Origin of the sequence: Alteromonas sp. NFXS44, assembly GCF_040148705.1 — a bacterium.
In the GTDB taxonomy this organism is placed as follows: Bacteria; Pseudomonadota; Gammaproteobacteria; order Enterobacterales; family Alteromonadaceae; genus Alteromonas.
Map to the genome: position 1 here is coordinate 807,403 of NZ_JAGDEA010000012.1, position 57,671 is coordinate 865,073.

General features: G+C 49.7%; 37 protein-coding genes (2 of these 37 only partly in view). 12 read left to right on the top strand and 25 right to left on the bottom strand.

The genetic code is table 11. The annotated features are described in order from the left end of the window. The 10 genes from tkt to J3369_RS20600 all read right to left on the bottom strand — a co-directional run. A protein-coding gene (gene tkt / locus J3369_RS20555; RefSeq protein WP_349590512.1) for a transketolase crosses the window boundary here: on the bottom strand, positions 1-509 show its start. 1,483 nt of this gene lie to the left of the window's left edge; the window shows 509 of its 1,992 coding nt (coding positions 1-509); it begins with the start codon at positions 507-509; its stop codon lies off the left edge, out of view. A 115-nt stretch (positions 510-624) separates the two neighbouring features. Next, the gene (locus J3369_RS20560; protein ID WP_349590514.1) at positions 625-2,574 is read right to left on the bottom strand and encodes a glycoside hydrolase family 97 protein; all 1,950 of its coding nucleotides are present in this window, start codon (positions 2,572-2,574) and stop codon (positions 625-627) included. A 60-nt stretch (positions 2,575-2,634) separates the two neighbouring features. Next, a complete protein-coding gene (locus tag J3369_RS20565; protein WP_349590517.1) occupies positions 2,635-5,340 on the bottom strand; it encodes a TonB-dependent receptor in 2,706 nt (901 codons plus the stop codon). 358 nt (positions 5,341-5,698) lie between these two features. Further along, positions 5,699-6,574 carry a DMT family transporter gene (locus J3369_RS20570; protein ID WP_349590520.1) on the bottom strand — a complete coding sequence of 292 codons (876 nt, stop codon included), beginning with the start codon at positions 6,572-6,574 and terminating at the stop codon, positions 5,699-5,701. A 3-nt stretch (positions 6,575-6,577) separates the two neighbouring features. Then, positions 6,578-7,048: a methylated-DNA--[protein]-cysteine S-methyltransferase gene (locus tag J3369_RS20575; protein ID WP_349590523.1), complete on the bottom strand. Its 471-nt coding sequence runs from the start codon at positions 7,046-7,048 to the stop codon at positions 6,578-6,580. Further along, positions 7,041-8,468: an Ada metal-binding domain-containing protein gene (locus J3369_RS20580; protein ID WP_349590526.1), complete on the bottom strand. Its 1,428-nt coding sequence runs from the start codon at positions 8,466-8,468 to the stop codon at positions 7,041-7,043. The genes J3369_RS20575 and J3369_RS20580 overlap by 8 nt, the downstream gene beginning before the upstream one ends. A 112-nt stretch (positions 8,469-8,580) precedes the next feature. Continuing rightward, positions 8,581-8,997, bottom strand: coding sequence for a group I truncated hemoglobin (locus J3369_RS20585; protein WP_349590528.1), 417 nt, complete (start codon positions 8,995-8,997; stop codon positions 8,581-8,583). Continuing rightward, positions 8,991-9,827: a DUF3034 family protein gene (locus J3369_RS20590; protein ID WP_303572351.1), complete on the bottom strand. Its 837-nt coding sequence runs from the start codon at positions 9,825-9,827 to the stop codon at positions 8,991-8,993. The genes J3369_RS20585 and J3369_RS20590 overlap by 7 nt, the downstream gene beginning before the upstream one ends. After that, the gene (locus J3369_RS20595; RefSeq protein ID WP_349590530.1) at positions 9,824-12,157 is read right to left on the bottom strand and encodes a putative bifunctional diguanylate cyclase/phosphodiesterase; all 2,334 of its coding nucleotides are present in this window, start codon (positions 12,155-12,157) and stop codon (positions 9,824-9,826) included. Before J3369_RS20595 ends, J3369_RS20590 begins: the two co-directional genes overlap by 4 nt. Further along, on the bottom strand, positions 12,157-12,795 hold the full coding sequence (locus J3369_RS20600; RefSeq protein ID WP_349590532.1) for a methylamine utilization protein: 639 nt from the start codon (positions 12,793-12,795) through the stop codon (positions 12,157-12,159). The genes J3369_RS20595 and J3369_RS20600 overlap by 1 nt, the downstream gene beginning before the upstream one ends. A 224-nt stretch (positions 12,796-13,019) precedes the next feature. On the opposite strand from J3369_RS20600, the gene J3369_RS20605 reads away from it, so the two are divergent. Further along, positions 13,020-14,168, top strand: coding sequence for a serine hydrolase domain-containing protein (locus J3369_RS20605; protein WP_349591102.1), 1,149 nt, complete (start codon positions 13,020-13,022; stop codon positions 14,166-14,168). Between the two features lie 84 nt (positions 14,169-14,252). Here the strand turns inward: J3369_RS20605 and speA are convergent, their stop codons facing one another. After that, complete coding sequence (gene speA, locus J3369_RS20610; protein WP_349590534.1) at positions 14,253-16,169, bottom strand: biosynthetic arginine decarboxylase; 1,917 nt, start codon at positions 16,167-16,169, stop codon at positions 14,253-14,255. A gap of 342 nt (positions 16,170-16,511) precedes the next feature. On the opposite strand from speA, the gene glpK reads away from it, so the two are divergent. The 3 genes from glpK (at position 16,512) to J3369_RS20625 (ending at position 22,509) form a co-directional block, all read left to right on the top strand. Next, positions 16,512-18,038 carry a glycerol kinase GlpK gene (gene glpK / locus J3369_RS20615; protein WP_349590536.1) on the top strand — a complete coding sequence of 509 codons (1,527 nt, stop codon included), beginning with the start codon at positions 16,512-16,514 and terminating at the stop codon, positions 18,036-18,038. 108 nt (positions 18,039-18,146) lie between these two features. After that, the gene (locus tag J3369_RS20620; RefSeq protein WP_349590538.1) at positions 18,147-19,745 is read left to right on the top strand and encodes a M28 family metallopeptidase; all 1,599 of its coding nucleotides are present in this window, start codon (positions 18,147-18,149) and stop codon (positions 19,743-19,745) included. Between the two features lie 364 nt (positions 19,746-20,109). Next, positions 20,110-22,509, top strand: coding sequence for a TonB-dependent receptor domain-containing protein (locus J3369_RS20625; RefSeq protein WP_349590540.1), 2,400 nt, complete (start codon positions 20,110-20,112; stop codon positions 22,507-22,509). 62 nt (positions 22,510-22,571) lie between these two features. Here J3369_RS20625 and J3369_RS20630 read toward each other — a convergent pair whose 3' ends face one another. The 7 genes from J3369_RS20630 to ppiC form a co-directional block, all read right to left on the bottom strand. Next, positions 22,572-23,204 (bottom strand): nitroreductase family protein, encoded by a 633-nt coding sequence (locus J3369_RS20630; RefSeq protein WP_161599193.1) that lies wholly within the window; start codon positions 23,202-23,204, stop codon positions 22,572-22,574. Positions 23,205-23,372: 168 nt separating this feature from the next. Beyond that, the gene (locus tag J3369_RS20635) at positions 23,373-24,437 is read right to left on the bottom strand and encodes an FAD-dependent oxidoreductase (RefSeq protein WP_349590543.1); all 1,065 of its coding nucleotides are present in this window, start codon (positions 24,435-24,437) and stop codon (positions 23,373-23,375) included. Positions 24,438-24,789: 352 nt separating this feature from the next. Further along, positions 24,790-25,476 carry a hypothetical protein gene (locus J3369_RS20640; protein WP_349590545.1) on the bottom strand — a complete coding sequence of 229 codons (687 nt, stop codon included), beginning with the start codon at positions 25,474-25,476 and terminating at the stop codon, positions 24,790-24,792. A gap of 395 nt (positions 25,477-25,871) precedes the next feature. Continuing rightward, positions 25,872-27,260, bottom strand: a complete 1,389-nt coding sequence (locus J3369_RS20645; RefSeq protein WP_349590548.1) for an NAD(P)(+) transhydrogenase (Re/Si-specific) subunit beta — start codon at positions 27,258-27,260, stop codon at positions 25,872-25,874. Between the two features lie 12 nt (positions 27,261-27,272). Beyond that, complete coding sequence (locus tag J3369_RS20650) at positions 27,273-27,557, bottom strand: NAD(P) transhydrogenase subunit alpha part 2 (RefSeq protein WP_303572364.1); 285 nt, start codon at positions 27,555-27,557, stop codon at positions 27,273-27,275. Between the two features lie 2 nt (positions 27,558-27,559). Further along, positions 27,560-28,711: an NAD(P) transhydrogenase subunit alpha gene (locus J3369_RS20655; RefSeq protein WP_349590550.1), complete on the bottom strand. Its 1,152-nt coding sequence runs from the start codon at positions 28,709-28,711 to the stop codon at positions 27,560-27,562. 579 nt (positions 28,712-29,290) lie between these two features. Further along, positions 29,291-29,569, bottom strand: a complete 279-nt coding sequence (ppiC, locus tag J3369_RS20660) for a peptidylprolyl isomerase PpiC (protein WP_349590552.1) — start codon at positions 29,567-29,569, stop codon at positions 29,291-29,293. Positions 29,570-29,732: 163 nt separating this feature from the next. Here ppiC and J3369_RS20665 point away from each other — a divergent pair, with 163 nt between their 5' ends. After that, positions 29,733-30,557: a phosphate/phosphite/phosphonate ABC transporter substrate-binding protein gene (locus tag J3369_RS20665; protein WP_349590554.1), complete on the top strand. Its 825-nt coding sequence runs from the start codon at positions 29,733-29,735 to the stop codon at positions 30,555-30,557. A 5-nt stretch (positions 30,558-30,562) separates the two neighbouring features. Further along, complete coding sequence (locus J3369_RS20670) at positions 30,563-32,209, top strand: sensor histidine kinase (RefSeq protein ID WP_349590556.1); 1,647 nt, start codon at positions 30,563-30,565, stop codon at positions 32,207-32,209. A 114-nt stretch (positions 32,210-32,323) separates the two neighbouring features. On the opposite strand, the gene J3369_RS20675 is transcribed toward J3369_RS20670, so the two are convergent. From J3369_RS20675 to J3369_RS20695, 5 genes are all read right to left on the bottom strand, one after another. Then, positions 32,324-35,896, bottom strand: a complete 3,573-nt coding sequence (locus J3369_RS20675; protein WP_349590559.1) for an FG-GAP-like repeat-containing protein — start codon at positions 35,894-35,896, stop codon at positions 32,324-32,326. Positions 35,897-36,067: 171 nt separating this feature from the next. Continuing rightward, the gene (locus J3369_RS20680; protein WP_349590561.1) at positions 36,068-38,800 is read right to left on the bottom strand and encodes a TonB-dependent receptor domain-containing protein; all 2,733 of its coding nucleotides are present in this window, start codon (positions 38,798-38,800) and stop codon (positions 36,068-36,070) included. A gap of 550 nt (positions 38,801-39,350) precedes the next feature. Continuing rightward, positions 39,351-40,994 carry a chaperonin GroEL gene (gene groL, locus J3369_RS20685; protein ID WP_349590563.1) on the bottom strand — a complete coding sequence of 548 codons (1,644 nt, stop codon included), beginning with the start codon at positions 40,992-40,994 and terminating at the stop codon, positions 39,351-39,353. Between the two features lie 41 nt (positions 40,995-41,035). Next, complete coding sequence (locus tag J3369_RS20690) at positions 41,036-41,326, bottom strand: co-chaperone GroES (RefSeq protein ID WP_349590566.1); 291 nt, start codon at positions 41,324-41,326, stop codon at positions 41,036-41,038. A gap of 262 nt (positions 41,327-41,588) precedes the next feature. After that, the gene (locus J3369_RS20695) at positions 41,589-42,104 is read right to left on the bottom strand and encodes an FxsA family protein (RefSeq protein WP_119503060.1); all 516 of its coding nucleotides are present in this window, start codon (positions 42,102-42,104) and stop codon (positions 41,589-41,591) included. A gap of 296 nt (positions 42,105-42,400) precedes the next feature. Here J3369_RS20695 and J3369_RS20700 point away from each other — a divergent pair, with 296 nt between their 5' ends. Continuing rightward, complete coding sequence (locus J3369_RS20700; protein ID WP_349590568.1) at positions 42,401-44,218, top strand: protein-disulfide reductase DsbD; 1,818 nt, start codon at positions 42,401-42,403, stop codon at positions 44,216-44,218. Between the two features lie 77 nt (positions 44,219-44,295). On the opposite strand, the gene J3369_RS20705 is transcribed toward J3369_RS20700, so the two are convergent. Then, a complete protein-coding gene (locus J3369_RS20705; RefSeq protein WP_303572373.1) occupies positions 44,296-47,313 on the bottom strand; it encodes a TonB-dependent receptor in 3,018 nt (1,005 codons plus the stop codon). Positions 47,314-47,595: 282 nt separating this feature from the next. Beyond that, on the bottom strand, positions 47,596-48,201 hold the full coding sequence (locus tag J3369_RS20710; protein ID WP_349590570.1) for an FMN-binding negative transcriptional regulator: 606 nt from the start codon (positions 48,199-48,201) through the stop codon (positions 47,596-47,598). Between the two features lie 231 nt (positions 48,202-48,432). Here J3369_RS20710 and J3369_RS20715 point away from each other — a divergent pair, with 231 nt between their 5' ends. The 5 genes from J3369_RS20715 to J3369_RS20735 form a co-directional block, all read left to right on the top strand. After that, positions 48,433-51,516, top strand: a complete 3,084-nt coding sequence (locus tag J3369_RS20715) for an amidohydrolase family protein (protein WP_349590573.1) — start codon at positions 48,433-48,435, stop codon at positions 51,514-51,516. A 3-nt stretch (positions 51,517-51,519) separates the two neighbouring features. Further along, positions 51,520-52,341 (top strand): AraC family transcriptional regulator, encoded by an 822-nt coding sequence (locus J3369_RS20720; RefSeq protein WP_349590576.1) that lies wholly within the window; start codon positions 51,520-51,522, stop codon positions 52,339-52,341. Between the two features lie 128 nt (positions 52,342-52,469). After that, entirely contained in the window at positions 52,470-53,879 is a 1,410-nt protein-coding gene (locus J3369_RS20725; protein WP_349590579.1) for an amidase, read from the top strand. A gap of 1 nt (position 53,880) precedes the next feature. Further along, positions 53,881-55,557 carry an amidohydrolase gene (locus J3369_RS20730; protein ID WP_349590582.1) on the top strand — a complete coding sequence of 559 codons (1,677 nt, stop codon included), beginning with the start codon at positions 53,881-53,883 and terminating at the stop codon, positions 55,555-55,557. 152 nt (positions 55,558-55,709) lie between these two features. Further along, positions 55,710-57,671, top strand: the 5' portion of a protein-coding gene (locus J3369_RS20735) for a TonB-dependent receptor (RefSeq protein ID WP_349590585.1). Its footprint extends 282 nt past the window's final position; the window shows 1,962 of its 2,244 coding nt (coding positions 1-1,962); the start codon lies at positions 55,710-55,712; its stop codon lies beyond the right edge, outside the window.

Sequence of the window (57,671 nt, forward strand, 5' to 3'; positions counted from 1 at the left end):
AGCGAGCAGGCCTCGTGAGAAATCCCTTCCATCAGACAGCCGTCACCCAGGAAGCAATAGGTATAATGACTCACAAGGTCATATTCAGGCTTGTTAAATTGCGCAGCAAGGGTCTTCTCAGCGATTGCCATGCCTACGGCATTAGCAATACCGGCTCCTAACGGACCCGTTGTTGTTTCCACGCCCGGCGTATAGCCGAATTCCGGGTGACCCGGTGTTTTTGAATGCAACTGACGGAATTGCTTCAGCTCTTCCATAGGCAAATCGTAGCCGCTTAAGTGCAATAACGCGTATTGCAGCATGGAACCATGGCCATTCGATAATACAAACCGGTCACGGTTCGCCCATTCAGGATTGGCAGGGTTATGATTGTAAAATTGCTGCCAGAGCACAGTGGCAATGTCTGCCATGCCCATAGGCGCGCCGGGGTGTCCTGATTTTGCTTTTTGAACTGCGTCTACAGTCAGTGCACGAATGGCATTGGCTGAAGGGGTACCGGTAAAGGTCATATTTCTCTTCACTTTGTTACTATTATATTATAATTAATATGACAAAGTTAATGCGTAAATACAACCTTTAAAAAGCGTAAAAAGACTTAACAGCGCATCTGTTAAGCCTCTTTATTCAGTGCTGATAAATGATTAGCGCACCGCCTTCTGCATTCAACTCCAGACTGATTTTTGCGGAGGCGGGGATCTCTGTTTTACGCAGCCCTGCACGGTTGTCAGGTTTATCGTAAATAACCTGCACCGGCTTTCCTTTAAGCATAGGTAGTGAAACTTCCAGCTTTTTCGCTTCCGGCTCTCCATTTACAACAGCGACATACCAATTATCTTTATGGCGTCTGGCCAGGACTGCATGTTTACCGGGTTCACCGGAGACAAACTTTGTCTCATCCCACACTGAAGGCATGCTTTTTAACGCATCAATGACAAAGTCAGGTTGTTCCTCAAGGTTATCGGGCGTGACCCCGAAATGCTGAACCGGAGAGAAATACAGAACACCCGTTGCCAGTTCAAAAGCATCGGTGGTTGAACGTATCGTGCCGTTTCGTTGATCTCTGGAGAGACGCTTATTAAAGAACACAGGTGCAAAATCCATCGCCGCGACCGGATTCCGGGTAAATGGCAAAATGGTGGCATTGTAGGCGTGTTGATCCAGTGAGGTTTGATGGAACACCAGGTTTTCCGATGCCAGTACCGCTTCCGATGTCACGAAGTTCGGATACATCCGCTCCCAACCACGGGGCAACGTACTGCCATGCACCGTAATGGTCAGCCCGTAATCATTCGCATCAGTAATGATATCCTCGTACAGCTTGATGGTTTCCTGCTTGTCACCACCAAAGAAATCAACCTTCAACCCTTTTACGCCGATGGATTGCAGCCATTGCATTTCCTCTCTGCGGACAGGCGCTGTGTTCATTCTGTTTTGCGGTGTTTGGGGTGCATCATTCCACCAGCCATTGGAGTTGTACCACAGCAGAACACCCACGTTTTTCTTTGCTGCATACTTCACCAGACTTTCCATACGGTCCCGTCCGATACGCTGATCCCACCAGTTATCAATGAGTACGTATTCAAACTGAAGTGACGAGGCAAGGTCGATAAAGGCTAACTGATCGTCATAGTTGATGCTGTCGTCCTGCCAGACTATCCAGCTCCACGTTGCTCTGCCCATTTCATATGACACCGACGGCTCGTAGTAAGGCGCGACTAAATCAAAGGACGCGGTGGTCTCGACAATAGGGGCCAGGGTGTCACCCAGGGTAATCGTTCTCCAGGGCGTTTGGGCCGGCATTGCCATCGCGGCATAAGTCCCGCCGATACCAGCGTTTTCACCCTCCTGAGGAAAGGCAAGGGGATACACACCCTGCTTGTTACCTTCACCCAGTTTAGCGCCCACATACCGGCTATCAACGCCAGTTTCTGATATTAATATCCAACCTTTATCTGCGTTTTTAAACAAAGCAGGAAAGGTAAACCCCACGCCGTTGGCAGAGGGTGTGCCAACAGGTTCATCGAAGGTGTAAGGTTCTTCATAACTTGGCTTGGTTTGCATCCAGCCAGTTTCCGGCAATGCCTGCGGCGTAATAAACGTGGTGGCATCATCAGGCAAATTGAACGTAGTGGCTTCGCTTAATACTTTCACCCGTGTGACATCTTCCGGCCCGGATAAACGATACCTGAAAGCTACATCGCGATTTGATACACGGTATTCCACATCCAGCGCGAGATCATGCTGAGCAGTAAACCGCACCGTCATGCCATTTGCCACATAATGCACATCACTTACTTTTGCATTGTGCATCGTATATTGCTCATCATACTTCGCGGTTTCATGACTAAGATAAGTCAGACCCTTTGAGATATCTCCCAGTGAGGTTTTCAATCCCAGTTCTGATGTCTCAAGAAAAGGCTTCCCCTGATAAGAAACAGAATAAACAGGCTTGTTATCTTTACTGTCTACCGTAACCGATATCCGGCCATCGGGACTTTTCAACGTGACCGGCAGCGCAGCCAGCGCATTTACCGAAAAACATGTCAGTAATATCCCTGCGTAATGTTTGTTCATTATATTCCTCAAGAATGGCAAAGGGGCTTGCGCCCCTGAAAACTTTAAAATTGCTGTTGACTAGAAAGATGCTGTTATACCCATCGTGTATCGGGGACCAGTTTCTTCGAGTAATAAAATCTGATTGGAATAACGGCCTTCTTTTCGCGTCATTTCATCTGTTACATTTATCCCTTCGAGAAATATCTGCATATCTTCGGTCAGGTTGTAGCTTAATCTGATATCTACCTGGTCATACTCAGCGACATAAGTGGGTTCTCCCCCGAAGCCCCGGGCAGATTGTAGAAAGCGATCGCGACGATTCCAGGCAACCCGTGCCTGATAAGGTCCTTTATCGTAGAAAAGAATAAAGTTATAGGTGTCACCCAGACCAACAAGGGCAAATGTCTGCGTTGTGTCATTGACGTCCAACTCGGCATTACTGTCAACGAGGGTCGCATTCGCAGTAACACCGAAGCCACTCCAGAAGCCTGGCAAGGTATCGAAGGTATATTGCGCGCCCAGCTCGAGGCCATCTACACTCGCCTCTTCAAGGTTATCCACAAGACTCACCTCAAAGACGGGATCGCCTTCAAACAGATTCTGCGAATCAACGATGGAGAAAGGCCTGTTCTCGACAGTACTCACTAAAAAGTTCTGAACGTCCTTTTTAAAATAGCCAGCAGTGAGGTATCCACTTTCGCTGAAATACCACTCTAAAGAAAGGTCAAAGTTATCCGCTACAAATGGCTTCAAATCCGGGTTACCACTGGAGGCTGATAAGTTTCCGGGCCGTGTTGAGCCAATTACCGTTCTTGGCGACAGTGAGCCAAGAGGAGGTCTTGTCAGTGTTTTTGAATAAGCAACCCGGCCAACCAGTTCGTCAGTAAAATTCAGCCTGAGATTAGTACTTGGCAAAAAGTAGTTGTACTTGTTAGTTTGAGAAACTTCCTCTTCGCCGGAAAGTACTGGCGTATAGAGATCTGCTGCGGCAAATACTAAATCCTCCAGTAGTTGAGAAACGCCGATAGCTGTAGTTTCTGTATGCACATACCTCGCACCGGCATTCCAAACCCAGGGCAATCCTCCCCATTCACCTTCAAATGCCAGATTCGTATAAGCTGACATGATTTCCTCCTCCACTTTCGAGGACGTGGGGCGTACTCCCAGTGCAAAACCATTACTCTCAGCAAATAGACTTGCGGTTGTACCTGGCGCTAAACCGTACGCCTCATCTCTGGCCGCCATGGCTTCGTCAGACTCCAGGTAGTCAATCATTTCATCAATATCGAACGATGCCCAACTGGAAGGTAAGTTACCTACGCCACTTAAAAAATCACTGTCTATACTTGTGACCGAAAGCAAAGAGTCAGGCACATCAACCAGAAAACCACAATAAGCACAAAGCACGTTATCCTGAGAGAGTCTTACGGTCAGTGACTGATCTTGTCTGGAGTATTGTGCACCGAATGACACTTCAATCAGGTGCTCAAAATCTGGCGTCCACTTTGCGTCGATACGCTGCTGGAATATTTCATCTTCGAAGTCCTGACCACCACCAAAAACCCCGCCCCCTGTACCTCTGAGCGTGAAGTGAGCCCTTGCAAGACTGGGGTCAGTTAACTGTGCATCCGTGATACCGCTAACAGTGGGGTAGCCATTTTCATCGTAGGACACGGTACTAAAATTTTCGTCCAGGATGCCAATACCCGCAACAACCACGTCCGTATTCTCAGCTCCGCCTGAGTCCGCCTTAGACCATGATGTGTCGAACTCAATATTCAAATTTTCGTGCGCCCACCATGAGGCATTAAACCCTAACGCATAAAGATTAGTAGGTCGGTGTAAGGTTGCTTCTGTGGTGTCCGCATTACGATTCTCTGTAACACTTGTTGCCACATTATTTTCATCGAATGTAGCATCAGAGATTAATGTTGGCGTGAAATACACCCCCACATTACTTGTTTCAGACCGCACTTCGAAATCGCTGTACATACCGTCCAGTGTAAATTCAAGATCGTCAGAAGGGCGATATTGAAAGGTTGTACTGAACGTCGTACGTTCCCGCTTCTCCTGTATAGGACTGATGTTAAGGTTCTGGGGAAAGAAAAACTCTTCATCCGCTGAATACCCTTGAGATGCTAAGTCACTGGCAATATTGGTCATATCATCGCGATTGAGAACGAGATAGCCATCAGTCAAAATCCGGTTAATGCTATTTTTTCTCTGTTGATGGGTAAGTGAAAAAAGTACGCCAAACGTGTCATCGAGAAAAGTATCACTGACCATGCCAAAAAATTGCGGGCTCGTTTTACCGGATAATTCCTCATACTGGGCTTTTACCGACGTAACAGCTTTAAAGCCATCGTATGAAAGCGGGCGGGGTGTTCGCATTACTACCGTTGAGCCAATTCCCCCTTCGTCCAGATGAACAGGTTGAGACTTATAAACTTCGACTCCGGAAACCAACTCTGCGGGCAGCACATCAAAATTAAAGGACCTTGCACCGGTATCAGAAGCCAGTCTGCGATCATTCAGCAAAACTGTATTGAATTCCGGCCCGAAACCTCTGACTGTGATCGACTGACCTTCACCACCACTTCTGTCGATAGCGACCCCTGAAATGCGTTGTAGGGATTCGGCAAGATTGGTATCAGGAAACTGACCAATATCTTCCGAAGAAATCGCATCTACAATCTGGTTAGCATTGCGCTTCAGCGATACAGATCGTTGCAAGCTCCCGCGAATACCGCTGACCTCAATCACCTCTACTTCAATGTCATTCACGGATTGCGAATAAACCTGAAATGAAGCTAGACCAAGTGCAACAGATAAACACGACAGAGGAAAAATTCTTTTTACTGCATGTCTCCGTTTAGAAAATTTTGAATGCATGACGTTTCTGTCCTGGTTGAAAATATCGTTCCATGACTCAACAACAGAATTAATGTCTAAAGCACTGCGTCACCGAGCCTTCAAGAGAAAATCCATAACATCCGGCTATGTAAACTGATTTACCGGAAATACAATAATATTGTATTACAATTTACATTAGGCGAAAGTATATAACGAAGTCAAAACATTTATTTTACACATGCAGGTTCAGAGTAAAGATGCGCATCCGTTAGCTACGTGACAGAAAGTATCACCCGGCTTTCCTTAATCGCGCCAAAACGCCGGTAGTCAACGCCACCCCGAAGAGTATAAGCACACCACCTGTCATGGTTTGCAGGGACAGGGTTTCGTTGAGGAATAATATTCCCCAGATGATGCCGAATAAAGGGACCAGATAGCCGACAGATATGGCTTTGGCCGGACCGGCACTGGCGATGAGATGGAAATACAGCAGGTACGCGATGCCGGTACCGCCTGCTGCCAGTGCCAGCGCATTCACCCAGGCAATGGCAGATGGCATGGCTTCGGGCAGAGTTGCCAGGGAAAACGGAAGCAGGAAGAGGGATGCCCATATCTGACTGCCGGTAGCAACGACCAGGGGACGCACACCGCTTAACCATTTTTTCATGGCGCAGGCTGCCACACCATAGCAGGCAGTAGCGGAACAGGCGGCCAGAATTGGCACAATACTTACGTCACCGCTGCCGGTTTTATGTGCGCTCAATACCACCACGCCGGTAAATCCGGTGAGCAGTCCGGCCAGAGAAGACAGGCGCAATTTATCTCCCAGCCACAGCAGTGCCACCAGAGCACCGAACATGGGCGCTGTGGCATTCAAAATGGCATTGATTCCGGCTTCCAGATACAGGCTGCTATAGTTGAACAGCACGAAGGGTATTGCCGTATTGGTTAAACCGATAAAAGCAATTTTCCAGCCGTGAGCCCGGATATCCCGCCATCCTCCTGCGGCCAGCAAAAACGGTAACATGATCAGCGTTGCCATGACGGTTCTGACTTCCACCAGCGCAAATACACCAAACTCAGGTGCAGCCACCCGCATAAAGATAAATGAACCACCCCAAATCGCCCCCAGTATTACCAGGGCGAACGTACCTCTGGCTGACATGCGTTACAGCGCTCCTTCTAAAGCTAATAGTTGTTGTTTTCTGTTCAGTCCGCCGGCATAGCCGGTAAGTTTACCGTTAGCACCTATCACACGATGGCAGGGCACAACGATGGCCAGCGGGTTTTTGCCATTGGCCAGCCCCACAGCTCTCACACCCTTGGGATTTCCAATTGCTCTGGCAATATCTCCGTAGCTGCAGGTTTTGCCATAGGGGATGGTGAGTAAAGCTTGCCAGACCTGTTGCTGAAAGGCGGTACCGGCTGCGGCAAGGGGTAATTCAAAGGTTGTCCGTTTGCCGGCAAAGTATTCCTGTAACTGGGCACAAGCCTGCGATGTCATTGCAGACGGTGTTTCTGCGATGTCGTCAGACTCTGTAAAGCGGATAGCGGTAATCCCCTTTTCGCTGGCTGTAACCTCTACCAGTCCGCAAGGGCTGTTTGTTGTTTCGTTATACATGCGGGTTTCATTATGCATCCGGTTTTTCCTGTTTTAGCTGATCTGCCATGTGCCAAAGTTGTAACGTCAGGTAACTGCGCCAGGGTGCGGCTTTTTGCGGTTCGGGATTGAGCTTGTCTGCCACCTTACGGACAATCAGATCACCGCTCAGATACCGGTCGGGATCACTCACGCCCCGCATCATCAAATAGTCAATGGTCCAGGGACCAATCCCTTTCAATGTCAGCAAGGTACTTTCCTTGTCACCCTGAGCGCCGGTTAAACGGTCATCCTGAGCGTAAAAGCCGGCCAGGTTTCGCAGCGCCTGCTTTCTGGCACCGGGCATCCGCAAAAAAGCAAGATCACTACCGGCTACCGCTTGCGGTAAAGGAAAAGCACTGCCTTCTCCGGCAGCCTCTCCAAGCTCGTTCACCAGTAGCGCCACGTTGTTGACTGCCGCTTTAACTGATACCTGCTGCCCCAGAACTGCACGGCAACCGGCTTCGAACTCACTCCATACGCCGGGCAGGCGTAATCCCTGCACAATGTCGCCTGGCGGGATCCCGGCCGCTGTCAGCGCCTGATTAATCAGGTGAGGATCGGCATGTAAATCCAGTACACGGCTGAGATTATCCAGAACGGCTCTGGCTCCCTGCAGAAAATCAGTGACCAGCGTAACAGCAAAGGCAGAGTGCTGCGGCTGATGCTCTGCCACCACAGTTCCTTTACCATGAGGGCCGCTGAATACTCGCCGGTAAGTATTATCAGTCACCGATTCCGTACCGGCTATGGCACGGCCAGAAAGAAAATGCTGAACATGCTCCCAGTTGTAAGGCGGACGGTAATACAACATAACCTTGATTACCGGCGTGACATCCGGGCCTGACGCTTTGCTTCCCCGTATCTGGCCGGGTGACATAGACCAGGTTTGTTTCATAGCAGCCTGCAAGCGTCTGGCAGAACCAAAACCGGCGGCAGCGGCAACAGACTCCACAGACATATCAGACTGCTGTAACAGCCGTTTAGCGAACAGTAGTTGCTGATATTTCTGCCACTGTGCCGGTGGCATGCCAAGCCGTGAACTGATGAGTTTGCGCAGGTAACGTTCTGAAATACCCAGCCGTTCAGCAATTGTCGTTACCGGTTGCGGGGGAATGGCACTCAGCAGGGTTTCTGCACGTTTTACGGTCGTATTCACACCATTCCATGCACCCGATAACGGCGCACTGTCGGGGCGGCAGCGTAAACAGGGGCGGAATCCGGCGTGCATTGCCTGTGCGGCGTGGTAATAGTAATCCACATTTTCTTCTTTAGGCAGCCGCGCGGGACATACCGGGCGGCAGAAAATACCGGTGGATTTCACCGCCACAAAAAACTGGCCGTCAAAGCGGCTGTCCCGTGACAGGCGGGCCTGACGGAAACGTTCAGTATCTTCGGGTTGTATTGGTGTGGCGGTCAAAGCCGGTGTTCCTGCCATTATCTTCAATAGCAGGCAGTGTATAGTATTTTCATCATCCGGGTGCGACGAAACCGGCACTCACTGAAAAACGGTGTGGCGCCGGGTTTACAACTCAGCGATACAGCATCTGACCACGCATCTTTGCCAGTTCAGCCAGCAGACGGTTTTGCAGGGGGTGAGGGACGCCGGATTTGTCCATGGCGTTAATCAGCAAATCGACGGTGTGATTGAAATGGGTTTCGGTAATGTTCATACCGGCATGAACCTGCTCCATGGTGTCACCGGTGTAACTGCAACCACCGCCGCTGACCATACAAATCTGCTCCTCCAGTTTGGCGCGGAAGCGGTCAATATCACTGCCTTCAAAATAAGGAAGGATAACGGGGTCATACTCAATCTCTGTCACGAAGTTATTTACAATCTCCTCAACTTTCTGTTTTCCGCCAAGCTCTGAATACAGTGTCTGATTGTGACTGGCGCACCCGTTTAAAAGCAGCAGGGTAAAAATACCGGTTAGCAACTTCACCATAACTGGCCTCCGAGAGATAAGTAAATGCCATTCTGATCCGGTGCGCCGGCGATACTGCCAAGTTCAGCCCACGCCAGGGTGACATTGAAAGATTTAGAAGGAATATAGGTAACGAATACGTCCCACCAGTCTTCTTCTCCCAATCCCAGGTTATCCGGTTTCTGCCGGTATTCGGCCCCCACAGCAACATGGCGGTTAAGCAGAACCCCAACCGAACCTTCCATCATCACTTCATAGTCGTCATCCGCTGTGTGACCGAAGCCCAGCAACCCCATCTGGTTCGCATTTGTCATTCTGGCGGTGAGATTCCACACCAGGTTATAACCTGCCACAGCGCCGAGGTGCACTTTCGTTGCCGACACATAGAAGTCGGTACCACTGTTGTCAGCACTGCCGAGGGCGTAGGCAATAGCATCATCCTGCAATTCTTTGAACTGCACACCGGCACTGATTTGCGGTAAATCAGAATACACCACGTCTCCCCACAGCCTGACTTTTGCACCGTAGATATTCTGCGAAATATCTCCGCCGATGGTGGTCAGGTCGAAGGTTTGTCTGGCAACAGATAACTCAACGCGGTCATACAGTGACACACTGGCGCCGGCAACCTGTAAACGGTAATCGTCCAGATTCACGCGGGTGAGAAAGGCATTGACTGACACTTCGCTGTCGGTGTCGTAGCCGGACAAGGTGGCCCAGGGCACAATACCGCCCCCGCCGCTGCCTTCAACCTGATTCAGACCGGCAGTACCGGTGAGTTTGCCGGAACCGGCCAGCGCCGGCAGTGACACACTCAATAACAAAACACAAACCCGTTGCAGCAATGTCATGTTGTCTCCGTTCGTTGTATACCGTAGTGCGTGGAACCCAGCCATTCGTACATGGCGGGTACAGTCAGTGGCCGGCTGATGAAGTAGCCCTGTGCAATGTCACAGCCACCGTCTTTTAAAATTTGCAGTGAACGTTCATCCTCTACCCCTTCTGCCACCACACAAAGATGAAACACCGCTGCCAGATTCAGCACGGTACGCACAATTTGCTGATCGCTGTCGTCGCTGGCCAATTTGAGCACGAAGCTCTTATCAATTTTGATGGTCTGCACCGGTAAGGTTTTTAAATAAGCCAGTGACGAATATCCGGTGCCGAAATCATCAATAGCAAAATGAAAGCCCATGGCTTTAAGTGTATTCAGATTCCTGATTGCCAGCGCCGCATCTTCCACTAAATCACTTTCCGTAATTTCCAGTTCCACATCAGAAGGAGTAAGCCCTTTAGCGGCAATCTTTTCAGCCAGACTCTGCATCAACTCAGGGCGCTGAATATCCTGAGTGGATAAATTAATCGCCACAGAAAAAACATAGCCCTGCTGCCGGAATCCCGCAAGGTCGTCTAAAGTGCGGTCCAGTACCCAGGTGGTCACCTGCTCAATCAGACCGGCCTGTTCGGCGATGCCGATAAATTCATCCGGGGGCACAAATCCCAAACTTGCACTGTTCCAGCGGATGAGTGCTTCCACGCTGCACACCCGGTTCGTTTGTAAATGGACTTTGGGTTGATAAACCATGGACAGCTCTGTCTGGTCGCCGGTAAGCACCTTTTTCAGTTCGGTGATGATAGTGAGCCGGCGCAGATACTTGGTTTGCATTTCCTCTTTAAATGCAATGAGCCAGTGATCATGTTGCTTGCTTTCATCCGACAGGATATTAATTTTCCTGAAGACCTCTTCGGTGGTATCTCCGTCTGACGGGCAACTTAAATGAGCAAAGAAGACTTTCATGGGGATCACCAGACCGTCGAACTCCACCGGCGCTTCCAGTTGCTGACGAAAGGCATCGATAGCAGTTTCATCCAGCGGCACATCGGGGACAAAGAGAAAATCACCGCCAGCGAGTCTGGCCGCCATGCCGGGCCATGACAGGGTTCTCTGCGCCATGGTTTTTATGCAGAAGTCTCCGGTGGTATAACCATACAAATCGTTGATGGTACGGATCCCCATAATATTGATACCAAGGATTTGCAGCGTTTCGCCGGCATCCAGGCGCAGATTGAGCTTTTCTTCAACAAAATGCCGGTTATAGAGCCCGGACAACATGTCGTGCTGAGCCTGAAACAGAATGTGATCTTCCCGTGAACGGATACGGGCTTGCATGGTGTTAAATGCACGGGCCAGTTCGCCGATTTCTGATACTCTGTCGTCCGACTTGACCGGCTCCTGATAATGGCCCTCTGCTATCTCATTGACAGCAGTCACCAGCTGGTTTACCGGCGTGCTGACCCGCTTGGCTAAAACCATCGAAATAGCCAGCGACAACACAATAATGCCCAGAGCAATAATAATCACCACCGTTTGCAGATCCAGCACACTCAGGTACTGCTCACTGACATCCAGCGCGATACGAATTTTGACCGGGATATGGTCAATTCCCGGCAATTCCAGTTCTCTGACTTCATACAGGCTTTCATCCTGCGCCATGATCCGGAACCAGTTAATTTCCCGGTCGCTGCGCACAATAAGCCTTGCCGCAAAATCATGGGGAAGGCTGCTGTTCAGCACACGGGCACTGTTGTCACCGGACGTAATGATCACTTCAGCCTGCACCACTTCACTTAACAGGGCGAGGAAATTGTCGTCAAGTGCAAACGCCGCCCCCAGATATCCGATAACTCTGGGTGCCGCCACCGGCGCTACCACGGCGTGGTACAAGGTGTCATTCATAAACACATAATCACGGGTTATTTCACCCGGATCTATATTGCGGTAGCGTTCGCCAAAGGAGCGGTCACCTGACACCAGAATATCGTCCGGAAAGGAAGTAATTGTTTCATCCTGAAGATTCAGCATCACCAGAAAATCAAAGTCCTGTCTGGCATCCATAGTCTGCAGGGCACTGTTGATGGTGGGCGGATCGTAACTGGCAAATGCGGCTCTGAATTCATAGGCCGTGGATAATGCTTTGGTCGATGCGTAAAGGGCTTTGGTGCGTTCCTCAACAATGTGCTGCAAAATGTTAGTGTCGATGGCGAGTTCTTTTTCCAGATTCTGCTGAACCAGGTCGTCAGTGGCATTCCAGACGGATAGCAGAATTAACCCTGCGGTCAGCACGGTGCTGCCAAGCAGAATGCGAAACAGGCTGTGCCGCAGAGACAACGATCTCATCATCAGTTTCCGAACTTCTTACTACCGAAAGTGCGTGACTTTTTCACAGGCTCAGTTGGGATGGCAGCTTTAAGTGTCAGGGTAACAGTTTCACTTCCGGCAGACTCATCCAGACCGACCGTTTCCTGCCGGCTTTGCACAATATCCAGTTCCGGGTGCCATAACGTGACGGACTGAGCGCCGTCAGGGATCACAACACTGCCATCGTTTCCAGTGATAAACACCCGGGCATTTTCATAAACATAGACGTACCCAATCATCTGGTCATGAATATTGCATCCCAGCGCGACGATACCGGGTTTATCAAACTCCACAGGATCCGCAGACAACCCGCTATACAGCTTAATTTCGAAAGGTTTCGCCTGTGAAAAGCTGTATACATGGTGGCGGATATTGTCGCTGTTTGGAAACGTAACAGACGTCCCGGCAGGTACGGCCAGCACGTGAGGCACGAACTGTTTGTCGACCTGATCCATGATCGCTGTGCCGGCTGAAGGAGTACTGTCAGAAGTCACACTGACTACGGCATTGACCACCGGCTTACCAGCCGGGTCGACGATGGTCAGGTTTTTCGCCTGCACATCGCAGGTAATCAACGGCAGGTAAGCGGCTAAGGTAAGCGCGAAGGTTTTCAACTGCATAAACACGGCACCGGGCATCAGGGCATGGATTATCTTTTAAACATAATCCATGGGGTCAAAGCGCGCAAACTGTGGCAGGGTATTTTGTCAAAGTTGATAAAATTTTTGCCCGTACGCATAATACTGCGCAAATAATAGCGCAGTTTCACGGAACGAAATTGTCATATAAAACGACGGAGTTTTACTTGTCTACAGGCCTGTCAAAATTGGTTATCCGCGCATGCATGGCATTGATGCTGGCGTGCTCATGTGTTGTCGCCGTGGCTGCAAATGAAGCCTGGCTGGACGACTACGCCCGCTATGTGAAGCGGGAAGCCATTAAATACAACGTGCCGGGCTATGCCTTTGTGTATTATCAGCAAGGAGAAACGCCCAAGGTATACGTGTTCGGCCGCACAAAGAAAAACGGTGAGATGATTGACGGCGATACGGTATTCCGGCTCGCATCAGTCTCCAAGTCTTTTACCGCCCTGCTCACTGCAAAGCTGGTACAGCAGGGAAAAATACGCTGGGACATGCCGGTAAGCGAACTGGTACCGGATATTCCGTTCACCGGTCAGGGTATGGATACGCTGCAACTGCAGCACATTGTCAGTCAGTCCAGCGGCTTTATGCCCAACGCCTATGATAATTTAATAGAGGCCGACTACTCACTGGAGCGGGTACTGCAACAGCTCGCCATTCTCGACCCGTTGTGTGCTCCGGGTGCCTGTTATACCTATCAGAACGCCATGTTCGGAGCGATTGCCTATTATCTCGGTATACAAAATACGTCTTATCACCGTCAGTTGGATGAACAGGTGTTTATTCCCCTTGGAATGAAAACGGCCAGTGCAGGCAAAGCTGCACTCATGGCATCAGAAAGCTGGGCCAGACCGCACATTGCCATTGCGCGCGATAAGTGGCGTGAGGGCATGGTTGAAAGCAATTACTACCGGTTCGCACCGGCAGCAGGTGTTAACGCCAGCATTAAAGACATGACCATCTATCTGCAGGCTATGCTGGGGGAATTCCCCACTGTTGTGCCGCCGGAACTGATTGAAGAAATTACCACGCCGGTGGTGAAAACCACCCGTGAAGTTTACCGTCGCGGCTGGCGGGAGCACCTTAACAGCGCATGGTACGGAAAAGGCTGGCGAATTTACGATTTTGACGGCAAACGCCTGAACTACCACAGTGGCTGGGTAAAAGGTTACCGCGCTGATGTGGCGTTCTCACCGGAATATAAAGCCGGCTATGTGATGCTGATGAACGCCGAGTCCAACATGATTAATTCCACCACAGCGGAATTCTGGGACCGGTACTTTGAACAGGCTGATGAGAAGAGAGCGCTCGCACAGACAGAAGAAACCAGGCCGGCAGCCGGCCAGTAAGCCGCAAAAAAAACAACACTCACAAAAAAGGCAATGTTCACCGGAACATTGCCTTTTCTTTATCTACTTAAAATGCCCCGCTGTTTACGAGCGGGTTTTCATGTACGTGTAACCACTTAAACAATTTTCGTAGAAGTCAGTCCATTTCACCGCTTCACGGGGGTTTAAGTTGCCGCTTGAAATCTGACGGTCAATCATACGTTTCACATCAGACGCCATGGCGCGGGGGTTGTACTGCATGATTTCCAGTACATCCTGCACCGACGATCCTTTCACCACTTCCTCAATGTAGAAGTCTTGCGGATCATCGTCGTAGCTGAAGATGTGTACTTCGTTCAGCCGGCCGAACAGATTGTGCATGTCACCCATTACGTCCTGGTACGCACCGGTTAAGAACAGACCAACGTAATAAGGCTCGTCTTTCTTCAGCTTGTGCATAGGCAGAATATCGGTAATTTCACGGCCTGCTGTGAACTGGTCAATCTTACCGTCACTGTCACAGGTAATATCCACCAGCGAACAGTTAACCTCCGGCTTTTCGTCCATGCGTGTTACCGGCACGACAGGCAACAGCTGGTCGATAGCCCACGTATCTGCCGCCGACTGGAATACCGAGAAGTTAGCCAGATACTGGGAAGACAAGCTGTAATCCAGCCCCTGAATTTCCTCCGGCACGTACTCCGCATTAGAATAGTAAGCTTTCAGACGAGTCATAATGCGCCAGTATAGGGTTTCAATTTTACCCAGTTCGTCCAGAGTCAGTACGCGCAGTTTAAACGCATCCATTGCCTGCTCTTTCCACTGGGAAGCATCGTTAAACACTTCCTGCATGTTCTTTTGTTCATCGAAGGTTTCTGACAGCTCGCGGATATTGCTGACAAATACATGCTCACCTTCTACCGGAGTCACATCCACTTCTGCCATATCTGAACGGATTTCTCCCACAATCTCAGTGATCACGCAGCTGTGATGTGCAGTAATCGCCCGGCCACTTTCGCTCACCAGATAAGGATGCGGCACGCCTTCCAGATCGCACACTTCCTTCATGCCGTAAACAACATCTGCAACGTATTCCTGCATGTTGTAGTTACGGGATGATTCATTGGTTGAGGCACTGCCATCGTAGTCGATACCTAAGCCACCACCCACATCAACATAATCCAGCGGGAATCCTAATTTGTGCAGTTCAGCATAAATCCGTGCGCCTTCGGTCATGGCTTCTTTTACAGAACGGATGTCTGTTAACTGGCTGCCGATATGGAAATGCAGCAGCTTGAAGCAATGTTCCATACCTTCGTCCCGCAGGAAGCGGGCTGCTTTTAATATTTCAGCGATGGTCAGGCCGAATTTGGCTCTTTCACCACCGGAGCTTTCCCATTTGCCACGGCCTTTAACGGTCATTTTTGAGCGCATGCCGATTATCGGATCGATATTCAACTCTTTGGCCGTTTTAACCAGTAGAGTAAGCTCTGAATACTTCTCAATCACCACAACAATGCGGCGACCCAGCTTACGGCCAAGCAGAGCAAGTTTCATGAACTCTTCGTCTTTATAGCCATTCAGTACAGTCAGTGAATCTTCGTTAGTATTCAGTGCCAGTACGGTGATCAACTCAGCTTTTGAGCCGGCTTCCAGGCCGTAATTAAAAGGTTCGCCGGCATCAACGATTTCCTCTACCACTTCGCGCATCTGGTTTACTTTTACAGGATAAACGCCCTGGTATTCACCGTTATATTCAGCCTCGGCAATGGTATTACGGAAGATAGTGTTTAAATTCGCAACTTGCGAACGCAGCACATCGTGGAATCGCACAACCACAGGAAACTGCACGCCTTCTTCACGGATTTCGTCAATTACCGCTTTAAAATCAATTCGAATACTGGGATCAGAGGGGACAGGAGTAACATGCACGTTACCGTTGTCACCAATGGTAAAGTAACCGCCGCCCCAACGTGAGACGCCGTACAATTTTTCCGCTTCTTCGATGCTCCACTCAGCCAATTGTTTTCACCTTAAAAAATCAAACGCCCTGTCTCAGATACTGGACAAGGCGAGTTGTGGATTATTCGTCATATTTTGGAGCGCCATTATAATCGTCTTGTAAGTCAGTGCTATGAAAATCGTCATAATTTTATGTCACAAAAAACGAATATCTATTCACTGGCATTATGAGGCGATGCACGCTGGCTGCAGACCAAAAAACAAACTGCCGGTCTCTCACCATACCGACATTTATCTGAAGCGCAAATGTTAAGAAAAATCGCTTTCCCGTTCTCATCCGTAAGCTATTGTTATAGAAAAGGCTCAGCGTAAGCCTGTCAGACATAACAAGAGGAAAGTAGCATGAGTGCCCCTGCAGATAATCCGCAACGCCCCGCCATTTTAACCATTGATCAGGGCACCACATCCACCCGCACAATCGTGTTTGACGGGCAATTTTCACCGGTCTTCACGGCGCAAGAAGAATACCCTCAGCATTATCCGAAACCGGGCTGGGTCGAGCACAATCCGGAAGATATCTGGCAAACCACGCTGAATACTGTGAAAGAAGCACTGAATTTCAGTGATAAGGAAGGCTATCAGGTTGCCGGTATTGGCCTGGTGAATCAGCGGGAAACCACCGTGGTATGGGACAGACAGACCGGAAAAACGATATATCCGGCCATTGTATGGCAGGACCGGCGCACAGCATCCCAATGCAATAAAATGAAAGAAAAAGAAGAATGGCTGCATCAGCGCACTGGCCTTCGCTGTGACCCTTATTTTTCTGCCACCAAAATCCGCTGGATTCTGGATAACGTGGAGGGTGCACAGCAAAAAGCAGATAAGGGCGAACTGGCTTTTGGCACCATAGACAGCTTCCTTATCTGGCGTTTAACCGGCGGAAAACACCACCTTACCGATACTACCAACGCCAGTCGGACAAACCTTTTTAATATCAATACTCTTACCTGGGATGACGAATTACTGGATTTATTCGGTGTGCCCGTTTCTATGCTTCCCGAAATAAAAGATTGCGCCGGTGATTTTGGCTGTCTTGATGAAAGCGAGTTCGGGTGTGCAATGCCGGTTTACGGCGTGGCAGGCGATCAGCAGGCAGCGTTGATTGGCCAGGGATGTTTTCAGGCCGGTGAAGCAAAAACAACCTTCGGTACCGGATGTTTCGCGCTGGTGAATTCCGGCGACTCACCGGTATTTTCCGGCCAGAATTTACTGACTACCGTGGCCTATACCATTAACGGTAAAGCCTGTTATGCCATGGAAGGGTCAATTTTTGTGGCTGGCGCTGCGGTGCAATGGCTTCGGGACAGTCTCTGTATTCTTAAGCATGCGGCAGACTCAGAAGCACTTGCCAGTCAGGTAGAAGATGACCATCAGGTTGTGGTGGTACCGGCGTTTACCGGCCTGGGCGCACCTTACTGGGAGCCGATGGCGCGGGGCGCGATTTACGGTTTAACCCGTGGTTCCACCGATGCTCATATTGTTCGCGCTACGCTGGAATCCGTGGCTTACCAGACACAGGATCTGGTTGACGCGATACACAGTGACGGCATATGCACAACGGCAATAAACGTGGATGGTGGCATGGTACAAAACAACTGGTTCTGTCAGTTTCTTGCCGACACGCTGGACATTCCGGTGAACCGGCCCGAAATCATGGAGACCACCGCGCTGGGAGCCGCATTTCTGGCCGCCCTGCAAGCCGGATGGCAATCAGATTTACATGCATTTGCAGGTATGAACCCCTGCGATTCTGCATTTACGCCTGCGGTAAACAATGCCTTAAGAGTAAAACGTAAAGCCCGCTGGCAGGCAGCGGTGAAAGCCACGCTGATGATGGCAGAAGAAGAGAGTCTGCTAACGGAATAAATAAGCATTAGTCTATACCATTGCTCCGTTAGCCTGTTCCTGCTTGTACAAAACAGGGGATTTGCGTAGTGTTGGTCTCCTCTTATAAAGACAATATTTCCGGGAATCATGTTAAAACAGCTTTTTTTCGGCAGTGCACTTCTCACTGCCACCGGCGCTTTTGCCGCCACACCGGTTTCACCTGTGGGTGAAGCGGTGAATCTGAATAAATATCGTGAAGATGTAAAAATTCTGGCCAGCGATGCCTTTAAAGGACGCGCACCGCTTTCTGCCGGTGAGCAAAAAACCATCGACTATCTGGTCACACAGTTTAAGAATATCGGGCTGGCTCCGGCATTCGGCGACAGTTATATTCAGAAGGTTCCGCTGGCGAAAATCAGTGCTGACCAGGATATGACACTGACCATCGGCGATCAGTCTTTCGAAAACGGGGCTGAGTTTGTGGCCCGTACCGAGCGCATATCTGCTGATATCACGCTGAATGACGACGTTGTGTTTGTGGGATACGGTGTTAACGCGCCGGAATACCACTGGAATGACTACGCAGACGTTGATGTAAAAGGCAAAACCGTCATTGTGCTGGTTAATGACCCCGGTTTCGCTTCACAACGCAAAGACTTCTTTAACGGTAATGCCATGACCTACTATGGCCGCTGGACTTACAAATACGAAGAAGCTGCCCGTCAGGGTGCTGAAGCCGTATTTATTGTGCATGAAACCATGCCGGCGGGTTATGGCTGGGGAGTTGTGCAGGCTGGCGGCACCACCACCAAATACTCGTTAATTGATGACAACAATAATCAGTCAAAAGTGGGTGTGATGGGCTGGATGCATCTGCGCGCTGCACAAAAAGTATTTGAAGCAGCGGGACTTAACTACCGGGAAATGAAAGCAAAAGCTTCAGCACCGGGTTTCAAAGCCGTAGATTTAAACGCTAAAGCCACGCTTAAACTGCACAGCACATTCGAAATGGCGGAGTCGCAGAATGTTGCCGGTATTCTGCCCGGACACACTGCACCGGATGAGTGGGTTGCTCTGCACGCACACTGGGATGGTTTAGGAAAAGGCACTGAAAATGGCAAGGAAGTGATCTTAAACGGTGCCGTAGACAATGCTTCAGGTATTGCCGGTGTACTAAGTCTGGCCCGCGTAATGAAAGGAATGAGCGAGAAACGTCCTAATGCCAGAACCATGATGTTCGGCGCGTTTACTGCCGAAGAAACCGGCCTGATTGGGGCTGAGCACTTTTCACTGAATCCGCCGGTGCCTGCTGAAAATATAGTGGCCTTTCTGAACATTGACGGCATGAACGTGAATAAAGCCACCGACTATATTCTTCAGTACGGCGAAGGATTGTCTGAACTGGAAGATTATGTGGCGAAAGTAGCCAAATCGCAGGGCCGTTTCGTGAAACCGGATCCCCGTCCGCAAAATGGTTTGTTCTTCCGTTCAGACCACTTCGCTGCAGCAAAACAGGGCATTCCGTCTTACCTGTTTATGAGTCTGGGAGACACTGACCCGTCGTTTATTGCACAGCGCTATCACAAAGCTGCTGACGACTACCTGCCGGAATGGGATTTAGGTGGCGTAGAGCAGGATTTGGATTTGATTGGTCAAATCATGGCGCAACTGGCGAATAACGGCGACTGGCCGGAATGGACCGGTGAGTCCGACTTTAAAGCGGCCCGGGAAGCTTCTAAGCAATAACCTGGCTTTATCACAGGCGCTTACGGTGATACCTGAGCGCCTGTCTATCTTCCCTAATCCACGCTTAACTGCCTCCTGCCGGTAACCTTTGCCGGATAACATCTTTCATTGCAAAGAGTTCACATTCACTACCTTTCAATTCATTAGATTATTTTAATGAAATCCCCATTCAGCATGAGAGCAACGAAATTGCGCTTTTTTCATTCAAGACACAACATTGAAAGCAAAGAAACGCAAAGATACGTAAAAACACTAGACTAAAGGCGAATAATAATGTTTCGCATTTAGATATTCACTCTGATAGACTCCGTCCCGATTTTTATATTACGGATTATTTATTTACCGCCAATCGGGATATGACTCAATGAAACCTGGAACTGTGAAAACACGTTACACCATGCTCGCCTCTGCCATCATTGCCTCTTTTTTTCATACCGCTTCTTTCGCACAGGATGAAGCGCCGGCTACACCGGACGGCAGCGATATCGAACACATTGTTATTTCAGCGACCGGCTTCGAACAAAAACTGACAGAAGCACCGGCCAGTATTTCCGTTATTTCTCAGGAAGACCTACAGTCCCGTCAGTTCATTACGCTGTTGGATGCCGTACAATTTCAGGAAGGTATCGATATCGGAACTACCCGCGATAAAACCGGTCAGGGTACTGTCAGTATGCGTGGTCTTACCGGCGAATATACCCTGCTGTTGATTGACGGCGTTCGTATGAACAACCACGGTGATATCTACCCGAATAACTTCGGCGGTAACGCATTCGGACACGTACCACCAATGGAAGCGATTGAGCGGATTGAGGTGATCCGTGGTCCGGCCTCTACTCTTTACGGCGCCGATGCACTGGGCGGCGTTATCAACGTCATCACCAAAAAAAGCTCTGAAGACTGGACCGGCTCTATCAACTTTGGCCGCAGCATTCAGACTGACGACCAGTTCGGTGACGACATCACCACTGACTTTTTTGCACAAGGCCCGCTGATCAAAGATTTGCTGACACTAGGTGTACGGGGCAGCATGTACGAGCGTCAGGCATCCAACCCTGAATTTGCACCTGATGTAGATCCTAACGGCGATATCCATATCCGTGAACTGGGCTTCGGCAGCGGCGGTAAAACCGTAGACAGCGACAGCAAACAGTTTGGTTTTACACTTTTCTTCACACCGTTTGAAAACCAGAGCTTCAAGTTTGATTACGACAACTCGAATCAAACCTACGACAACACACCGACTTACAACATCGATACCGGTGAAATTTCTTATCCTCTGGGTACCAAAGATAACATTGAGTCTATCTGGGCAGATCGTCGTGGTGTGGTTAATCCCCGCGCAGGTTACGCTGCGGATCAGGAGTTCAACCGTGAGTGGTGGTCGATTACGCACCAGGGCCAGTTTGACGGCTTCTCATCAATGGTAGCTTTGTCTCACGTAGATACGACAAACGATGGCCGTACGTTACCGTTGAGCGTAGCAGAACGTTTATTACTGCAGGAAATGTACGACGGTACAGGTGCTTACGAAGGCATGACGGAAGAAGAGCGTAAAGCACTGGCAGAAGACACTTTCCTGCCGCGTCCGGAGCGTCCGCTGGAAAGCAGCCAGTATACGCTTGATGTGCGCGTCGACATTCCTGTGACGGATGTTATGGGCGACCACAATATCGTGCTTGGTGGTCAGGTAATCGACGGGGAACTGCTGGACGGCGTATTCGGCCTGGAAGACAGCAATGCCGGTGGTGTTCAGGAACAAAAAATGTGGTCGTTGTTTGCCGAAGACAACTGGAGCCCGAATGATTATCTGACACTGACGGCCGGTGCCCGTTATGACGAGCATGACGTCTTTGGCAGTCAGGTTTCTCCGCGTATTTATGCGGTTTACACCTTCAATGATAACTGGACCGTTAAAGGTGGTGTAAGCACGGGTTATAAAACGCCAAATACCACTGACCTGTATGACGGTATCACCGGTTTCGGTGGCCAGGGTACCTCTCCGTTCGCAGGTAACCCTGACTTACAACCTGAAACCAGTGTAAACAGTGAAATTGCTGTTTACTGGAACAGCGATGCAGGCCATAACTTCAACCTGACTTACTTCAATACGCAGTTTGAAGACAAAATTGCCAGCGGTGATACGGTTTACAGCTGTGAAGTCACCGGCGGCGTGCGCCCCTGTGTTAACTTAGGTGATTACGACCAGCTGGGTTATCAGACTTACAGCCAGAAAATCAACATTGATAAAGTTGATTTGCAAGGTATTGAAATGGTCGGCCGCGTGCAGATCAGCCCGGAGTGGTTCGTTACCGCTAACTATACCTGGACGGACAGCGAACAGAAAAGTGGTCCTGAAGCCGGACAGCCTCTGACCAACACTGCAGAGCACATGGCGAACATTACCGTAAACTGGGATATGACCGAAGACTTCAGTGTTTATCTGCAGTCGCAAATCCGTTCAGACCGCTACCGTGGCTGGGACAGCACGCTGGATAAACCGCTGTACTACAAAAACTATCAGCTGATGACACTGGGTGCCCGCTACCGTATTACTGAATACGTGTCGGTTAATGCCCGTATCAACAACCTGCTGGACGAAGATTTCACGTCTTACACCACAGAATACAACGATTTGAATGGTGACGGCAGTTACGAGTATCTCACCGGTCGTGGTGTGGTAAGTGAAGTCGTATTCCTCGATGACTACAACATCAAAGACCGCGCGCGTAACTTGTGGGTAGGCGTTAACGTGAAGTTCTGATGTAAAACATCACTAACGTAAAACAAAATGGCCGGTATCCTGCGATACCGGCCATTCTTTTTTTAAACGGCTTCTAAACCGCGCAGCGTAAATTCATCTGCCGGCACCCTGACCTTCTCAGGCACCACAGCATCTTCAAGGCGGTAACCGGCCGCGCAAATGACACAGGCATTCAGCCCGCGCTCAGTGAGCCCCAGTGCCTTGTTAATTCCGGCAGGACTAAATCCTGTCATCGGGCAGGTGTCCACACCACGGAGTGCACCTTCAGCAATCAGCGAACCCAGTGCAATGAAAGCTTGCTGCTGCGCTACCTGTACCTTTTGCTCAGGTGTCTGACCCGCATAATAAGACTTAATGTAATCGGCATAGCCCGCCTGACTACCGGCTTCCGCGCTGGTCTGAGAATAAATGCGGTCAAAGTATGCATCCACCGTTTTGTCAGTAATCTCAGTTTCGTTGGCAAAAATAAACAAATGAGAACAGCTTGGCAGCTGAGTCTGACCAAAGGTGTGCGCCGCCAGTGCATTCAGCGTGTCTCTGTCGTCAATCACGATAAGACGGTAAGGTTGCAGGCCAAAAGCAGACACCGACAGACGGGCCGCTTCAGTCATACCGTTGATGTCTTCATCACTGACTTTTTGTGACGAGAATTGTTTTAACGAGAAGCGCTGGGAAAGTGCAGGAATTAAGCTCACAGGTGTGTCTCCGTAAAGTAGATGATGGGCTACTTTAACCGGTTAGCGACAAGATGAAATTAACATTAGTTAAAAACACAGAAATTTGTTTTGAATGGCAGCCGTGTTTATTTCGTTACACTTAACACCGGTTAATTTCATCATCTTAATGATACTAAAGCGTGCTGGTCACGCCGTTTTCATGGCGGCGATGAAATCTGCAAGGCGCGCCACTGCGCTCAGCGACTCTTCAGGATCGATATTGGCTGCCGGATTACCAAAGTCGTGATCACCACCCGCCTGCACCAGTAAGCCGTCGCGCCGCGGATAAACAGATACATGCTTATTGAAATACTGAATGCCGTACTTCACTTCCGGCTGCGGGATGAGCTTACAGGTTTGTCCCCGGACCGGCGTGATACTGTCATCACCTAACAGGGTCCTGGCACCGTAACCTGTGCAATTTACCAGTGTATTCTCATCGAAGTTGGCAAAGTCAGACGGGCTGGTCAGTTCCCGCGTCACAATTTCACCGCCATTTTGTATGAATTCGCCCATCAGTACCCGTGAATACTCGCTGATATTAAACATCAGTAACGGGTAACGGCGTACGTAAGGTACCGGGAACGGATTCATATGAGCCGGGATATCCCATGAGCGGGGCGTAATATCACCAATGAGATCCCGTTCAAAAGTGGGATACGCAGGCTCTCCTTTCGCCTCGTAGTGCCCCGTTTCTGAAAATGGCGTATCTGAAGCACGGAATATAGTCGTCCATTCCACCGGCGTACCTGTGAGCCCCAATAAGGTCTGGTACCGGCGAAAGGAAATTCTTGCCATCATTTCCCATTTTTGTGCAAACGAATCCGCATGAGCTAAATCAACAATGCGGGAGTCCGGCGACCAGATCCCCGTTGCAAATGACGAGCGCACATAGGGGGGACGTTCTTTGGCATAAATCTTAACCTTATAGCCCGCACGCTGACATTGGATCGCAGTGGTTAAGCCAATCGCACCACAGCCGATAACCGCAACTTCCTTGTTCATTGCTTCAGCGACCAGCGATTTCGCCAGTACAGCGGTCCCCCAGGACAGCGACCAGCCACTGCCGCCGTGCCCGTAGTTATGAACAATGGACTTTGCACCCGCCTTTTCAAGCTCGATTCTCGGTCCCTGAGCGCGGAATGGCCGGGTACACACATTCATAGTGACAATGCGGTCAGGACGGGCTTCAATGCGCTTAAGTGGTGACATTTGTAGCGGTAAGCCGGTGTGTAATTTACCTGATGAAGATTGGGAGGACGAAACACATGCGCCAAGCGCAACACTTGATGCTAAACCCGCAGATCCCTGTAGAAAACGTCTTCTTTGCATAGCTGCTCCAAATTAACGTGTCCCGGGGAAAGATTGATAATAAATTGAAATATATCTGAATTTCAGAGCATGCTGTTCTTTGCCAGCTTAAATGCCAGCATATCTCTTTGATTAAATAACATGCAATACTTTTGCCCTGAATTTCCGGTAAATGACGATAATCAGAGCATTAAACTGCGTCTCCACCAGACGCAATGACTGCGAACCTTAAGCTTATTGCCGGCAGTGGAAATCAAAACCGGTAACCGTTCAATACGATTTCCCGCGAAAATACACGCTCAATCAAGGCCTTCTGTTTGTCCGTATATATCTCCCGGTAATCCGGTTTGCTCTGCCGGACTATCCTGCCGGCGTTAGTAATCACGCCCCTTCTGAAAGGCACACCCAGAGCGGCAAACAGATCCGCCAGTTCATCTTCCAGGTTTTCATAATGAAACACCCTGTCGACCAGCACATTCCCGGAACGGTCACAGTAGCTGGGGTAGTTAAAACAATATTCTTCCCGTGACAAGTAATCTTCAAAATCGCCCGGCGGATTGCGGTAATGCCTGCAGGTATTGTAGTGCGAAACCGTTTTCTCCCAGGGATTTCTGTCTACACAGAACGTCGTGTATTCCCGCCAGATTTCCGGATTAACCCTGGCTTTAATCTCCGCTGCCGTAGAGTGATTCCGGAAAGGACGCTTCCCAAGCCAGTCCAGCACAGCCTGTACTTTGCCGGCGTACCCGGCAACTCCCAACTCAGACCGGATATCCCAGCGACGCTTATAATTCCGCGGCCGGTGGCCCGGTTCAGGCGGGAAAACCGGCGTAAACACATCGCGGCAATCACACAAAGAGGATAAATAAGTTTCAATACTTCTCCCCGCCGTCTTACGGGTTTTGATAAAGATAAAGCGGTACTTGTGAGAAATAATCATCTCGCCCCCTGCCAGTTCTGAACAATGTCACGGTATTATTCCATTGACCGCCATCCAGCACAGGAGTCTCAGGACTTACGCGTTTCTTACAATATTCACGGGAAGTTGATGGGAAAAGTGAGCGCGGGGATGGGTTTACAGCGTGTTCTGGTGGCTGCAAGACAAAGTGTGCACCGACAGCGGTTAAGTCTCTTCCGTTTCCAAACCGTCTGCCGCAGGGACGCGGCTGTCGAGCTCCTGGGGATGGGTTTAAGGCGTGTTTGTTAACAACCAAACGCGCAGGGCGAAGGGCTGCTTTCATTCGGAACCGTCTGCCGCAGGGATGCGGCAGCCGAGCCCACATGGATGTGTTTACGGCGTGTTCCGAAGGAAAGCAGCTCTTCGCACGAAAGCGTTTAGTCGTCGCCGAATTCGCGGATGATGGTGTTGATGGTGTCTTTGGCGTCACCCAGTACCATTCTTGTGTTGTCTTTGAAGAACAGCGGGTTGTCGACGCCGGCAAAGCCTGCGTTGGCTGAGCGCTTCAGTACAAACACAGTTTTTGCACGATAGGCTTCGATTACCGGCATGCCGTAAATCGGGCTGCCTTTCATCTCTTTCGCAGCAGGGTTTACTACGTCATTAGCACCAATAACAATCGCTACGTCGTAGTTTTCCATACGCGGATTCACATCATCCATCTCATACAGCTGATCGTAAGGCACATCCGCTTCTGCCAGCAGTACGTTCATGTGACCCGGCATCCGGCCCGCTACAGGGTGAATAGCGTACTCTACCGTGCAGCCGTTTTCTTCCAGCAAGGTTTGCAGTTCACGCACCGCGTGTTGCGCCTGAGCAACCGCCATACCATAGCCCGGAATTACCAGCACAGCCTGAGCCGCTTCCAGTACATAGAATGCATCCTGCGCTGCCATGATTTTCACTTCGCCTTCGATTTTTTCTGCCGCTTCCACAGGCTTTGAGAAGCCCGACAGCAGAACATTCATCAGCGAGCGGTTCATCGCCTTACACATGATGTTAGTGAGGATCAGACCCGATGCACCAACCAGCAGACCGGTAACAATCAGAATCGTGTTGCCCACCGCCAGACCAGCCGCAGATGCTGCCACACCCGAGTAACTGTTTAACAGTGCTATTACCACCGGCATGTCGGCACCACCAATTGAAATGGTCGCCAGTACACCGAAGCTGAGCGCCAGTGCGATAGTCACGTATAACCACATCAGATTTGTCGGATCGGTAACGAACAAATAACCTACCACCACAAAACCAATCAGATGAGCAATACTGAGTTCACGCAAACCGGTGAAAATAACCGCTTTGGCCCCCATACGGCCAGACAGCTTGCCCCAGGCAATCACCGAGCCGGAGAACGTAACACCACCGATCAGAATCGTGAGGATCACCGTAATCAGCACAAAGTGCGTGCCCCCCATGAAGCCAAACGTGGCCAGCTGGCTGATGGTCGCCCAGCCCAGCAACAGCGATGCCAGACCACCGAAGCCGTTAAATAACGACACCATTTCCGGCATTTGCGTCATTTCCACCGACTTTGCTTTCCAGGCTCCATAAGCGCCGCCAATCACAAAGCCCAGTAAAATCCAGTGGTAGGAAATGATTTGGTGATCAAGCAGTGTCACCACCACCGCCACCAGCATACCCACCGCAGACACCAGATTACCTTTTCTGGCAGTAGAAGGATGACTCAGTAATTTAAGTCCGGTAATAAACAGTCCGGCAGCCAGTACGTAAGCCAGATTGATAATCAATGCTACAGATTCCATCTTCCTGACCCCTTACTTCTTGTCTTTCTTTTTAAACATGCCAAGCATGCGGTCGGTTACCAGGTAACCCCCCACCACGTTAATGCTTGCCAGTGCCACCGCAGCGGTACCCAGTACAGTGGTAAGCACATCGTTATCAGCACCTGATGCCACCAGCGCGCCAACAAGGGTAACGCCTGAAATTGCGTTAGAGCCCGACATCAGTGGCGTGTGCAACGTAGCCGGTACTTTACGGATAAGCTCGAAGCCTAAAAATGCCGCCAGCAGCACAATAAAAATCAAATAGATATTTTCCATGATCAGGCTCCCTGATAAGCGTTTTTAAGCATGTCGTTGGTGATTTGCCCGTTGTGGGTGATCACGCAGCCTGCCAGGATCTCATCCTCAAGATTGAGGTTGAATTGCTTTGATTCATCATCAAAAAATTCATCCAGCAGGTTGTACACGTTATTGGCATACATGTCGGTGGCATCTTTCGCCACAGCCTGACTCCAGTTACCTGTACCGATTACAGTGACGCCGTTAACGGTGACCACTTTGCCGGCTTCAGAGCCTTCCACGTTACCACCGGACGTAGCAGCCATATCGACAACCACACTACCCGGACGCATCAGCGCAAGGGTATCTTTGCTGATCAACTGCGGCGGACGGCGTCCGAACAATTGTGCTGTGGTAATCACAATGTCAGAATCAGCAATAGCATCGCGCTGGGCATCCTGCTGCTTCTGCTTTTGTTCTTCAGTGAGCTCTTTGGCATAGCCGTCTTTCGTCTGGCCGGTTTCACCCAAATCAATTTTCAGGAACTTACCGCCCAGCGACTCAACCTGCTCGGCTACCACCGGGCGCGTGTCGTATGCCAGTACGTTGGCACCTAAGCGCTTTGCAGTTGCAATGGCCTGCAGACCGGCAACACCGGCACCGATAATGTAAACTTTCGCCGGCTTGATGGTGCCCGAAGGCGTCATCATCATTGGCAGAATCCCCGGCAGATGCGTAGCAGCCTGCATCACCATGACATAGCCAGCCAGACTCGCCTGCGAACTCAGCGCATCCATTTTCTGGGCGCGGGAAGAACGCGGGATCATTTCTACCGACAATGTGGTCAGTTTTTTCGCAGCCAGTGATTCCACTAATTCCTGCTGGAAAAAGGGGTCAATGTGTCCAATCACCAGGGCAGACGGTTTCAGTCGGGCGTACACCGCTTCGACAGGACGATTCACGCACAATAACGCATCCGTTTCCTCAAGCGCAGCGCCGGCATCTTCAACCACCATGGCACCAGCTTCAGTAAACTCTGTGTCCGCATAACCTGACAGAACACCAGCGCCCTGTTGCATGACCACGGTCATACCTCGCTTCACCATTCGCTTCACACTGGATGGCGAAACCGCACATCGCTTCTCTGTGTGACCTTGTTGTTCGAGTCCTTCATTTAATATCAGTACTTTCAATGTCTTCTCCTCAGGCACGGGATACTGAGACTCATGATCCGAACACATGCGTGCTCGCATTGTTAATTTATAATTTTTATTGTTAACCAAATCTAATATCTATTGCCACCGGTGGCAATATACATATTTATATCAAAAAGGAATATGCAAGGGGTTAGTTAGCGCTGAATGTTTAGCCAAACTTCCCTGTATATTTAGAAATTTTAAACACACTATCGAATGAAAAATTTGAGCTTAAAGAACGGAAAATTATTAAATACAATAAGTTATGCTATATAAAAATTTGACTATATCTAAGTCTATGATGTGAACAGACTATTTATGATCCTGCCAATAAGTGAAATGATTGACGAGATAATGCTCATTCACAGAATCAATAAAAGCATTCAATTGTGGAACTTTTAAACAGGGAAAATGACACGAAACAGATCAGAGGAGAATGAAAAACAACCAACTGTCAAACAAAATGCACACCTGTGGTTCAGCATTTTGCTCATGAATGGTGCGTCTGCACTTATTATGTGATAGTTGACTGAGGGAATGGATAGTCTTCCCTTTCGGGAAGACCCTGAATTGAAATCAGCTGCGGTACAAGGTTTTGATCAGGTGATAGCCGAACTTTGTTTTTACCGGTCCGTGCAATTTAAGCACTTCTTTTTTAAACACTACGTCATCAAATTGTTTCACCATCTGTCCGCGGCGAAATTCACCCAAATCTCCGCCCCGCTTTCCCGACGGACACGTTGAGTGTTTCTTTGCCAGTGCGGCAAAGTCTTTGCCTTTCTTCAGTTGTTCAAGAATGGAAAGGGCTTCTTTTTCAGTCTTAACCAGAATATGAAGAGCAGATGCGGTAGCCATAACAGATGTTCTTATAAAAAGTGATGCAGAGAATTATAACGAAAGCGGGGCGAAAAAGGCATTTCTGCACAAAATGCCCTATCTCATATTTTGTTATAGAATGACAGAAAGACGATGGTGATGACGGCACGAGTGGACGTCACGGGGCGGGAGAAGAGAAAATATGTCTGAATTGTTGGTCAGGCGGGTCGTTGCAATACTATTAATGCTCATATCACATTCCGCTGCTGCTGAGTCCTTTTCTGTGGGCATTGTTCCGCAGCACTCGCCGAAAAAGCTCGCTGAGGCGTGGCAACCTTTGCTCAGCTATATCGGGTCTGAGACCGGACACACTTTTCACTTTGAAACCGCGAAAGATATTCCGACATTTGAAAAAGCACTGTCAGAAGGCAAATACGACATTGCTTACATGAACCCTTATCACTTTGTCGTTTTTCACAAAAATCCCGGTTACCGCGCGCTGGTCCGCCAGAAAGATCAAACCATTCAGGGCATCATCGTTGTGCCGCGTGACAGTCCTTTTACACAATTGTCTGATCTTAATGGCACCAAAATCGCCTTTCCGGCCCCGGCCGCTTTTGCCGCCAGTATTATCCCCCGCGCAACCATGCAAAAAGAAGGCATTAACTTTACACCCGTTTATGTGCATTCCCACGATTCCGTCTATCTGAATGTAAAGAGGGGATTTTTTAAGGCCGGCGGCGGGATTTACCGGTCTCTGCAAGCCACAGATGACGACGTTAAAGAGAACCTGAAAGTGCTCTGGTCAAGCCAGGCCTATACGCCACATGCCATAGCGACGCATCCCCGGCTGTCAGAGGAAATTCGCGGACAACTACTGAATGTTCTCACAACCATGGCGCCTGGCGGAAAAGGCAGTGACGCATTAAACAGTCTCAAAATGAAAGGATTCTCGGAAGCATTTTCTGCGGACTGGGATGACATCCGTGCGCTGAACATAGACTTACTGCAGCAAGAGAACCCGTAGTTCCTATGCGAATATCATTAAAATTAAAAACAATACTGGGTGTGGCCTTAATAGAGGCAACATTGCTTGCACTGCTGCTGACAACAACCTTTAACCTGCTGACCAACCTGGTTAACGATGCGGTGGTCAAGCGCGCGAATACAACGGCTAACCTGTTTTATTCAACGACTAAAAACGCTTTTTTGTCATTCGATCTGGCCGGCATTGAGGCTGATGTCAACGAACTGCTTTCTGATTCAGATATTCATTACGTCAAAATAACTGATACCTCCGGCAGAGTCTTCGCATCAGGTGGCAACGAACAATCACTGAACTCAGACTTTCAAGCCGATACGTCTGTTAGCCTGGCCAGTGACGGGATTTACGATATCCGCCGCCCGATCATGGTTGATGATACCTTGTACGGTTATATTGATCTTGGAATTGATATTGCGGCGGTGAAAGCGTCACTGAGCGACATTCAGCAGTGGGCTTATACCATCGCAGTCATTGAAATGGTTCTTGTTGCGCTGTTTTCCTATTTTCTCGGAAGTTATCTGACAAAGCAGATCAATATTCTTCAACAGGGCGCCCGCAGGCTCATTCAGGCTTCAAAAGAAAACAAATATGAAGATATCAAGGTGAATGTGCGTACCAACGATGAGCTCGAAGAGTTAGCGACGGTATTCAATCATTTAATCTCGCATCTTGAAGAAGAGCATATCCGCAGAGCCGAAGCGGAAAATGCCATACATAACCTGAATCAGTCTCTGGAATACAGAGTCCGCGAACGCACCAATGAATTAAACAGAAAAAATGAAGAGCTGTCGCAGTCAAACAAATCGCTGAAAGAAACCCAGCAGCAATTACTTCAGGCAGAAAAGATGTCGTCAGTGGGCCAGCTTGCTGCCGGCGTCGCTCACGAAATCAATAACCCAGTAGGATTTGTCAGCAGTAATCTCGACACGCTGAAAGAGTATTTAGCCAGCTTTGAAATACTCTACAGAGATCTGATGGAAGTCACGCAAGCACAAACCAATGAGGTTGCGTTAGCAAAGATTGCGTCATTGAAAAATTCTCAGGCCTACCAGTCAATGGACTTTATTAGTAACGACGTTTCTCATCTCATCAAAGAATCTGAACACGGTTTACAGAGAGTGGAAGAAATTGTCAGCAGCCTTAAACAATTTTCCAGAATCGACACGGATCAGAAGCAACTTTTTGATTTGAATAACTGTGTGAAAACCACATTAGCGCTGGTGAACAACAAGCTCAAATATGCCTGCGATGTAGACATTAACTACGACGAATTGCCCCGCGTTATGATGAACGTTGGCAAAATTTCTCAGGTTATTACCAACCTGCTGATTAACGCCGCGCAGGCAATTGAAGAAACCGGACGGCGGGGTAAGCTGGAAGTGCGCACCAGAGCAAACAGTAACGGCACCGTAGAACTTATCGTCCGTGACAATGGCTGCGGGATTTCAGACGAAAACCTGCAGAAGATATTCAATCCTTTCTTCACCACCAAAGACGAAGATACGGGTACTGGCCTGGGCCTTTCCATTTCGTACGAAATAGCGAGAGAGCACGAAGGGATGCTCAGCGTTGAAAGTGAGCTCTATACCGGTACTGAATTTACGCTGACCTTACCAGTTTACGGCGCAGCATAAAGCAGGAGCGCTCCGGCAGGGTTCGCGGAATAACCGTGGCAACTTCCTCACTGCCGGGATGATCTGAACTCAGGTGAAAACAGGTAAATGAATTCACCTGAGCGCCCTCATCAATCAGTGGATCAAGTACATCCCTGCTGACGTACCAAGCATAACTTCTAAATCGCCGGATTCCGAGCGACGAGCACGCAACGCACCTTTGCCTGCTCTGCCGTTCAATTTCGGACCGGACCAGACAATATTGCCATTGGTTGCAATGCTTCGCAGAACAGAATGAGAGCCGTACCAACTGCTGTCATCACCGGTTACCACCAGTATGTTAGACGGGATAACAGGGTCCGCAATCATATCAGTGATCTCAAACGGGAAGTTGTATTCCGCCACCAGTTCCACACCACTGTCTGAAAATGCCAGCATGTTCATTTCCTCGTCGTTACCACCGGAACAAACAAACTGACGGCTGTTTTCACCGCCGGTAAACAGTACCTGCGGACATTCAATGTCATACGAGCTGCCGGTGATAAATGCATTACTTCCCAGCGTCAGTAACTGTACCTTTTGGTAACCGCTGGTCACGACCAGATTCAGTACATCATCAATAAATACCGCATCAAAATCACTGACTCCCTGAGGGCTCGTATACGATGCCACCAGCAGCTGATTCTGAATGTCGACAACCTTAATCGCCGGCCCGTCCTGATAGACCGCATCCTCATAGCCGTCGCCGTTGACGTCTATGGCCATTATCTTGCCGATAGTGCTGTCGTAGTCACCGTCAACGGAATACTGAACAGACATATCGCTTAACTGCACTGCACCGAAGGCGCCGTCATACAAGGAAGTCAGTGGCAGGAAAATATCCCCTGCGCCATCGTTATTAAAGTCAGTCGTTACCGCCTGAGTACTGTGGTCCCAGTTAGTAGACAGCTCTTCACCCACTGTTATAGTGCCATCGCCGGTGAGCGTAACGATAACGGAGCCGTCATAACCGCTTTCAGTACTGGGCACAAAGAACACGGCGCGCTCATCACCGGAAGTGATTTCAGACCAGCCCGCAGCATAGAAATGGTCAAGCTGAACACCGGTGGTATTTTCTTTTACCGTTGCACCACTAGCGGTGTAGTCTGCAGTGATCAGGCGGTCTGCGCCTGAACTGCTGGTGCCTGAACCCCATAAGATTTCCGCACTGCCGTCGTTGTCGATATCACCCATGGTTAGCGATGAGGAACCATGGTCCTGCAGCCCGACCTGCCAAACTGTATCCAGCTGATTACTGCCATTCAGAGAATACGCAGTTACATTGCCCCACTGACAATCACTCACCACGATTTCATCTGTCGCATCATCGTAGAGATTGTATGCATGCATATCGCAGGTATCGTCAAGCGACAATGACGCCAGCTGAGATTTATCAACCGCGGAATACACGTAAAGCGCATCCCAGGCACCGGCACCAATGATCTCATCGATACCATTGCCGTTGAGGTCGCCAACCGTAACAAATGAACTACCAAATCCGGAGCCGAAAAACCATTCATTCGCACCAGTGGTCAGGTCGTATACCAGACCAGTGTTCATAATCAGCTCTACATTACTGTCGGCATCCACGTTCCCGGCAGCGATTGCCCGGAAGTTGTTCGTGCTGAAGCTGAGTGTTGTGACCAGCTCACTTCCCAACTCACTCACAAAAATGGATGTTTCACTAGCGTCGTAATCTGCATTCTTAACAGAATAAATCAGTTCATTGACGCCGTCGTTATCGGTATCAGCCAGTAACGCTTCACTGAAATAATCGTCAGTTTCCAATAAAACCCGTGCATCTTTAGTTAAATCATCAATCAGCCAGAAGGTTTTTTCAGTGATAACTAAAATTTCAGGTGTACCGTCCTGGTCCATATCTGCGGGCAATACCTGCTGAATATTCTGTTCATCAGACAGCGCGTAGGGATATGCCCATTTCTGTTGATATTTACCATCAACCAGCGTCAGTAAAAATACCCGTGAGCCATTGTCTGTTCCCAACAATTCATTGCTACCGTCGCCATCAAAATCGGCCACCCACTGGGAATTATTCCGGTGAGGCACTTCCACGCCGGAACGGAACAACGGCTGCGCTTCATCAGCGTTCACCGTCACATCAAAGTATTCCTCGATAGTATTATTCGGGTTCTGACTGTTGCTCACACCGAAGGTATACACCATCTGGCTGAAAAGTTGATTGTCCGGTACAACCCAGGTCACAGTACCATCTGAAGCTAACGTGGCTCCCTCCGGTGCGCTCGCCAGTGCCGCCAGGTTTTCATTGCCAGGTACATCTGCATCGGTCAGTGATAATGAGAAGGTAATGGTATCGCCGGCACGGACATTTTCCGGCACATTGCTTACCGTAACAACGGCTGGTGTATCTTCCACAAAGATGCTGAGGGGATAGGATTCCACCGTATTGATTGAGTCAGACACTACCATTGACACCTCTATCCACTGATCAACTGTCACAGAGTATGCAGGCAGCGTGTTGCCGTGAACGCCTTCAAGCAACCTGCCGTTCAGATACCAGTTGTAACTGACAGTCAGATCTTCGTCCGGGGTATCAAGGTCGTAATAATTACCGGGCAGCACAACAATTTCCTGTGCCACAGACAGCCCCTCAGCATCTTGCAGATAAGGCGACCCTACATAAGGTGTCAGAGAGATTTCGGCGAGGTTATATAATTCTGTATCACTCACCGGTGTTGTAACGAAACCATACACACTTTCAAAGTACTTACCGGCGTCGGCCTCGCCGTCATTGTCGAGATCCTGCGTGTACATCACCATACCCTGCAAGAACTTCAGCTGTGCTTCACCGTCGTTGAACACAACGGTACTGCCGTAAAAATACGGCATATCCAGCTCGTCAGTATCCAGCGACACATCTACATGACCTTCAGACCCCACACTGACACGGCCTTCAATCCGCAGTTCTGGCGACGCCCAGTCATCACTGGTGGTCATGCTGGCATCAATCAGATAGCTTTCATCGCCAACCGTAGCACTTACGTATTGCTCACTAACCGAAGTCGTCACGCCGGTTTGCATTGAAAATGAATCACTGAAGGTAATCAGGCCTGACATAGACACCGGGACATCGTCTTCCCAGTTAAGATTGGAGAAATACAGTGTGTATTCCATTTTGCTGTCGGTGACGACATCAATAGAAACCGCCGCTACACCGGACAACGCAAAGCTGTTGTAGTAAGACTGACAATCACTGAAATCCATGGACAACTTACCGGTACCGTTATCATTAAACTTTCCGGTGTATTTTACTGTACCGCTTTCATCACACTGAAGGGTGCTGTTAATTGAACCGTCACTACTGAGTTCATTTTCAATATCGTGTTCACCGATATCAGGCACAGTGAGAATATTGTCGTCAAACAATACACTGTACACATGCTGGGCCAGGGCAATATCTATCTCTGCTTTGCCGGATTCACCATTATAACGGGTATCAGCCTGCGTTTTTGCAGCTGTGGTTAACTGTGATTTGGTATGAGATTGTGCGTCAGAAATGATCTGTACAGGCGTTTTTGAAGGCGTTTGTGTGCCGCCGCCGGAAGAACTGTCAGAGCCACCGCCGCCACCGCATGCAGATAGAGCCAGCGCTAACGCAGAAAGAGAAAAGACACGTACAACGTTATTCATGTTTTCATCCTTGAACTTTAGATACCACAACTACAAAGTTCGGCTAATTTAGCGACTTTTTCACTTCCGGTCGAGTTAAATGTAAAGATTTTGTCAAGGATTACTTTTTGCAAAAAGTGGGGATAGTATTCTTGTTTAACACTATCCCCTCTGTAGCAAAAATGCGCGCAATTACAGCGACGGACGATATCTCAGCGATACCCCGACAGAACGTCCTACCACATCATAACCGCTGACAGTATTGAAGCGGGTTGCGCCTGCGGACGGCACCGGTGGTTCCTTGTCGAACAGGTTGTCAACACCGGCACTCAGCTCAAGTTCACCGGTTGCCTGCCAGGAAGCCGCCACATCAATGTAGTTCTGCGCGGAAATCCCGATAGTGCGGTCGCTGGCATAGTCCACATCACCAATCCGGCGCCAACTGACCTGCACGTTCCAGGCATCCAGCCCCCAGCCAAGTGACAGACGATGCTTATAGTCCGCCTGCAATGAGCTGGCGTAGTCACCGGTACAGGCTGTGCCATAGGTGCCTTTACAGTCTTCAAATAGCAGGGTCGGATCAAGCTTTTTCTTAGCTTCAGTAACCAGGTTAGCTGAGTAGTTTAGGGTAAAATCACCACCCATCGCTTCCGGCGCTGCAAACTGATACTGAGCAGAGATATCCAGACCTTCCTGAATAAAGGTACTAACGTTGAAGTCATTGACAAGAGCCGTAGTGATAAAACCAGTTTCCTCATCACGCAGCACTGCGCCACACAACGGGTTGCCCGCAACAGGGTTATCGATATAACAGTTCTGCAGCGCCGCAGCCGGCTGAATAACCCAGATAGCATCATTAATCTCAATGCTGTACCAGTCAATGGTCACGTCCAGACCTTCAACATATTCCGGAGTATAAACCACACCAATGGTAGTGGAATCCGCTTTCTCCGGTCTGATATCCGGGTTACCACCGTAGGTATACAGCGCGGTAGAGGAATCCCACTCAGTTCCCACTGCCGGTGCGCCGTAGCGGGCACACTGGTCGGCATCGCCGGTACCTAACAAGCAGGGATCACCCTCAAAGCGTCCCGCCAGACGGCTGATAAACTGGTCACTGTACGGGTCAAACAAGGCCAGAGACAAACCGGAAACCGGCCCTGCGAATTCGCCAAGGTTAGGCGCACGGAAGGCGGACTGACGAGTCCAGCGCAGACGCCAGTCATCATTCACCGTCCAGTTCAGACCCAGCTTGTGAGTGTTGTCAGCATCCGTATTGGAATAGCTGGAGATGCGGTATGCACCCTCAAAATCCAGCTGCTGCACGAAGGGCATGTCGGCGAGCAGGGGCACCAGCACCTCGGCAAAGGTTTCTCTGCTGTAGAAGCTGGCGTCTATTTCTGCTGAACTGCCGGATGAGAAAGTGGTGCCGAGGCGGAACGCGTCGCCCGGCATCTGCACACCGGCTTCGCGACGATACTCATAGCCGATGGCGTAGCTTACCGGCCCTGCCGGCAATTCAAACAGCGGCGTTGATTCACCGGAGAAAGTGATGGCGGCCACGTTCTGCGTGCGCTCGCGATCATGATAAATCAGAGTGGTTTCTAAACTGCTGAGCGCTACTGACGGATCGAATAGATCCACGGTATTGGCGATGGCGGCAAAAGTGCTGCTGCCCGACGCGCTGGTGTCATAACCGCTGCCAAAAACCTTATCGGTTTCTTCGGTTTTGCCATGTTGGGCATAAACGTCATAACGCAGATAATCGGTGATATCACCTTTAAAGCCCGCCTGGAACTGCACCGTATCGCGCATGGTCCGGGTGCGCTGCAGGCCAAGGCCTAAATTACGGTTCACCGTTACCTGAGCCTGACCATTGTCATCAAAGGTCAGGCGGCTGGCAATATCGTCAGTGATGTAAGGGTTATCGGAAGTCAGGGTTACCGTCTCATTCACGGAAACCGGCGTCTGACCTACACTGCCTGCCGACATTACCTCAACCCGGGAGTACATAGCGCGACCGTAGAAAGTCACGTTGTCATGCAGATCAACGTCCCAGAACAGGCCGGTAGATTTACGGGTCATGGGCGATACCAGATACGACGCTGCGGTCACGTCGTTGGTGTTCATCTCACCGGTGATGCTGCCGTCATCGGCAATGCCGAAACTGTTGCCGCTGGCCACATCGGTGTAATAACCGCCGGTGTTAACCACACTGGTGCTGTTGAGCATGGCAAAATCACGCTCGCCGGCCAGCAGGGCATCCCGGTCGGAGTAGCTGACAAAGCCGGTCAGGTGACCTTTACCATCTAGTATATCGCCACCGAACACCGCCTCGGCATTGAACTGCTCAGCGCCGCCATCGGGAAATTCGTAGCTGGTAGAGAATTCCATCCCGGAGAAGTCATCATCGAGAATAAAGTTAACCACACCAGACACGGCATCTGCGCCATATACAGCTGCCGCGCCGCCGGTCAGCACGTCTACCCGCTTAATAAGTCCGGCCGGAATAGCATTCACGTCTACAGCGTTACGGAAGCCGAAGGGCACTGCCCGGGTACCATCCAGCAGAACAAGCGTCCGGTTCTGGCCCAATGCACGTAAGTCGATGGTGGTGGCTGAACTGCCACTGGCACCGTCACCCGGCGCCTGGGGCAGTTTGAAAATAATGTCTTCAACGTTTACTGCACGGTCGAGCTGAAGCTGGAACTCATCGATGGAGGTCACAGGGCTCGTAGCCACTATCTCTGCTCTGGGGATTCGCGTACCTGTGACGCTGACCACTTCAACATTTGCTGCATCATCACTGGCAGCTTCCTGCGCATATATGCCGGCAGAGCCCAGAGTCGCGAATAACGAAAGATTGATTGTGAGCGCCAGCTTACTCAAGCGGCGATTCGGCCTTACATCCGTGTTCATAGTCATAAAAACTCCGGGTTGTGTGTTCGGAAAATCGGTTTGGCCCGTCGACGCTACAGCCGGGGATCAGCGCAGAGAGCAGAAAGTTGGGATGCGGAAGTTTTGTTCTGAGGCATTATCACCACCACATAACAATTTTTTATCTCATATGAATTGTAAATTCAAGAATATTTTATTATGAAGTCCAATTTCTCAGCTTTCCAACGTTGGATAAAACATCAAATCAAACAGGTAGCAATTTTCTATAAAAATGGCCAGTTTACGGCTCTGTAAACTCATGTAGTGCGGGATCAAAAGTTGGTCCAGCAGTGATGTGAAAAATGAATTTGAGATAAAGCAGTGACCTGCGATTTAGTTCCACAATCTCAAAGAGCAGCACAGGGCTTAATTTTTAGGGTAAAGGAAATAAAAGACAGCTATTGGGAAGCTGATGGAATATCGTGGGAAAAGATTAAGGGAAAAGTGTGAAACTAACCGTGATACAAATCGTACCACAGTTAGTTTCAATAGGCTTCTAACTCATTGAATTACAACGAGTGGCTGAAGCGGAGAATGATTACATCATTCCACCCATGCCGCCCATTCCGCCCATGCCACCCATATCTGGTGCTGCAGGTTCGTCTTTAGGCAGTTCAGCAACCATCGCTTCTGTGGTGATCATCAGAGAGGCGATAGACGCTGCGAATTGCAGCGCTGAACGAGTCACTTTAGTCGGGTCAAGGATACCCATTTCCAGCATGTCGCCGTACGTGTCGTTACCTGCGTTGTAACCGTAGTTACCTTCGCTGTTCTTGATTTCGTTAACAACAACAGACGCTTCCGCACCAGAGTTGATAGAGATTTGGCGCAGAGGCGCTTCCATCGCGCGCAGAGCCAGCTTGATACCGTGAGTCTGGTCTTCGTTGTCGCCAGTCAGTTCTGCCAGTTTTGCAGCAGCACGAACCAGTGCAACACCACCACCAGGTACTACGCCTTCCTGTACCGCAGCGCGGGTAGCGTGCAGTGCATCTTCAACGCGGTCTTTCTTCTCTTTCATTTCAACTTCAGTAGCAGCACCCACTTTGATTACCGCAACACCGCCAGACAGTTTAGCCAGACGTTCCTGCAGCTTCTCTTTGTCGTACTCTGAAGAAGAATCTTCGATTTGACCACGAATCTGTGAACAACGACCTTCAATAGCCGCTTCATCACCCGCACCGTCAACAACAGTCGTGTTGTCTTTGTTGATAACAACGCGCTTCGCCGTACCTAAGTCTTCCAGCTGAACTTTTTCCAGCTCCAGACCAATCTCTTCAGAGATAACAGTACCGCCAGTCAGGATAGCGATATCCTGCAGCATCGCTTTACGACGGTCACCGAAACCAGGTGCTTTAACAGCAGCTACTTTCACGATACCGCGCATGTTGTTAACAACCAGAGTGGCCAGGGCTTCGCCTTCAACATCTTCAGCGATGATCAGCAGAGGCTTGCCCGCTTTCGCCACGCCTTCCAGCGTAGACAGCAGTTCACGGATGTTAGAAACTTTTTTGTCAACCAGCAGGATGAACGGGTTGTCTAATTCAACAGTGCCGTTTTCCTGGTTGTTGATGAAGTAAGGAGACAGGTAACCGCGGTCAAACTGCATACCTTCAACCACGTCAAGCTCGTTTTGCAGAGCCTGACCTTCTTCAACAGTGATAACACCTTCTTTGCCAACTTTTTCCATAGCTTCAGCGATGATTTCGCCTACTTCTACGTCAGAGTTTGCAGAGATAGTACCTACCTGTGCGATAGACTTGCTGTCGGCACAATCAGTAGACAGGGCTTTCAGCTCTTCAACTGCAGCGATAACGGCTTTGTCGATACCGCGCTTCAGATCCATCGGGTTCATACCCGCTGCAACTGATTTCAGACCTTCAGTTACGATAGCCTGCGCCAGAACGGTTGCAGTAGTAGTACCGTCACCCGCTTCGTCGTTTGCTTTAGACGCAACTTCTTTAACCATCTGCGCGCCCATGTTCTCGAACTTATCATCCAGTTCGATTTCTTTGGCTACAGATACACCATCTTTAGTGATGGTAGGCGCACCGAATGATTTATCCAGTACTACGTTACGGCCTTTAGGACCTAAGGTTACTTTTACTGCGTTTGCAAGAATGTTAACGCCTTTCAGCATCTTCGTGCGGGCGTCATCACCAAAACGTACTTCTTTAGCTGCCATGTTTAAATTCCTCTAAATACGGTTAAAACGTTAAACGTCTATTACTCAACGATTGCCAGAATGTCGCTTTCGCTAACGATAAGCACTTCTTCACCTTCCAGCTTCTCGGTTTTTACACCGTAACCGTCGTTGAAAATAACGGTGTCGCCAACTTTTACGTCAAGAGCTTTAACTTCACCGTTCTCAAGGATACGGCCGTTACCCACGGCGATAACTTTCGCACGGGTAGATTTTTCTGCAGCAGAACCGGTAAGCACGATGCCGCCGGCAGATTTGGTTTCTTGCTCAGCGCGCTTAAGGATTACGCGGTCGTGTAAAGGACGAATTGCCATTTTCAAGTCTCCTGAAAATTCCAACTATCTAAATGTTAGTTAACAAGGACGTACGGTCTTGTGTACGCCATTTACTGTATAGAGAAAGCAGTTTCCTGCCTTCAAATCGTGTTCTGCGTGGAGAGATGGGGGAGTCACCCTACAACTTCAAGGGGATTTGGTGAAAAAAATGCAAATTTTTTTACTTTTCTTAGGGGAGCGGGATAAATAATTGAAGAACAGAACAATCAGGCCACACGACGGAGCGTGCGGCCGCAGAAGCTTATTTAAGGCGGGGCTTATCTTCACCGGCTGATTTGTCGGTGTACTGGCCTTCAAATACATCGCCGTCAGCATTGTACTGGCCACCCTGAGGACGCTGACCGAATGGATCGGCGCCACCGGCAAAAGGTCCCTGTTGCTGGAACGAACCGGCCGTGACCACACGCATCTTCATATGCTTGCTGACAAATCCGGCGATAAGGTGACGGGTCCCGGGCAACACCAGCAAAATACCGAAAATATCCGTGATAAAGCCCGGCGTTACCATTAACACACCGGCCACGGCCAGCATCAGGCCCTCCACCATTTCTTTGCCCGGCATTTCACCGCGCTGCATTTTTTCCTGCGCTATCTGTAAGGTGTGAATGCCTTCCCGCTTCACAAAATAAGCGCCGATGAAGGCGGTTAATAACACAATTCCAATGGTGTTCCATCCGCCGATGATGCCGCCAACTTTTACCAGTAAGGCAATTTCGATGATGGGCATAATGGCGAACAGCAAAAATAAAAGTCGCAAAACTAAACCTCGTTGCTTAAGTTTAATGCCGGCTGCAGCACAAATTTACGTAGACTGTTACCAGCAAACTGAAAGGGTAAAGTGGGGTTGCTCACTTTAAACACAAGTTATTTCTTATGAGTACGACAGTTTTCACGGTAAGGGATTCGTTCTGAACAGAAAAATCTGAAAGAATACCGCTACTGTCACGGTCAGTTATAGGAAATGTCCGTTGCACCCTGATAATTCAGTATCCGGAGCTGGACGGCTGAGCCACCATCCGCGATATTGCGCTTTTTCTGAAGGATAAGCTTGTTATGAAGTATTTTTCGTCTCTGCTGTTTATTTGCCTGTGTTTATTGCTGCCCGCACAGGCCTCAGCACAAATTCCGGATTTCAATCAGGGAGACGCCTTCCCGCAACAGGAAGAGCCTCACTTTCTGCCTGTTGATGACGCATTCGTGTTTGATTTTCAGCAAAACGACGATGAACTCACCCTTAACTTTACCATTGCAGACGACTACTACCTCTATAAGCACCAGTTCAAACTGGTGGGGAAAGACGTCGAATTAGGTGAGCCGGTATTTCCGGAAGGCAAAGAAAAAGAAGATGAGTTTTTTGGACTCACCGAAGTGTACTACCACAATGTTTCCTTTACCGTACCGGTAAACCAGGCCAAAGAGGATGGCGTGGTGAAAGTCCGCTTCCAGGGGTGCGCCGACGCCGGCCTGTGTTACCCCCCGACCGTAAAAGTGATTTATCTGTCTGCTGTGGGTGATACAGAACCCGCTGTACAGGGCAGCGCACCCTCAGAAGCCACCGGCGAAGTGGTAAAATCTGAGCAGTTCGGGCTGGCTGAAAGACTGGCTGACAAAGACAATCTGCCTGTGACCTTATTGCTGTTTCTGGCGCTGGGCATTGGTCTTGCCTTCACACCATGCGTATTCCCCATGTACCCTATTTTATCCGGCATCGTGCTGGGTCAGGGTAAAGGCATGAGCTTAAGCCGCGCCTTCACCTTAAGCTTTGTGTATGTGCAGGGCATGGCAATTACCTATTCCATTTTAGGTCTCGTAGTTGCTTCAGCGGGCGTACAGTTCCAGGCAGCCCTTCAGCACCCGGCCATTCTGGGCGTGTTTATTGTGCTGTTTATTGCGCTGGCCATGGCCATGTTCGGTGTGTATGAAATTCAGTTGCCGTCGTCCTGGCAAAGCAAACTTAACGATGTAAGCAATAATCAGAAACGCGGCAATTTTGCCGGTGTATTTGTGATGGGTGTACTGTCCGGTCTGGTGGCTTCTCCCTGCACCACCGCACCGCTTACCGGTATTTTGTTGTTTATCGCACAAACCGGCGACATGACACTGGGCTTCATTTCACTGTACGTACTTAGCCTGGGAATGGGTATTCCTCTTATTCTGTTTGGTATGACTGGCGGAAAACTGCTTCCTAAGGCCGGTAACTGGATGAACGTGGTGAAGGTGAGCTTCGGCTTTATGATGCTCGCCGTTGCGATTCTGTTTATCGAGCGCCTGTGGTCTTCGTCCTGGACTAATCTGCTATGGGCATTAACGGGTCTTGCTACCTTCTCTTACTACAGCGTAGTCAATCAGCCCACACAGCCATCTTTCATGAAGGGTGTACGCACCTTGCTTATTTCACTGGGCTTATTCGCCAGTGCAATGACCGGTTATGTCACGCTGTTTGGCGGCACGTCATCGCCGGTTGCGCAGCAAAATGGTCAGCACGGGAATGATGCGGGTCATCCGGAATTTATGGTCGTTAAAAACCTGGATGACTTCGAACAGAAGCTGGCTGCTGCAAATGCTGAAGGCAAAACGGTGATGGTCGACCTGTACGCCGACTGGTGTGTGGCCTGTAAAGAATTTGAGAAGTACACCTTTCCCGATGAGGCGGTCATCTCTGCGCTTTCAAACACGGTATGGATGCAAATCGATCTCACAGAGAACACGCCGGTGAATCTGGCTTTCCAGGACGAGTTTGATGTACTGGGATTGCCCACCATTTTGTTTTTCAATACTGCCGGTGAAGAAATCAATCAGTCCAGGGTAACGGGGTTTATGAGAGCAGACGCATTTGCTGACCACGTGAACCGGGCACTGGGCAATCAATAGCGGACCGGCCCGCTAAACCGCAGGCATAAAAAAAGCCCCTTGGGAGAAGGGGCTTCGGGTCCAGGTGAGACGTTATTTTAGTAACGCGCCTCGAACGTTAATCTTACTGAGCGCGGAGCCTGCCAGCTGTAAGCTGCGCCATACCACTGGTTAACTGTACCTTCACTACTTTCGTAATGTTCATTCAGCGCCAGCGCTTCTTGTGTATTTAACACATTGAAGATGTTAATGGACGTACGCATATCGACACCCTCGTAAGAGAATGCGTAAGCTGCTGACAAGTCAACCTTAAAGGTCCACGGTGTACGACCTGCACTGCCACGTGGTGCATAGCGGTAAAGCTTGTCTTCCTGTGCACAGGTATCACCCTCTACAGCACAGCCCTGATAGATGTAGAACGTATCGCCGTAGCTGCCGTATACATTCGGATCTGTATCCGGGTAGCCCTGACCAAACGCAGACAGCGGACGACCGCTTGAAAGCGTAGAGTTAAAGCCCACTGTGAAGTCTTCAGTTACGTCATACGAACCATACATCTTGAACACGTGACGACGGTCGTTAGGCTGGTAGCCACTTGAACCATCCATGACTGCAGGGAAGTCGAAGTCTTGCGTTACACCCGCATCTGCCTGACCGATATCAGATTTAACCGCACCTTCAAAGTTACCCCAGCTGCGAGACCAGGTGTAGATGAAGTTCAGACGGTAGTCCTCTGCACGGTAGTCAATTTTAGCCTGCCATGACAGATACTTGTTCTCTGCTTCAGGCAGCATCAGCGTTTCCGCAGTGTGCGTTGTCAGAGAGCCGGGATCAGCCACGCCGTCGAAAGTTTCGTGATCAGGCATCAGCTCCTGTGTGCCATCCCAGTAGTAACCATCTTTGTACCAGCTCATGTCTTCGCCCGGATTCACCATAACGCAGAACGGGTAAGCGTAACGACCACAGTAGTCATCCAGTGCACTGGTCACTTCGCGGTACGTACCGATCACTTCCATGGAGAGATCTTCGGAAATCGCACGCTGGTAACCTAAGATGTATTCATCTTTCGCGAACGGGTCAGCTTCCTGAGCCTGGAAAATATCCTTTTCAGGAATAGCCGGTAATGAACTCGCGTACTGAGAATTCTCTACAGTACCATTCACAGGGTTCAGGCCGGTAGGTACGCCGGTTGCGGCGTCGATACCGTCAAAGGTGTAGTAAGTGGTTGTATCACTTACACCGGCAGCAGAACGGTAAATAGTATTGTTCGCAATTGGCAGATAGTAACGGCCATAGTTACCGTACAACTTAGACTCGCCATCGCCTTCCACATCCCACGTAAAGCCTAAGCGCGGAGCAATGTCGGTATCAAAATCAAACAGTTCCTTACCTGTCGTACCTTCACCGGAGAAGATGTCTTTACGGATACCGATAGATAACATCAGAGTGTCTGTTACCTGCCATTTATCTTCAATGTAGTAAGCAGTCAGATCAGACTCGAAGCTGCCACCACCGGAGAAGATACGGTCTGAAACCAGATCCTGTGCAGCACCGGTGTTGTTCACGTACAGCGAACCGGAGTCGCCCTGAATGTTACCGCCGGCGGCCAGCGTTTCATACGTCCATGAGTGACCGGCAATCGGCTGAGTGACACGGATGGATTCACGGGTTTGTTTATCCAGACCAGCGTTGATTTTGTGGTCGCCCCAGTAGTATTCGATATCGAAACGATACTGGGTATTTTCATCTTCGTTAGCGCCGAAAGAGCCGCCGGGACCACATGAAGAAACACGCTCTGCATCGGTAATGCCGTCACGTGCATCAGTTACGCTTGAACAATCAAGGTTACTGGGGTCAGAGCTGTAATCAGTCTGGATGTTACCCCACATTGCGCTAACAGACAGGTCGTCATTGAGGTAACCGGTATAGGTCACACTTTTCGCTTCACCGCCGCGCTTACGCAGGAATGAACCGGAGTAGTCACCAATAGTTCCGGTTTCAGCATCGTAATCGTAGACGGTACGGGTTGTTTCGTTCTTGTCTGAATAACCGAAGAAGCTCAGGCGGTGATTTTCAGTGATATCCCAGTCAATTTTAGCGCCCCAGAACAGATTATCTGAACCGGATGACTCATCAACGTTCATGATATTCGCACCGGCAAAGCGTTCAGTACCGTTAGTGCCACCAAACTGGTTATGCACATCCCGCGGATTGATCAGCGCATAGAAGAACAGCTTATCTTCAATAATGGGACCTGATGCAGAAACGGTATAATCAAAGGAATTGTCGAAATCGTTTGTGGTATCACGGAAAATAGCGCCGGTGCCCTGACGGCCACGGGATACACTGCCTTCTTCCTGTAAGCCATTCGGCGTCCAGTTGGCTGTGAAGTCAAATTCCCATTCGTTAGTACCGCTTTTGGTTACCGAGTTAATTACACCGCCGGTTGTACGGCCGAACTCTGCAGAATAACCACCGGTTTTAACCTGAAACTCTTTGTAGAATTCAAAAGGTACGGAACCGCAACCCAGACCCTGACGGGTATTCGTTACTTCCAGACCGTTGATGTAGCAAGAGTTTTCAGCAACCGATGCACCACCGAAAGAGGCGGTATTACCGAATGCCGAATCACCGGCTACTGCACCCGGCGCCAGCAGTGCAACCGATGTAAGGTCACGGGCAATAGGCATGCGGTCAATTTCGGTTTCGCCCATTACAAGGCCGGAATCCATAGAGGTTAAATCGATGGCTGAAACTCGGGCGCCGGTAACTTCAATACGCTCTGCGGTTAATTCGTCGAGGTTAAAGTCAGCTTCTTTGTTAGAACCAAGGGACACGCGCAGCTCGTCTTCAGCTAACACTTTGCCATTGGCAATGATCTGGATGTTATATGTGCCGGTATCCAGTTTTGCGAAGCGGTATGAACCATCTTCACCTACTTCTACCGTTCTGCTGTATCCCGTTTGAGGATTACTGATAACGATGGCTACTTGCTGGCCTGACATGGCCTCAACAGTACCATAAACACTTGATGTACTACCTGCAGCAGCGCTTGCATTAAAACTCACGCCCATAGCAGTACCTATCGCCAGCGCGATAAGACTCTGTCTAATCATTTTTAACTCCCTGGAATTATTATATTTATATTTTCCTGTTTGAACGGCTCAAACGAAAAACAGCGGGATATAATTACCTGAGAGAAAATAATTCAAGCAAAGGGCGTTGAAATGATAATTTTAAAAGACAAGATAATTTAAAATTATTTACATGGAGAATTATTAAACCAAAACAAATAAATTTAAAACACAATTAAGCCAGGCACAAATACACTTTAAAATCATACAGTTAATTCAAATATGAAAAAGTTAATATTGAAATAAATCAAAATCCATTTATATCTACAAATATTCATTTATTGCTTTTAATATTTCTGAATAATCATTTAAATTATCATTATTCATTTTGTCTATTAAATCAGCAAATACCTCCGGGGAATTTTGCTGCCCCAACCTCAACTGACTGTCTATTTTTTCAACATGAAAAATAAACCCTTTAATTCCTGTTGCGATTTTATTTATATATTCTTGCGCATTTTCAGATTTCCAGGTATTTCTTGATGCTTCTTTGTCATTACTGAGTGCCGTAACAATATTGACAGTTTCTTCAGCACTAACAAAATTAACCGTACCGGCAAGATGCGCAGAAACAAATAACCAGGTAGGTACACGTGGCTGCCGGGAATATAGTGCCGGTGACAGGTAGGCGTCCGGCCCCCAGAAAATAATCTTTCCGCGGTTCTGTTGCTGCAGGATTTCACACAGGGGGTTACGGATGTCGAGGTGACTTTCTAATACCAGCTGTCCCTCCCGGCTTCTGACTTTAAAAGGTAGCGGGCTGGCAGACTGTAACGGATCGGCAGCAACCAGTGTGCCCATAACAATATCATCGACCAGCTTCGCTGCCAGTTCGGGGCAATCTGAATAAAACGGGGCGGGTGCGTACATAACATCAATTCTCTGAACTTTTCGTCATGCTAGCAGAGTAGAGTCCGTCCTCCCTGTTCAGAGCAGGTCAATGTGTAACGTAATGGGGCCATTATAATGTTTCACTCTGGTTTGCACCGGTAGCTACTGGCATGCTGGTAACATGTCATACTTGCCGGTTTTGTATTTCTGAGCATGAAAACCCTTCTTCTTTTACTGCTGTGTACTGCTTTCTCTCTAAAAGCGGAGAGCTTGCTACCCGCCCAAAAAACGATTCGCTTCACCACTGATGAGGTCACCTGGCCTTTCCTCGATATTTCACCCGACGAAAGCACGCTGATTTTCGATATGCTGGGCGACATTTACACCATGCCGGCAGAGGGAGGGAAAGCCTCTTTACTGCTGGGAGGAATGGCATTTGAATATCATCCGGTTTATTCCCCGGACGGCAAACAAATCGCCTTTATCAGCGACCGCGATGGCAGCATTAATTTATGGATTGCTAATGCAGACGGTTCAGCAAAGCGAAAGCTGTCTTCCGATAAGGAAGCCATGATGTATGCCACGCCGGCATGGAGCGCTGATGGTGAGAGTGTTTATGTATCAAAGATGCACTACTCGTTGCTGGCCTTTGAAATCTATCAGTACACCTTAAGCGGCAAAGTTAACAAAATCACCGATGCCAAACCCACCGGTTCAGAAGGCTTTGACACCCGGTTAAACGCCGTGGCGGTATCGGTCAGCGATGATGGCAGCCAGCTTATTTATTCAAGAAAGTCCGGGACCACCTGGTCTCCTCAGGTACCTGCGAAATGGCAGCTTATCTCGCAATCTGCCACCGGCAATGAAACGGTTTCGCTTGTCCGTGACAGCAACAGTCTGCTTAACCCTCTCCTTTCACACGGCGGCGATTTCCTGCTTTTTGCCGCCCATCATGATGATACGCTGGACTACAAAATCCGTGACTTGCAAACCGGTAAAGAGCGCTGGCTGGGCCTGACACTGGATCAGTCCGGTGAAGAAGGCGGCTACTACACAGGTCTGCTTCCCCGTGCAGTACTGACCCGCGATGACAAAACCCTGATCACCAATATCAACGGTAAATTCAGACGCATTGAACTGGCCACCGGCGAACAAACTACACTGCCTTTTGAAGCCGAAGTCGCGCTGGAGGCAAGAAATAATACCAGAGTGCAAATAGCTGAAGAAACCGGCGCAGTAGAGAACCGTACCGTCCAGGGTGTGAATGTGCAGCCTGACACCGGGCGCATTGCGTTTTCTGCTTTCGGAAAACTCTATCTTGCCGGTGAAGGAGATGACATTTCTCCCCTGCCAACGCAAACGGATACTGCTTTTCAGCCCTCCTGGTCACATCAGGGCGGTCAGTTAGTCTTCGTAACCTGGAGCAGTACACAAAGCGGAAGTATCAGGGTATTTGACCCTGCCAGCAGTAACGCAGCGAAGAAAATCAGTCAGTACGACGACACCTACTATTCGCCGGTGTTCTCCGCTGACGACAACACTGTTTACGCACTGCGGGCCAATCAGCAGGATCGCTTAAATACGCAGGCCGAAGTATTCCAGCCCATTGACAATGCGCTGATTAAAATCGATTTATCCACCGGCCGGCAGGAAACGCTGATCCCGCGAATAAATGCGCGGCATCTGGCACTGAATGAAGCGGGTGACAGATTATTCGCCGATACCGCCGGCGGTTTTAAATCGGTTTCCCTTGTCCAACCGGATGATGTCACGACTTCATTAATCGTGGATATGTCGGGCAACCAATATATCGAAGCCAAATTACCTGCAGAAGCTGTAAGAAGAAATCCAGACGGCAAATCCATGCTTGTCCGTTCGGGTGCAAAACTCTATTTCATAGACGGCACTGAAATGTCAGCAGACGTCCCTTTCGACTTATCCATGCATCTAGATTCCCTCATCATTAAGGGCGGAGTAGATGACTTTGGCTGGCTGTCTTCCACTGAATTTTACTGGCTGTCAGGGAACACCTGGCACCGCGGTACAGTGGACAATGTCAACGCACAGACCGTTGCGTTATCAGCCCGGATCCCAAGGGATATTCCCGAACAATCCCTTCTGCTCCGGGGCGCAAAAATTTTAACCATGGCATCACCTGATGCCGTTATCGAACAAGGTGATTTGCTGATTGAGAACAACCGTATCCGCTACGTGGGCGAGGCAGGAACTGCGCCGGTAACCGCTGAAACCAAAATCATGGATTTGTCCGGCAAAACACTGATCCCCGGCTTAATCGACGCGCATGCACACTGGATGAGTCTCAACCGCACTCTTCCTGATCTCACGGGTCAGTGGGAGTTTATGGTTAATCTTGCCTACGGTGTGACATCGGGCTTAGATGTGCAGACATTCACCCCCGACACTTTTTTCTATCAGGATGCCATTGATGCCGGCCTGATTACCGGCCCCCGCGCTTTCTCAACCGGCCCCGGTATCTTCCGCAACAGCCGTATTCACAGCGTTGACGATGCAAAAGCGATACTAAAACGGTATAAAAATGACTACCGCACACAAAACCTGAAATCTTACATGGTGGGCAACCGTCTGCAGCAGCAAATGATGCAGGCGGCCAGTGAAGATATGGGCATGATGCCGACAACGGAAGGGGCCAGTAATCTGCGTCTGAACCTGCTCCATGCTATCGACGGATTCAGTGGCAATGAGCATAATTTGCCGGTTTCCCCGTTGCATAACGACGTCCTTAGTCTGTATGCGCAGAGCGGTATTTCCTATACCCCGACACTCACTGTGTTATACGGCGGCGCTGCCGGCTTATACGATTTTATTGCGCAGCGCTCTCCTTATAAAAGTGCAAAGTTGCACCATTTTATTCCAAACTTTATTCTGCAAAAGAAGATCACCGACTTACCCAGGTTCCACCGGCACAGCGATCGCCGTTATCCGTCTTTCGCACAAGATGCGATTAACCTGCAACGCCGTGGCGGTATTGTGGCGATGGGAAGTCATGGTGAAATGCAGGGCATAGGTATGCACTGGGAAATGGCTGCGTATACTGAGGGTGGTGCGACGCCCCGGGAAGCGATTTACGCCGCCACCATGGGTTCAGCGACAGCCATTGGCCGGCAGCAATTCATCGGTAGCCTGGAATCAGGTAAGCTGGCAGATATACTCATTTTGAATGACGATCCGGACGGGGACATTACCCGCACAGAGCATTTGTCCGGCGTGATTAAAAACGGCAGGCTGTATGACCCGCAAACACTGGACGAACATACCAGCGGACAACGAAAAGCACCGGCAATGTGGTTTCAGCGGTCACAGGTAAAGGACTGAGGAATGGATATTGCTTCTCCTTTCCCGTTAACCCTGGTGGATTCAGGTAAGAAAGGAGAGCACGTGAAAAGCAGCGCGGCACTACAACATGTCGACAGACCCGTCACCTCGTTATACGACGAATATCCGGCGGGTATTACGGATGACTGGCATTGCCATGAACGCAGTCAGGTGGTGTATGCCACCAAAGGCGTGATGTCTGTCACCACGGAGACCGGCAGCTACGTTATTCCGCCGCAACGTGCCTTGTGGATCCCCGCGCACATGCAACACACGGCTACATCGCGCACTGCTGTCACGCTGAAAACCCTTTATGTAGATGTGGGCAGCCGTCAGAATTTACCGGACCAGTGTCGGGTTTTTACGGTGTCAGAACTGCTTAAAGCGCTGATTAATCAGGCTGTTCAATTTCCTACGCTTTACGATACTGACAGCCGTGAAGGCCGTATCATGCAGTTGATTCTGGATGAAATTGAAGCCATGCCGGTAGATCCGCTTTCTATCCCCATGCCCACCGATCGCAGACTGGCGAAAATTTGCCAGCAATTTCTTACCGACCCGTCGCTAAATCAGAGTATTGATGAATGGAGTGAACAGGCAGGCGTAAGCCGACGCACGTTTACCCGATTATTTAAACAACAAACCCAGATAACGTTTGCGACATGGTGCCAGCAGGTACGCTTACTGGAAGCCATTTCCCGCCTGAGTACCGGCACACCTATCACCACTGTGTCCTACGATGTTGGTTACAGCAGCACCAGCGCCTTCACTTCGGTGTTTCACAAAACCTTCGGCGTACCGCCCAGCAAGTATTTCAGTTCATAGCACTCCGGCCGGAATAAGCCTTCACTTCAGTTGGCCCGCATTTATAAAATGCAGGCCTGAACGCGCAGGTTTTTTGTCAGCGGGGCAGCTAGGATGTAGCGTATAACTGATCTGCAAATACGGTATTCATGCGTAATAAAGATGGTCTGAGCCCGGGCGATATCCATGCACTCAGCATGCTGGATGCAACGGCGCAAAAAGCACTGGTAACAAATAAGTCTGTTCACAACGAGACACTTTTTTTCTGTGCACAGGAAAAGATAAGTGCATTTAACCCTGCTTTTAATGCTGTGACACACACAGATTTTTCGCTGGCCGAAGCCGCACTGAACAACTCATCCGGTGACACCGTACTGTTACCCTATTTGCTAAAAGGATCGGATGAATATTCCGGCTTTCCTATGCAATGCGGTTCGCGGTTAAGAAAGGATGCGACAGGCACAGCAATTCATCCCTTCATGGAAGCACTGACAGCCAACGGCGTGTTACCGGTTGGTATGACGGCCATGCCCGAGTTCGGCTTACTGGCTTCCGGCGAATCGCTGTTGTACGGCCCGTCAAAGAATCCGTGGCTGACTTCTCACTCAGCGCTGGGTTCAAGCACCGGAGCCGCCATAGCCGTAGCCACAGGGATGACGCCTTATGCCCATGCCTCTGATGCCGCCGGGTCCATTCGTATGCCAGCTTCAGCCTGCGGCGTGGTGGGTTTTAAGCCTTCAGCGGGTTTTAATTTACGTGCCCGTCGCTTTGATATGATTGATGACTATTTGTGTACAGACAGCCTGCTGGCACGCTCGGTAAGAGATGTCATTGACGCCACCAACTTTACCCGCCCGCCATCATTACAAAAGGTCACCCTGACGACAGAACCTGTTCATGTGGGCGTTATCCGGCAAGGTCTGGGCAATGTAGAAGCATCATCCGCAGTCGGTATCGCCCTGGAAGAACACATTGCCCTGCTACGCAGTATGCCCGGCGTCACCGTTGAAACCTGTGCTGCCCCTTATGATTTGGATGCCCTTCAAAAAGCGCTGCAGACGCTTTGGTGCTATCTCGGCGGCGGTATTGTGGATGGTGTTGCCGCACAGGGTTTCACCACCAGCGATGTGCTGGAACCCTGGCCCCATTATTTGCATCAGCGCAGAGCATCACTGAGCGATACCGCACTGCGTGAGGCTTTTCATGCCATAACCGTTGCCAAATTGCAGCTTGAAGAATTCCACCGTAAGGTCGATATTGTGCTGTCGCCGGTGGTGGCTGATCTGCCACCACCGCTTGGCTTCCTTGCACCGGATATTGACGGTGAAACCTTATGGAACCGGCTTTTCGCTTTCATGGCATTTACCCCCATTCAGAATTTACTGGGCGCCCCAAGCATAACGCTACCGGTGTATCAGCATCAGTCAGGCTTACCGGTAGGTATGCTGTTATCTGCCGCCCCGGCACAAGACGACAGACTTTTATCATTTGCCAGCCAGGTTGAAGCCTGCGCGCCGGCTTACGCAAAGTGGCAGCCACAAGGCCATCAGGGAGAATAACATGTTAACCAGAAGACACTTTTTACAGGGCAGTGTTGCCGCCGCTTTTGCGGCAAAATTAGGTGTAGTACATGCCGCAGCGAATCACGCCGACACCATATATACCAATGGCACTGTCTGGACAGGTGATTCCCGTGTACCACTCACCAATGCCTTCGCTGTGACCGGCGAACGGTTTTCTGCGTTGGGTAAAGACGCGGCTTTCAGCTTAAAAACCAAACGCACCCGAATCGTTGATCTTCAGGGGGCTTTTGTCACACCCGGTCTGATAGATAACCACACCCATTTTCTGATGGGCGCCAAAACGCTCAAGCAAGTAAACTTGCGCCAGGCTGCGACCCCTGAGCAGTTTACAGATATTATCGCCGGCAGGGCCAAAAGCTTGCCTGAAGGCGAATGGATTGAAGGCGGAAACTGGGATGAGCAACTATGGGGCGGTGAGCTTCCCACAAAAGAATGGATTGATAAAGTCACTCCGAATCACCCTGTTGCCGTAGCCCGCCTTGACCTGCACATGTTGCTGCTCAACAGTGCTGCGCTGAAGGCAGCAGGCATTGATAAAAATACGCCCACACCACCCGGTGGCGAAATCGTCCGTGATGCCAAAGGCAACCCTACCGGAATTTTAAAAGACCAGGCCAAAGAGCTGGTGCTTAGCATCATTCCTGGCGACACCATGGCCCGCAATATTGATACCTTCAAACAGGGGATCCAGCATGGTTTGCGTCATGGCGTAACGCAATGTCACATCAAGGGGATAAGCTGGGAGTCACATAATATTATGATGGCGATGCGTGAGAAAGCACACCCTCAAATGCGCTTTCAATCTTACGTGCCTATTCAGGATTGGAAGAAACTGTTGCAACAAATCAACGATGAAGGATTTGGTGATCAATGGGTTGGCTGGGGCGGCCTGAAAGGGCTTTTCGACGGTTCGCTGGGATCAAGAACCGCACTGTTCCACGATGCCTATCATGACGATGCATCAACCCATGGCATTACTGTGCAGGACACCAATGACCTGCGGGAATGGACACAACAGGCCGATCAGCATGGTCTGCGCGTGTCGTTGCATGCCATAGGTGATGAAGCCAACGACGAAGCGCTGGATATTTTCGAACATACCATTAAGCAAAACGGCAAAGGGAAGTCAGCTCGCCGCTTTACCATAGAGCATGCCCAGCACTTAACAAAGTCTGCCGTGCCCCGCTTTGCACAACTCGGTGTTATTCCTTGCGTACAACCTTATCACGCCATTGATGATGGCCGCTGGGCAGTAAAACGAATCGGTGAGGAACGTTTAACCGGCACCTACGCATTCCACTCATTATTGCAAGCCGGCGCTACCTTGAGCTTTGGTTCAGACTGGCCGGTTGCACCGCTGGATCCGGTAAAGGGCATTGAAGCGGCAGTGTTACGCCAGACTATCGACGGTAAAAACCCGGATGGCTGGCTGCCAGATGAAAAAGTTACTGTAGAACAGGCACTGCAGGCATACACGATTAACAATGCGTACGCCGCCGGACAGCAGGACGAGCTGGGTAGCATCTCAACCGGCAAGCGGGCTGATTTCGTCGTGATGGACAACAACCTGCTGACTGCACCAACCGGAAAAATTGGCAGCACCCGGATTTTACAAACAAACCTCAGTGGCAAAGCTCATTTCTCCACACTTTAACCTGCTGCATTTCACAGTACGACAGGCCACTTAAAAGGTGGCCTGAAACCGAAACTTTATGACCCTGTCCGGAATTTATCCTGCGAATCCCTCCCGTACACTGAATTCAATAAAAACAATAATCACTACAACTGTGTTCCAGGAGATAATTCATGTCAGCATACAAAACAACACTTTTGCGGTTTGCAAAAAACGCATTAAACATTGCTGTACTCACCGCGCTTTCCGGTCAGCTTGCTGCTCAGGAAGCCAAAACAACCGATGACGATGAAGATCCGTTTGAGGTTATTGAAGTAACGGCCAACAAACGCGCCAGTGATATTCGCAGCCTCGCCAGCTCAGCCAGTGCGCTGACCGGTGAACAACTGGAAAAAATGGGGGCAGAGAGCCTGGCGGACTATATCAACCGCTTGCCGGGTGTACATTTCAATGACTATCAGCCCGGCGTGTCGGAAGTGGTCATTCGCGGCGTTTCAGCCACAACCTACCATGAACAGGGTCAAACCACTGTTGGCTACTTCATTAATGACATTCCCATGAGTGAAGCCGGCTGGCCTATTGTTATTCCGGATATGGATACCTTTGATTTAAAACGGGTTGAGGTACTGCGCGGGCCGCAGGGCACGCTGTACGGCGCGTCAAACTTAGGCGGTCTGGTGAATTACATCGCCAAAGAAGCGGATACCAGCACCTGGGATGCAGCGGTAGAGCTGGGCGTGGGACACACTGAACACGCCGGCGAGGAGAACTACGCAGTTAAGGCCATGGTGAACGCGCCAATTATTGAAGATAAGCTGGCAGTGCGTTTTGTCGGATTGCAACGTTACGATGCAGGTTACCTGAACAACATCGGTACCGGTGACAAAGGCTCTAATGACTTAGAGGTCAAAGGATTTCGTGGTTCGGTGGTATACACCCCAAGGGCGGACACCAAAATCAGCTACATGGGGATGGTTCAGAAAACGCATCTCGACGACCAGACTTACGCCACCACACCAACACTTAACAGAGACACCTTTATTCCCGAACCCCACGACACAGAATTCAGCATGCATACCTTGCGGCTGGATCAGGGCTTCGACTTTGCCGACCTGACTTTACTGGGAGCCTACGGCGGTAAAGAAAGCGTAATTACCTTCGACTACACCATTTACGGACTGCTAGATCCTACGCAGGACACTCAGTATGACGGTATTGGCGAGTCAGACAGCCGCCACTATGAAGCCCGCCTCTCATCTAAAGAAGACTCAGCCATTCAGTGGATTGTGGGCGCGGCATATTACTCCAGCGACAAAATGATTAACGACGCCATTTATCAGAATAATGCCATGGCCTACATTGATGCGAACCCGGACCTGTTTGGCGGATTCAGTGGCGATGTACTCGCCCCCGGCAATTACTTTAATCAGTATATTGTTGATCAGGAGAATGAGGATACCGCTATTTTTGGTGAGGTGAGCTGGGATCTTCTTGAAGATTTGAACGTTACGCTGGGCGGCCGCTACTTTGATACCAGCAGTAAGTCTAATGTGACTATACCGCCTTATGCGAATTATCCGGATATTTACAGCAGCGAGAACACCAGCTTCGGTGGAGATTCATCTGAAACCGGCTTTACACCTAAATTCACGGCCAAATATCAATTCACTGATGATGTAATGGGATACATTAATTACTCAGAAGGTTTCCGTGTTGGCGGCACAAACCCTAATGCCGCCATTACTGAAGGGGCGGAAGAAACCTACGCGCCGGATGAAACGAAAAACTACGAAATCGGTGGCCGTTTTGATTTCCTGAACAAGCGCTTATTGCTCGATGCCACCTATTTCCGCATCAACTGGGAAGATATGCAAGTTCGCCTGTTTACAGACGCAGGACTGGCTTATGTGACCAATGCCGGTGAGGCCAAAATTGATGGTATTGAATTTACGGCTGCGTGGCGCCCCACAAACTGGTTCGATTTTAACACCAGCGTGACCTGGCTGGACGCCCGCCTGTCTGAATTTCTGCCTGCTACCTATGCAGCAAACGGCAATGGTGGTTACGCCGCAGGCACCGCGTTACCGGGCTCAGCAAAATGGACGATTGCGAATAATCTGGGTGTCACTCTGGAA

Bases quoted from the DNA above. Each gene is read 5' to 3' on its own strand.
- J3369_RS20560 (WP_349590514.1), bottom strand. From the start codon at position 2,574: ATGAACAAACATTACGCAGGGATATTACTGACATGTTTTTCGGTAAAT.
- J3369_RS20570 (WP_349590520.1), bottom strand. From the start codon at position 6,574: ATGTCAGCCAGAGGTACGTTCGCCCTGGTAATACTGGGGGCGATTTGG.
- J3369_RS20575 (WP_349590523.1), bottom strand. From the start codon at position 7,048: ATGCATAATGAAACCCGCATGTATAACGAAACAACAAACAGCCCTTGC.
- J3369_RS20585 (WP_349590528.1), bottom strand. From the start codon at position 8,997: ATGGTGAAGTTGCTAACCGGTATTTTTACCCTGCTGCTTTTAAACGGG.
- J3369_RS20590 (WP_303572351.1), bottom strand. From the start codon at position 9,827: ATGACATTGCTGCAACGGGTTTGTGTTTTGTTATTGAGTGTGTCACTG.
- J3369_RS20595 (WP_349590530.1), bottom strand. From the start codon at position 12,157: ATGATGAGATCGTTGTCTCTGCGGCACAGCCTGTTTCGCATTCTGCTT.
- J3369_RS20600 (WP_349590532.1), bottom strand. From the start codon at position 12,795: ATGCAGTTGAAAACCTTCGCGCTTACCTTAGCCGCTTACCTGCCGTTG.
- J3369_RS20605 (WP_349591102.1), top strand. From the start codon at position 13,020: ATGGCATTGATGCTGGCGTGCTCATGTGTTGTCGCCGTGGCTGCAAAT.
- glpK (WP_349590536.1), top strand. From the start codon at position 16,512: ATGAGTGCCCCTGCAGATAATCCGCAACGCCCCGCCATTTTAACCATT.
- J3369_RS20620 (WP_349590538.1), top strand. From the start codon at position 18,147: ATGTTAAAACAGCTTTTTTTCGGCAGTGCACTTCTCACTGCCACCGGC.
- J3369_RS20625 (WP_349590540.1), top strand. From the start codon at position 20,110: ATGAAACCTGGAACTGTGAAAACACGTTACACCATGCTCGCCTCTGCC.
- J3369_RS20635 (WP_349590543.1), bottom strand. From the start codon at position 24,437: ATGTCACCACTTAAGCGCATTGAAGCCCGTCCTGACCGCATTGTCACT.
- J3369_RS20640 (WP_349590545.1), bottom strand. From the start codon at position 25,476: ATGATTATTTCTCACAAGTACCGCTTTATCTTTATCAAAACCCGTAAG.
- J3369_RS20645 (WP_349590548.1), bottom strand. From the start codon at position 27,260: ATGGAATCTGTAGCATTGATTATCAATCTGGCTTACGTACTGGCTGCC.
- J3369_RS20650 (WP_303572364.1), bottom strand. From the start codon at position 27,557: ATGGAAAATATCTATTTGATTTTTATTGTGCTGCTGGCGGCATTTTTA.
- ppiC (WP_349590552.1), bottom strand. From the start codon at position 29,569: ATGGCTACCGCATCTGCTCTTCATATTCTGGTTAAGACTGAAAAAGAA.
- J3369_RS20665 (WP_349590554.1), top strand. From the start codon at position 29,733: ATGTCTGAATTGTTGGTCAGGCGGGTCGTTGCAATACTATTAATGCTC.
- J3369_RS20670 (WP_349590556.1), top strand. From the start codon at position 30,563: ATGCGAATATCATTAAAATTAAAAACAATACTGGGTGTGGCCTTAATA.
- J3369_RS20675 (WP_349590559.1), bottom strand. From the start codon at position 35,896: ATGAATAACGTTGTACGTGTCTTTTCTCTTTCTGCGTTAGCGCTGGCT.
- J3369_RS20680 (WP_349590561.1), bottom strand. From the start codon at position 38,800: ATGACTATGAACACGGATGTAAGGCCGAATCGCCGCTTGAGTAAGCTG.
- groL (WP_349590563.1), bottom strand. From the start codon at position 40,994: ATGGCAGCTAAAGAAGTACGTTTTGGTGATGACGCCCGCACGAAGATG.
- J3369_RS20690 (WP_349590566.1), bottom strand. From the start codon at position 41,326: ATGGCAATTCGTCCTTTACACGACCGCGTAATCCTTAAGCGCGCTGAG.
- J3369_RS20700 (WP_349590568.1), top strand. From the start codon at position 42,401: ATGAAGTATTTTTCGTCTCTGCTGTTTATTTGCCTGTGTTTATTGCTG.
- J3369_RS20705 (WP_303572373.1), bottom strand. From the start codon at position 47,313: ATGATTAGACAGAGTCTTATCGCGCTGGCGATAGGTACTGCTATGGGC.
- J3369_RS20710 (WP_349590570.1), bottom strand. From the start codon at position 48,201: ATGTACGCACCCGCCCCGTTTTATTCAGATTGCCCCGAACTGGCAGCG.
- J3369_RS20720 (WP_349590576.1), top strand. From the start codon at position 51,520: ATGGATATTGCTTCTCCTTTCCCGTTAACCCTGGTGGATTCAGGTAAG.
- J3369_RS20725 (WP_349590579.1), top strand. From the start codon at position 52,470: ATGCGTAATAAAGATGGTCTGAGCCCGGGCGATATCCATGCACTCAGC.
- J3369_RS20730 (WP_349590582.1), top strand. From the start codon at position 53,881: ATGTTAACCAGAAGACACTTTTTACAGGGCAGTGTTGCCGCCGCTTTT.